The organism is Pseudomonas sp. 3B-A001-10F (assembly GCF_056313565.1).
This window is the reverse complement of the sequence record NZ_JBQYFW010000039.1, coordinates 1-55,363: the sequence shown is the minus strand read 5'-3', so window position 1 is coordinate 55,363 and position 55,363 is coordinate 1. Positions and strand designations below refer to the sequence as shown.

Annotated in this window: 25 protein-coding genes; 13 read left to right on the top strand and 12 right to left on the bottom strand. The window is 62.0% G+C overall.

All coding sequences use genetic code 11. The annotated features are described in order from the left end of the window. Positions 1-37 precede the first annotated feature (37 nt). From mgtA to AC0ZWN_RS25390, 3 genes are all read right to left on the bottom strand, one after another. Positions 38-2,737 (bottom strand): magnesium-translocating P-type ATPase, encoded by a 2,700-nt coding sequence (mgtA, locus tag AC0ZWN_RS25400; RefSeq protein WP_476337071.1) that lies wholly within the window; start codon positions 2,735-2,737, stop codon positions 38-40. Positions 2,738-3,314: 577 nt separating this feature from the next. After that, positions 3,315-4,649, bottom strand: coding sequence for a lysine N(6)-hydroxylase/L-ornithine N(5)-oxygenase family protein (locus AC0ZWN_RS25395; protein WP_476337070.1), 1,335 nt, complete (start codon positions 4,647-4,649; stop codon positions 3,315-3,317). 131 nt (positions 4,650-4,780) lie between these two features. Next, on the bottom strand, positions 4,781-5,263 hold the full coding sequence (locus tag AC0ZWN_RS25390) for a sigma-70 family RNA polymerase sigma factor (protein WP_042704912.1): 483 nt from the start codon (positions 5,261-5,263) through the stop codon (positions 4,781-4,783). Positions 5,264-5,585: 322 nt separating this feature from the next. Between AC0ZWN_RS25390 and AC0ZWN_RS25385 the strand changes: the two genes are divergently transcribed. The 3 genes from AC0ZWN_RS25385 to AC0ZWN_RS25375 are packed head-to-tail and all read left to right on the top strand — an operon-like array spanning position 5,586 to position 10,125. After that, positions 5,586-6,749 carry an efflux RND transporter periplasmic adaptor subunit gene (locus AC0ZWN_RS25385; protein ID WP_194934774.1) on the top strand — a complete coding sequence of 388 codons (1,164 nt, stop codon included), beginning with the start codon at positions 5,586-5,588 and terminating at the stop codon, positions 6,747-6,749. Continuing rightward, positions 6,750-8,723 carry a MacB family efflux pump subunit gene (locus AC0ZWN_RS25380; RefSeq protein WP_476337068.1) on the top strand — a complete coding sequence of 658 codons (1,974 nt, stop codon included), beginning with the start codon at positions 6,750-6,752 and terminating at the stop codon, positions 8,721-8,723. A gap of 7 nt (positions 8,724-8,730) precedes the next feature. Then, complete coding sequence (locus AC0ZWN_RS25375) at positions 8,731-10,125, top strand: efflux transporter outer membrane subunit (RefSeq protein WP_476337067.1); 1,395 nt, start codon at positions 8,731-8,733, stop codon at positions 10,123-10,125. Positions 10,126-10,297: 172 nt separating this feature from the next. Here AC0ZWN_RS25375 and pvdP read toward each other — a convergent pair whose 3' ends face one another. Next, complete coding sequence (gene pvdP / locus AC0ZWN_RS25370) at positions 10,298-11,923, bottom strand: pyoverdine maturation tyrosinase PvdP (RefSeq protein WP_476337065.1); 1,626 nt, start codon at positions 11,921-11,923, stop codon at positions 10,298-10,300. A gap of 207 nt (positions 11,924-12,130) precedes the next feature. Between pvdP and pvdM the strand changes: the two genes are divergently transcribed. The 5 genes from pvdM (at position 12,131) to AC0ZWN_RS25345 (ending at position 20,058) form a co-directional block, all read left to right on the top strand. Beyond that, positions 12,131-13,501 carry a pyoverdine-tailoring dipeptidase-like protein PvdM gene (pvdM, locus tag AC0ZWN_RS25365; RefSeq protein ID WP_093431958.1) on the top strand — a complete coding sequence of 457 codons (1,371 nt, stop codon included), beginning with the start codon at positions 12,131-12,133 and terminating at the stop codon, positions 13,499-13,501. Next, on the top strand, positions 13,498-14,778 hold the full coding sequence (gene pvdN / locus AC0ZWN_RS25360; protein WP_476337063.1) for a pyoverdine-tailoring periplasmic protein PvdN: 1,281 nt from the start codon (positions 13,498-13,500) through the stop codon (positions 14,776-14,778). Before pvdM ends, pvdN begins: the two co-directional genes overlap by 4 nt. Before the next feature lie 38 nt (positions 14,779-14,816). After that, the gene (gene pvdO, locus AC0ZWN_RS25355) at positions 14,817-15,704 is read left to right on the top strand and encodes a dihydropyoverdine dehydrogenase (protein WP_476337061.1); all 888 of its coding nucleotides are present in this window, start codon (positions 14,817-14,819) and stop codon (positions 15,702-15,704) included. A 109-nt stretch (positions 15,705-15,813) separates the two neighbouring features. Continuing rightward, complete coding sequence (locus AC0ZWN_RS25350) at positions 15,814-17,463, top strand: cyclic peptide export ABC transporter (protein ID WP_093431948.1); 1,650 nt, start codon at positions 15,814-15,816, stop codon at positions 17,461-17,463. Between the two features lie 114 nt (positions 17,464-17,577). After that, positions 17,578-20,058 (top strand): TonB-dependent siderophore receptor, encoded by a 2,481-nt coding sequence (locus AC0ZWN_RS25345; RefSeq protein ID WP_476337059.1) that lies wholly within the window; start codon positions 17,578-17,580, stop codon positions 20,056-20,058. A gap of 950 nt (positions 20,059-21,008) precedes the next feature. On the opposite strand, the gene AC0ZWN_RS25340 is transcribed toward AC0ZWN_RS25345, so the two are convergent. The 7 genes from AC0ZWN_RS25340 to AC0ZWN_RS25310 form a co-directional block, all read right to left on the bottom strand. Then, on the bottom strand, positions 21,009-21,983 hold the full coding sequence (locus tag AC0ZWN_RS25340) for an alpha/beta hydrolase (RefSeq protein ID WP_476337057.1): 975 nt from the start codon (positions 21,981-21,983) through the stop codon (positions 21,009-21,011). 75 nt (positions 21,984-22,058) lie between these two features. Then, complete coding sequence (locus AC0ZWN_RS25335) at positions 22,059-34,379, bottom strand: non-ribosomal peptide synthase/polyketide synthase (protein WP_476337055.1); 12,321 nt, start codon at positions 34,377-34,379, stop codon at positions 22,059-22,061. A gap of 13 nt (positions 34,380-34,392) precedes the next feature. Beyond that, positions 34,393-42,216 carry an amino acid adenylation domain-containing protein gene (locus tag AC0ZWN_RS25330; protein ID WP_476337053.1) on the bottom strand — a complete coding sequence of 2,608 codons (7,824 nt, stop codon included), beginning with the start codon at positions 42,214-42,216 and terminating at the stop codon, positions 34,393-34,395. Beyond that, a complete protein-coding gene (locus AC0ZWN_RS25325; RefSeq protein WP_476337052.1) occupies positions 42,213-45,614 on the bottom strand; it encodes an amino acid adenylation domain-containing protein in 3,402 nt (1,133 codons plus the stop codon). Before AC0ZWN_RS25325 ends, AC0ZWN_RS25330 begins: the two co-directional genes overlap by 4 nt. Positions 45,615-45,792: 178 nt before the next feature. Further along, positions 45,793-46,776, bottom strand: coding sequence for a TauD/TfdA family dioxygenase (locus AC0ZWN_RS25320; RefSeq protein ID WP_095047699.1), 984 nt, complete (start codon positions 46,774-46,776; stop codon positions 45,793-45,795). Between the two features lie 39 nt (positions 46,777-46,815). Next, entirely contained in the window at positions 46,816-47,556 is a 741-nt protein-coding gene (locus AC0ZWN_RS25315) for a thioesterase II family protein (protein WP_095047700.1), read from the bottom strand. 72 nt (positions 47,557-47,628) lie between these two features. Beyond that, on the bottom strand, positions 47,629-48,801 hold the full coding sequence (locus AC0ZWN_RS25310) for an MFS transporter (protein ID WP_095047701.1): 1,173 nt from the start codon (positions 48,799-48,801) through the stop codon (positions 47,629-47,631). A 263-nt stretch (positions 48,802-49,064) separates the two neighbouring features. Between AC0ZWN_RS25310 and AC0ZWN_RS25305 the strand changes: the two genes are divergently transcribed. The 4 genes from AC0ZWN_RS25305 (at position 49,065) to AC0ZWN_RS25290 (ending at position 53,561) form a co-directional block, all read left to right on the top strand. Next, complete coding sequence (locus AC0ZWN_RS25305; protein WP_264082804.1) at positions 49,065-50,066, top strand: family 2 encapsulin nanocompartment cargo protein terpene cyclase; 1,002 nt, start codon at positions 49,065-49,067, stop codon at positions 50,064-50,066. Between the two features lie 91 nt (positions 50,067-50,157). Continuing rightward, a complete protein-coding gene (locus AC0ZWN_RS25300; RefSeq protein WP_099758490.1) occupies positions 50,158-50,958 on the top strand; it encodes a glucose 1-dehydrogenase in 801 nt (266 codons plus the stop codon). Beyond that, positions 50,951-52,777, top strand: coding sequence for a glycoside hydrolase family 15 protein (locus tag AC0ZWN_RS25295; protein WP_257358029.1), 1,827 nt, complete (start codon positions 50,951-50,953; stop codon positions 52,775-52,777). The genes AC0ZWN_RS25300 and AC0ZWN_RS25295 overlap by 8 nt, the downstream gene beginning before the upstream one ends. 394 nt (positions 52,778-53,171) lie before the next feature. Then, a complete protein-coding gene (locus AC0ZWN_RS25290; protein WP_186623370.1) occupies positions 53,172-53,561 on the top strand; it encodes a hypothetical protein in 390 nt (129 codons plus the stop codon). Between the two features lies 1 nt (position 53,562). On the opposite strand, the gene AC0ZWN_RS25285 is transcribed toward AC0ZWN_RS25290, so the two are convergent. Beyond that, entirely contained in the window at positions 53,563-54,546 is a 984-nt protein-coding gene (locus AC0ZWN_RS25285; RefSeq protein WP_476337048.1) for a GlxA family transcriptional regulator, read from the bottom strand. Between the two features lie 89 nt (positions 54,547-54,635). On the opposite strand from AC0ZWN_RS25285, the gene inhA reads away from it, so the two are divergent. Then, the gene (gene inhA / locus AC0ZWN_RS25280; protein ID WP_258709508.1) at positions 54,636-55,322 is read left to right on the top strand and encodes an isonitrile hydratase; all 687 of its coding nucleotides are present in this window, start codon (positions 54,636-54,638) and stop codon (positions 55,320-55,322) included. Positions 55,323-55,363 lie beyond the last annotated feature (41 nt).

Below are 55,363 nucleotides of genomic sequence, written 5' to 3'. Positions count from 1 at the left end.
CTGCGGCAGCTCCTACAGGGGGCAGCGTTCTAGCTGTTTATTGCCAGCCGAACCGGCGGATGTAGAACCCTTTCACTGCCTGGGTCAGCGCCATATACGCCAGCAGAATCACCGGCAGGAACACGAAGTACAGCGACGGCAGCGCCTGCAATTTGAAGTAGTGCGCCAGCGGCCCCATCGGCAGGAAGATGCCGACCGCCATGATGATCCCGGTCATGACCAGCAGCGGCATGGCTGCACGGCTTTGCAGGAACGGAATCTTCGGCGTGCGGATCATGTGCACGATCAGCGTCTGGGTCAGCAACCCGACCACGAACCAGCCGGACTGGAACAGGGTCTGGTGATCCGGGGTGTTGGCATCGAATACGTACCACATCAAGGCGAACGTGGTGATGTCAAAGATCGAACTGATCGGGCCGAAGAACAGCATGAAGCGCCCGACGTCGCCCGGCTGCCAGCGTTGCGGTTTTTTCAGCATGTCCTCATCGACGTTATCGAATGGAATCGCAATCTGCGAAATGTCGTAGAGCAGGTTCTGCACCAGCAGATGCATCGGCAGCATCGGCAGGAACGGAATGAACGCACTGGCGACCAGCACCGAGAACACGTTGCCGAAGTTGGAACTGGCGGTCATCTTGATGTACTTGAGCATGTTGGCGAAGGTGCGCCGCCCTTCGAGTACGCCCTCCTCCAGCACCATCAGGCTCTTTTCCAGGAGGATGATGTCGGCGGCTTCCTTGGCGATGTCCACCGCACTGTCCACGGATATACCGATGTCGGCGGTGCGCAGGGCTGGAGCGTCGTTGATGCCGTCACCCATGAAGCCGACCACATGGCCGTTGCCTTTGAGGATGCGCACGATGCGCTCCTTGTGCGACGGCGTCAGTTTGGCGAAGACGTTGGTGGTTTCCACGGCCACGGCCAGTTCGTCATCGCTCATGCGCTCGACGTCATTGCCCAGCAGCAGGCCTTGTTGCGCGAGGCCGACTTCGCGGCAGATCTTCGCGGTCACCAGTTCGTTGTCGCCGGTCAGCACTTTCACCGCCACGCCATGTTCGGCCAAGGCTTTGAGCGCCGGCGCGGTGCTTTCCTTCGGGGGATCGAGGAACGCCACATAGCCGATCAGCGTCAGTTCCTGTTCATCGGCCAGGCTGTAAATCTCGCGACCTTCGGGCATCGAGCGTGCGGCCACCGCCACCACGCGCAAGCCTTCAGCGTTGAATGCTGCGGTGACCTGACGAATCCGGGTCAGCAATTCATCGCTCAAGGCTTCATCGACCTCACCGTGACGCACGCGACTGCACACCGCCAAGACTTCTTCCACGGCACCTTTGCAAATCAACTGATGTGGCTGGCCACGTCCTTCGACCACCACCGACATACGCCGGCGATTGAAGTCGAACGGGATCTCATCGACCTTGCGAAACGTCGTGCCGACTTTCAGTTCACGGTGGATTTCCACGTGCTCCAGCACCGCGACATCGAGCAGGTTTTTCAGACCGGTCTGGTAGTAGCTGTTCAGGTAAGCCATTTCCAGCACGTCATCGGAGTCTTCGCCCCAGACATCAACATTGCGCGCGAGGAAGATCTTGTCCTGGGTCAGCGTGCCGGTCTTGTCGGTGCACAGCACGTCCATGGCGCCGAAGTTCTGGATCGCATCGAGACGTTTGACGATGACTTTTTTACGCGACAGGAACACCGCGCCTTTGGCCAGCGTCGAGGTGACGATCATCGGCAGCATTTCCGGGGTCAGGCCGACGGCAATCGACAGCGCGAACAGCAATGCTTCGGTCCAGTCACCCTTGGTGAAACCGTTGATGAACAGCACCAGCGGCGCCATGACGAACATGAAACGGATCAACAGCCAGCTGACTTTGTTGACGCCTTGCTGGAACGAAGTCACCGCGCGATCGGTTGCGCCGACACGCTGGGCCAGCGCACCGAAATAGGTGCTGTTGCCCGTGGTGAGAATCACCGCCACCGCCGTGCCGGAGACGACGTTGGTGCCCATGAACAGGATGTTGTCCAGCTCCAGCGGATTGCGCGTGTCGCGATCCTGCTGACGCGGAAATTTTTCCACCGGCATCGATTCACCGGTCATCGCCGCTTGGCTGACGAACAGATCCTTGGCGCTGAGCACCCGGCAATCAGCGGGAATCATGTCACCGGCCGAGAGGACGATCAGATCGCCCGGCACCAATTGCTTGATCGGCAATTCGCTGCGTGGGGCGTCACGGCGCATCACCGTGGCAGTGTTGCTGACCATGGCTTTCAGCGCGTCGGCAGCCTGGTTGGATTTGCTTTCCTGCCAGAAGCGCAGCAGCGTCGACAGCACCACCATGGAGAAAATCACCACGGCGGCCTTGAGATCTTCGGTCAGCCACGAGATCACCGCCAACAACGTCAGCAGCAAGTTGAACGGGTTTTTGTAGCAGTGCCACAGGTGAATCCACCATGGCAGCGGCTGCTCGTGTTCGACTTCGTTGAGCCCGTATTGCGCACGCAGCGCATCGACTTCGAAATCGGTGAGGCCATCGGAGTGCGTGCCCAATGACGAGAGCAACACACCGCTGTCGCAATGCGCGGCATCGACCAGGGTGTTGGCCAAAGTCGGCGGGACTTCACGGCTGACCGTGGTGTCGTTGATCGATTCCAGCAGCGCCAGACGACGGAAGTGCCGGGCGATGTGGCGAGTCCGCAGAAAACCTGCGAAGAATTCCTTGAGCGTAAGTTTCATGGCTGTTGCCCCTATGGTCAGCCGGGAAACCGTCAAGCAGGTACGGCCGCGCCTCGTCCGCCGGAAAACCGGCACGGCAAGGCTTGGCGCGCCAGTCAGAAACGACAGGCGTGTCGATAGGGCTGCGATGACGACAATAAAGTCGCAATCACGCTCTGTTCAGCGTCGATGAGAAGGAACGTCCAGACATGGCCCAGGACGGGTCATGCACGGGATGCCGCTGCTCGCTGTTACGGCGAGACAACGGCAGAGAAAGGCTGCGCGTTATCTTGCCGAGAATCTGCCGGTTACCGAGACCGGCCGACAACTGTCACTCGAACAAGTACCCACTGTGGGTCTCCGCTATTGATGAAAACGCGCGAAGCTTACGCCCCAATGTCTGGAGAGTAAACCCGAAAAAGGCAGTGTGTCGGGGGAATGTGGGGGATGTTCAGGAAGGGTTCAGGATGATCGTTCCCACGCTCTGCGTGGGAATGCAGCCCGGGACGCTCCGCGTCCCTATCGAAGGCCGAACGCGGAGCGTCCGTTGAGGCATTCCCACGCAGAGCGTGGGAATGATCTGGCCTGGAAATCGGCGTTAGCTGGCAGTCGCCAACAGCAGATCCGCCATCGACCGATGCCCACGGTTCTTGCCATGGTCATACAAAGAACCGGCAATCTCGTCCGCACGAATCGGCAGCACCGACAGCAGCGTATCGCTCAGACCATGGCTGGACTGGCAGAAGCCCTGCATGTAGATGCCGGCCTGGCAGCGTTCGTCGGTGATCAGTTTGTAATTGCGATCGACCTCGAAATCACCCAGGTATTCTTCCAGCGGCGCCAGCAGTTTGCGGTGCATCTGCCGCTCGTAACCGGTGGCCAGGACCACCGCATCGTAGTTGCGTACGCTGACTTCGCCGGTGGCGTTGTTGCGCACAGCCAACTCGATACCGTTTTCGGTGGCGGTGGCTTTCTCGACGGTGGTCAGGGTACGGAACGCGTGACGGGCAACACCCGAGACTTTCTGCCGATAGAAGATGCCGTAGATGCGCTCGATCAGGTCGATGTCGACCACCGAATAGTTGGTGTTGTGGTACTCGTTGACCAGACGCTCACGCTCGACGCTATTCTGCTGGAACACCAGATCAGTGAACTCCGGCGAGAACACTTCGTTGACGAACGGGCTGTCGTCGGCGGGCTTCAAGGCCGAGCCGCGCAGGATCATGTCGACCTGCACCGACGGGAACGAATCGTTCAGATCGATAAAGGCCTCCGCCGCGCTCTGCCCACCGCCGATGATCGCGATGCTCATCGGCTGATTGTTCACGCACGGCTGCTTGGCCATTTGCGAGAGGTATTGCGAGTGGTGGAACACGCGGCTATCGCCCTTCAGCGCTTTGAACGCCTCCGGAATACGCGGTGTGCCACCGGCACTGACCACCACCGAACGGGTGGTGCGTACATGTTGCAGGCCCTGGCTATCGCGGGAAATCACCCGCAGCGCTTCAACCTGGTGGTTGTGCAGCACGGGCTCGATGGTCAGCACTTCTTCGCCGTAACGGCTCTGCTCGGTGAACTGCCCGGCGACCCAGCGCAGGTAGTCGTTGTACTCCATGCGGCACGGATAGAAGGTGCCGAGGTTGATAAAGTCGACCAGACGACCGTGATACTTGAGGTAATTGACGAACGAGTACGGGCTGGTCGGATTGCGCAGGGTCACCAGATCCTTGAGGAAGGAAATCTGCAGCTCGCTCTGCGTCGACAAGGTGTTGCCGTGCCAGCTGTAGTTGGCCTGCTTGTCGAGGAACAGCACATCCAGCTCACCCTGGGTCGGGCCGCGCTCTTGCAGAGCGATGGCCAGTGCCAGGTTCGAAGGGCCGAAACCGACGCCGATCAGGTCGTGAACGATGGGCGATGCAATTGCCTGTGTCATTTCCAGTGTCCTCTGGATGAACCCCTCAACGCGGGGATAAAGCCTGGGTGGCCTGACCGGCCTGAATCAGGTCAGCAGGTCGTCTGTTGAGTAGGAACGAGGACGATGAACGGAAATTTAACCAGCAAGGATCAATGGGCGTCCCATTGTTTGATCCGCAAGCGGCAATGTTTCATAGCGTTGACGATGTGCTTTTCCACCAACGCCTTGGAAATCCCCAGGTGCTCGGCAATTTCCGGATGGGACAGACCTTCGATCTTGCGCAGCAGAAAACTTTCCCGGCAGCGCGGCGGCAACTCGGCCAACGCGCGCTGGAGCATCTCCAGGCGTTGACCGTGGTCGAGGGTGCCGTGGGGCGACGGGGTGAAATAGCGCTCTTCGCTGTCCAGCACATCGAGCGATTCGACCTGGCGCAAGGCGTTGCGCCGATGATCGTCGATGACCAGATTCAATGCCGTGCGATAAAGAAAGGCCCGCGGTTGTTCGATCGGTGTGTCGCTGGAACGCTCCAGTACCCGCACATAAGCGTCATGCACCACATCTTCGGCCACCTGACGGTTGCCCAGCTTGGCGTTAAGGAAACACACCAGCTCGCGATAGTAGTTTTCCAACATGACTCCCGACCGCATCGATGCAGTTCCTGTCCTTGAGCACACTGATCCAGCCGCCGCAAACGCAGTAGCAAGATAGTGGCAACGTGAGGTGCGTAATTTATAGTAATTCTCATATAGATTTAAAGAGTTGTTTCCACATCCGCCCCAAATAGTCGCATCTGGCTACCTGTTACTTGATGTGTACGGCGCTTAAATTCCCTTGTGCATTCATCGTTTACAGGACAGCTCCCCGTATCTGTCGTGCCATGCGACAGCGTTCAGCGCCTCTGCACGCCTGTGTACTGGCCGAATGACGGGCCGATTCCACTGGCCGGAACCCTGCATGAAACGTCCCCGCCCCGCCCGACGCGCTCTGTTCGCCGCCCTTTGCCTGATTCCCGTGATCGCCGTTGCCGCGTGGCAAGTCCTGCCGCCCGGGCGCGACGCCCTCGCCACGGTGCAGGTGACCCGCAGCAGTATCGAAAACAGCGTGACCGCACTGGGCACGCTGCAGCCACGCCGTTATGTGGACGTCGGTGCGCAGGCGTCCGGGCAGATCCAGAAGATTCATGTCGAGGCTGGCGACACGGTCAAGGAAGGCCAGTTACTGGTAGAGATCGATCCCTCCACGCAAAAGGCCAAACTGGATGCCGGGCGGTTTTCCATCGAAAACCTCAAGGCACAGTTGCAGGAGCAACGCGCCCAGCACGACCTCGCGCAACAGAAATACCAGCGCCAGCAGAAACTCGCCGCCGGTGGCGCCACCCGTGAGGAAGACGTGCAGACCGCCCGCGCCGAAGTCCGCGCCACGCAGGCACGCATCGACATGTTCCAGGCACAGATCCGTCAGGCTCAAGCCAGCCTGCGCAGTGACGAAGCGGAGCTCGGCTACACGCGCATTTATGCACCGATGAGCGGCACCGTCGTGGCCGTCGGCGCCCGCGAAGGTCAGACGCTCAACGCGCAACAGCAAACCCCGCTGATTCTGCGCATCGCCCGGCTTTCGCCGATGACCGTGTGGGCCGAGGTTTCCGAAGCGGACATCGGCCACGTCAAACCCGGCATGACCGCCTACTTCACCACGCTCAGCGGCGGCAGTCGGCGCTGGAGCAGCACCGTCCGGCAGATTCTGCCGGTGCCGCCGCGCCCGCTCGAACAGAATCAGGGCGGCAGCCCCACCAGCGGTCGCAGCGGCAGCGAACGCGTGGTGCTCTACACCGTATTGCTCGACGTCGACAACGCCGACAACAGCCTGATGACCGACATGACGGCGCAGGTGTTCTTTGTGGCGCAACAGGCGCAAGACACCCTCACCGTGCCCAGCGCCGCCCTGCAACCCGGCTCACGCCCACAATGGCAACGGGCGCAGATCGTCGCCGCCAATGGCGAAATCCAGTCCCGCGAAGTGCGCACCGGCATCAGCGACCGCTTGCGCACCCAAGTGCTTGAAGGCCTGGCCGAAGGCGATCACATCCTCAGCGCGCCGGCCACCGGCAGCGGAGGCTGAATGCAAACGCCCCTGATTGACCTGCGGCAGATCCGCAAAGCCTATGGCGGCAATGACCGCCCGCTGGTGGAAGTATTACGCGGCATTGATCTGTCGATTCATGCCGGTGAGTTCGTCGCCATCGTCGGGGCGTCCGGCTCCGGCAAGTCGACATTGATGAATATCCTCGGCTGCCTCGACCGCCCTACCAGCGGCGAATACCGTTTTGCCGGTGAAGACGTCGCCCAACTCGACAGCGATGAACTGGCCTGGCTGCGCCGCGAAGCGTTCGGTTTTGTGTTCCAGGGTTATCACCTGATTCCGTCCGGCTCCGCCCAGGAAAACGTCGAGATGCCGGCCATCTATGCCGGCACCCCCGCCGCCGAACGTCACGCCCGCGCCAGCGCCTTGCTGGAGCGGCTCGGCCTGGGTAGCCGCACCGGCAACCGCCCGCATCAGCTTTCCGGTGGTCAGCAACAACGGGTGTCGATTGCCCGGGCGCTGATGAACGGCGGCCACATCATCCTCGCCGACGAACCCACCGGCGCCCTCGACAGCCACAGCGGCGCCGAGGTCATGACCCTGCTCGACGAACTCGCCAGTCAGGGCCATGTGGTGATTCTCATCACCCACGACCGCGAAGTCGCGCAGCGCGCCAAACGCATCATCGAGATTCGTGACGGCCTGATCATCAGCGACACCGCCGAACAGCCGTCAGCGCCACCACGCAGCGCCAATCCCGGCGCCCTGCAAGCGGTGGATCTGCGCCAGCGCCTGAGCAGCGGCAGCACCCAGACCGGCGCCTGGAAAGGTGAACTGGTCGACGCCGTGCAAGCGGCGTGGCGGGTCATGTGGATCAATCGTTTTCGTACTGCGCTGACCCTGCTCGGGATCGTCATCGGCGTGGCCTCGGTGGTGGTGATGCTCGCGGTGGGCGAAGGCAGCAAACGCCAGGTGATGGCGCAAATGGGCGCCTTCGGTTCCAACATCATCTACCTCAGCGGCGCCGCACCCAATCCGCGCACACCACCGGGCATCATCACCCTCGACGACGTCGCCGAGCTGGCTGCCCTGCCCCAGGTCGAGCGGATCATGCCAGTCAACGGCTCGACCGCTGGCGTGCGTTTCGGCAATGCCGACCACAGCAGTTACGTCGGTGGCAACGACACCAATTTCCCGAGCATCTTCAACTGGCCGGTGGTTCAGGGCAGTTACTTCAGCCAGGCCGATGAAGACAGCGCCGCCGCCGTGGCCGTGATCGGCACCAAGGTGCGCGACAAGCTGCTCAAGGATGTCGCCGATCCGATCGGCCAATACATCCTGATCGAAAACGTGCCGTTTCAGGTGCTCGGTGTTCTGGCGGAAAAGGGCTCGAGCTCCGGCGATTCCGACAGCGACAACCGCATCGCCGTGCCCTACTCGGCGGCCAGCACGCGCCTGTTCGGCAGCCGTAATCCGGAATACGTGGTGATCGCCGCCAAGGACGCACGCAAGGTCAAAGACGCCGAGCAGGCGATCGAACAGGCGATGCTGCGGCGACACAATGGCAAGAAGGATTTCGAACTGACCAACAACGCCGCAATGATTCAAGCCGAAGCACGCACGCAGGGCACGCTGTCGCTGATGCTTGGCGCCATCGCCGCGATCTCGTTGCTGGTCGGCGGTATCGGGGTGATGAACATCATGCTCATGACCGTGCGCGAACGCACCCGGGAAATCGGTATCCGCATGGCCACGGGTGCACGACAGCGCGACATCCTGCGCCAGTTTCTCACCGAAGCGGTGATGCTTTCGGTGGTTGGCGGCCTGGCCGGTATCAGCCTGGCGATGCTGGTCGGCGGCGTGCTGTTGTTCAGCGGCGTGGCGATCGCGTTTCAATGGCTAGCCGTCATCGGTGCGTTCGCCTGCGCGCTGGCCACCGGCGTCCTCTTCGGCTTCATGCCTGCCCGCAAGGCTGCCCGGCTCGACCCGGTCACGGCCCTTACCAGTGAATGATCGACCTATGAAAGCGCCACTGACCATCCTTGCCGCCAGCCTGTTGCTGGCGGCCTGTAACAGCCCTGCGCCACGTCCCGACAGCGGTGTGCAGCCTCCGGCCGCGTGGCAATCGCCTGAGCATCCCGGTGCCGTGCAGAGCAACCGCCAATGGTGGACTCAGTTCGGCAGCCCCGAGCTGGATCGTCTGGTCGAACAGGCGCGAGTGGGCAGCCATGATCTCGGCGCCGCCGTCGCCCGGGTCAGGCAGGCCCAGGCCGGTGCGACGATTGCCGGCGCCCCGCTGCTCCCGGAAATCAAGGCCGGTCTCAATGCCAATCGGCAGAAACTGTTGCACGGCAAAGGCTACAGCCAACTCGACGTCAGCCCGGATAATCGCTCGCTGGATTACTACGACGCCGAGCTGAGCGCCAGTTACGAAATCGACTTCTGGGGCGGTAAACGCGCGGCGCGCGACAGCGCCGTGTTCGGTGTACAGGCCAGCGAATTCGACCGTGCCACCGTCGAACTGACCCTGCAAAGCGGCGTCGCCAACAGTTACACGCAGGCCTTGGCATTGCGCGAACAGGCACGCATCGCCGAGCTCAATCTGGCCAACGCGCAGAACGTCCTGCACCTGGTGCAAACCCGCTTCGACGCCGGCAGCGCCACCGCACTGGAACTGGCCCAGCAAAAAAGCCTGGTAGCGGAACAGCAGCGCAAATTGCCACTGGTGCAGCAACAGGCCCGCGAAGCCTTGATCACCCTCGCCGCCCTGCTCGGCCAACCGGTGCAGGCATTGTCGGCACCGCAACAGTCATTCGAACAGTTGCAATGGCCGAACATCGCCAGTGGCGTGCCCAGCGATCTGCTGAGCCGGCGTCCGGACATCGCCAGCGCCGAAGCCAAACTGGCAGCGGCCCAGGCTGACGTCAGCGTGGCCCGCGCCGCCATGCTGCCGAAAATCACCCTGACCGCCAGCCTCGGCACTGGCGCCGATCTGGCGGCGGACCTGCTGCGCACCACGTTCTACAACCTGTCTTCCGGATTGACTGCGCCGATCTTCAACAACGGCCGCCTGAGCGCCGAGCGCGACAAGGCCAAGGCGCGTCAGGACGAACTGCTGGAAACCTATCGAGGGGCGATCATCAATGGCTTCGCTGACGTGGAAAAAGCCCTGAGCAGCATTCGCGGCCTCGACGAACAGCGCCAGTGGCAAAGCGAAGAACTGAGCCAGGCGCAGACCGCGTTCGACATTGCCCAGAGCCGCTACCAGGCCGGTGCCGAAGATTTGCTGACGGTGCTGCAAACCCAGCGCACCTTGTATGCGGCGCAGGATATGAATGTGCAACTGCGCCTTTCGCGCTTGCAGGCCAGCATTGCCCTGTACAAGGCGCTGGGCGGGGGTTGGCAGGTTATCTGAGCGAAAATTATCGACAGGACTGACGCCTTCGCGAGCAGGCTCGCTCCCACATTGGATCTGCGTCGTTTACAAAGTCCCCTGTGGGAGCGAGCCTGCTCGCGAAGGCGCCAGGTCAGGCAACCAATATCCCCAGGTAAAAAAAATCGCAGCACCGGGCTGCGATTTTTTGCGCTTAGAGTTGCCGCCCTTTCACTTTCAGATGCCGCGCGTACCACGGTCGCTGCGGCACTTTGCGGAACAGGTCGGCCATGTTGTCTTCATCGCCAAAGGTGATGCGCAACGCCAGCTTCATCGTCTCTGGATCCATCTCCACCGAGCGCCCGATCTGCAACCCCGGCACGGTGCTGCAGCCATGGGTGTCCGGCCCCAGCCACGGGTCATCGACCTCAACCCAGCGCCCCGGCGCAAACCACGGCACGCCGTTGACCTCCAGCCGGCTGACCTCGCCCGGATGAAAACGCTCGTGGGCGCGGAACCAGTCTTCGATGCGATCATCGATCCAGCCGTGGAAACGCCAGAACACCGGGTTCACGTGCGAGGAAAACGGGTCGCCGAGAAAGTCGTTTTCCGGCGCATACCAGCGCGCGGCAAAATCTGCCTGATCGCGCGCCATCGGCACCGGAATGTCGTTGGACGGATCCCGCGCCACCGACGCCCAGCGCATGTGCAGCCAGTCGTGCAGACCCAATTCGACTTCCGAACCGAACTGGCCGAGGCTGAGTTTCGCCAAGTAGCGCGGGTCGCGGTACTGCGATTCCCAGACCTGGAAATTACTGTGATAGGTCTCGGCCGCTTTGATATCGCTGACCCACTTGGTGTATTCGTCATCACCTTCCGTCAGCCACGTCGGTGGTAGTGCATCGCCGTCGTGATTGTCGAAGTAACGGGCGAAGCCCTGGCGGTCACGCTCCAGTTCCGGCTGCGGCATCGGGAAGGCCTGCCATGACGGCAAATCCTGCATCGAACGGGCCTTGCCGAGCATGTGCCGGTGCATGAAGAAAAAATCGATACCAGAGCCGTTACGATCCTTGCTGGGCCCACGGGCATCGCGCTCTTTGTCTCGCGGCCCCGGCTGCCAGCCAATACCGCGCAGGGCGTCGCGTTTTTTCTCCGAGAGCTTGTGCCACTTGTCGCGGCTGGCGTGCCAGAGCTGGTGGAACAGGCGATGTTCCGGCGCCACCAGCCACGCCAACAGCGTCGGGTTCAAACCGGTGCGTTCGCGGGCCTCGGGAAAACGTCGCTTGATGGCGATGAAATGATTGTCCAGTTCGGGCAGCGCCAACGGCCGATCGAGGCGCAACACTTGCCCGGTGAACGTGGCGCTGCCGGCATTGCCGAACGCCGCCCAGACTTCGTCGAGTTTGACTTTGAATTCGTAGACCGGCGGCGCGTGCGGCGCATCGGTGCGCATCAGCCGCCAGTACATTTCGGCGCCGTTGCCCGGCGCCAGATCGCCGATCACTTGGTAACGCGCAGGCGCTTCTGAGCGCAGGTTGGCACCGGTATCGAGAAACCCGCGCAAACCGCGCCCCCGGTGGGCAATGTCGAGAAACAACTCGAGGCCGTCGCGTGGCAAGCCATCAAGCCCCGCCGCAGATCCGCTGAAACGGATATCCCAGACGCCGCGCAGGTTGTCCGCCAACTGCTGTCCGGCGGTATCGGCCAGATCGACCGTAGCCTCGCCCGGGGTGATCGGAAACTCCTCGCGGGTCAGCTCACGATGTGCATAAAAAGCGGCAGGCAGCGCGGCGCCCGTGAGTGCCATGCCCGCCATGAACCAGCGTCGAGAGATCGTCATTGCCCTACCTGTGTCAGCCATGAAGCAGGCTTTATCCAAGCTAGAACGTTTGCTCGCCGGGGAAATTTACGGCCCCGGCAAAAGATCGCTACGCGCCGTCAGCGCTTTTCCTGCGCGCGACTAAATTACCCGCCCGGCCACTCGTTCCTCCCAGATAGCAAAGGCCCCTGCGCCTGCACCTCGACGGCGAACCTGAATGAGATGGCAATGACAAAACCGCGTTCGAAAAAGGCTCTATTTATCGGCCTGCCGCTGGCCTTGGCGATCAGCGCCGGCGCAGGGTTTCTGGCTTGGGATTACTGGTTTCGGGACAACCCTGGCTACCCGGTAAAAGTGATGAAACAGGCGACCGAGTTGCAGGATCGCATTCTCTCCTTCGACAGCCACATCACCGTACCGCTGAGTTTCGGTGCCCACGGCAATGAAGCCGACAAGGACGGCTCCGGCCAGTTCGACCTGATCAAGGCCAACCGCGGGCGCTTGTCGGGCGCTGCGCTGACGGTGTTCGGCTGGCCGGAAATGTGGAACGGCCCGAACGCTCCGCATCGCCCCACCGAAGGTTTTGTCGAAGAAGCCCGCAACCAACAGGAAGTCCGTTACAAGATCATCACCGGCATGGTCCGCGACTTCCCCAATCAGGTCGGCATCGCCTACACCCCGGATGATTTCCGCCGCCTGCATGGCGAAGGCAAGTTTGCGATTTTCATCAGCATGCTCAACGCCTATCCGCTGGGCAACGACCTGAGCAAACTGGACCTGTGGGCCGGACGCGGCATGCGCATGTTCGGCTTCAGCTACATCGGCAACAACAGCTGGGCGGACTCCTCGCGGCCGCTGCCGTTCTTCAATGACTCACCGGACGCCCTCGACGGTCTCTCCGATATCGGCAAGCAAGCAGTGCAGCGTTTGAACGATCTGGGCGTGATCATCGACGTTTCGCAGATGTCGACCAAAGGCCTGGAACAGGTTGCACAGCTTAGCCGCACACCGTTGGTGGCCTCGCACTCGGCACCGCGTGCGGCGGTGGATATTCCGCGCAACCTCAGCGACAAGGAATTGCAGCTGATCAAGAACAGCGGCGGCGTGGTCCAGGTGGTCGGCTTCTCGCAGTACCTCAAACCGCTGACTCAGGGCACGCAGGACAAACTCAATGCCCTGCGCGCACGCTTCGATCTGCCGCCACTGCCAAACCTGGCCATGGCGCTGATGCCGGGCGACCCGATCATCACGGCCTGGTCGGAACAGAAACTCGGCCAATACGCCAGCGGCCTCTACGGCATCCTTGAAGAAGAGCCGAAAGCCACCCTCAAGGATCTCGGCGACGCCATCGATTACACAGTGCGCAAAATCGGTATCGACCATGTTGGCATCTCGTCCGACTTCAACGACGGCGGCGGCATCAAGGGTTGGGAAAACGTTGGCGAAATCCGCAACGTCACCGCCGAACTGATCCAGCGCGGTTACTCCGAAGCGGACATCGCCAAGCTGTGGGGCGGCAACTTCATGCGCGTCTGGGATCAGGTACAGAAATCCGCGAAACCGGCACTGATTTCCCGTCAGGACACTGCCAAGCCATGACTGACCGCCGGACTTTTCTGAAACAGGCTGGCGTGGTCGCAGCCGCCCTGCCGCTTGGCGCCAGCCTGACAGCACCGGCCATGGCCGCGCCCGTGGCCTCCGCGAACAAATGGACGCAATTGCGCCAGTTGTTCGATCAGGATCCGCAGGCGATCCACTTCGCCAATTTCCTGATTACCTCCCACCCCAAACCCGTGCGAGAGGCCATCGAACGCCATCGCGCCACGCTCGACCGCAATCCGGGACTGGCGATGGATTGGGATCTGGGCAGCAACGAACAATTGCAGCACAACGTGCGGGTCTGGGCCGGCCAATACCTGCAAGCCAAGCCCGGCCAGATCGCGCTCACCGGTAGCACCACCGAAGGTCTGGCGATGATTTATGGCAGCGTGCAAGTGCGCGCGGATCAGGAAATCCTCACCACCGAGCACGAGCACTATTCCACCCGCAACATTCTCGATTTCCGCAGCCGCCGCGATGGCACGCAGGTGCGTAAACTCAGGCTGTTCGACAACCCGCAAAGCATTTCCCTGGATCAGGTGCTCGACACCATCAACCGCAACATTCGCCCTGAGACCCGCGTCCTCGGCATGACCTGGGTGCATTCGGGCAGCGGTGTGAAATTGCCGATCAGCGCTATCTCGCGGCTGGTCGATGAACACAACCGTCAACGCGACGACAAGGATCGGCTGATTTACGTGGTCGACGGCGTGCACGGTTTCGGTGTCGACGACCTGAGTTTCCCGCAGATGAACTGCGACTTCTTTATCGCCGGCACCCACAAGTGGATGTTCGGCCCGCGCGGCACCGGCATTGTTTGCAGCCGCAGCGAAGAGCTGAAATACGTCAGCCCGAGCGTGCCGACGTTCTCCGAAGCCACCTCTTTCGCCACGATCATGACCCCGGGCGGTTACCACGCTTTCGAGCATCGCTGGGCGGTGGACGAAGCGTTCAAGTTGCACCTGCAACTGGGCAAGGCTGACGTTCAGGCGCGCATTCATCAGCTCAACAGCTACCTGAAGCAGCGTCTGCAAGAACAGTCGAACATCGAGCTGGTGACTCCGCTCGATCCGCAGTTTTCTGCCGGTTTCACTTTCTTCCGGGCCAAGGGTCAGGACAGTGATGCAGTCGCCGCCTACCTGATGCAAAACCGGGTGATCTGCGATGCGGTCAGCCGCGACGTCGGTCCGGTGATTCGCACGGCGCCCGGCCTGCTCAACAACGAAGCCGAAGTGGACCGCTTCATGGCCCTGCTCGGTAAAAAACGCCGCGCCTGATCCCTCGACTCCAGTTTTTCTTTTCACAGAGACGACTCATGAAAAAGCCCCATGCCTGTTTCACCTTCAAGGCCTTGCCCGCGCTGGCCCTGACCGCGCTGTGCGCCGGCCTGTTGCCCGGCGCAGCTCAAGCGGCGACAGTGCCGGCGCCAGGCAAAGTGTTCAAGGACTGCAAGGACTGCCCGGAAATGGTCGTGCTGCCGACCGGCACCTTCACCATGGGCACCCCGGACGACGAAGTCGGCCGCGAACCGGACGAAGGCCCGCGCCACGACGTGACCTTCAGCAAACCGTTCGCCATCAGCCGCTTCCAGGTGCTGGTCGGCGAGTGGGACGCGTACGTGCGCGAAACCGGCAACAAGCCTTACGACTTCGATGATCGCCCGGGCCGCCGCTGCACCGCCGGCAAACCGGAATTCAAACAGACTGCCCGCGACCCGGCCGTGTGCATGAACGTCGCCGAAGCCCAGGGCTACATCGATTGGTTATCGAAAAAGACCGGCCACGCGTATCGCCTGCAAAGCGAATCGATCCGCGAGTACGCCGCACGCGGCGGCAGCACCGGGCCCTTCCCTTTCCCGTTCGATGAAGGCAACAACTACCAGATCTCCAAACACGCCAACACCTATGGCGCCGCCGACGGTTACAACTTCACCTCCCCTGCCGGGACGTTCCCGGCCAATGCCTTCGGCGTTTACGACGCTCACGGCAACGTCTACGAATGGACCGCCGACTGTTATCACAAGGACTACTCCGGCGTACCCAACGACGGTCGCCCATGGACCCAGGAAAACTGCGAGCGTCAGGTCATGCGCGGCAACGATTGGGGCGAGGCGCCGGTGTTCTCGCGCTCCGGCAACCGCAACAGCAGCTGGCCGACCAGCAAAGGCGACTGGCTCGGGTTTCGCGTAGTGCGCGACCTCTGATCCTGCCCATCCCGACCGCAGCCCCGCCTGCGGTCGTTTAAAGAAAGTCCGTGACCATTCGTTTTCCTTAAGTACCGGCACTCCCTCCGCACCGAAGCAGGAATCCTCCATGACCAAGCCTACGCGTGGGGCGATCAACGAATTGTTCGCCTTGCTCAAGCCCTTCCGCCTGATCGTCTCTGTGTCCATCGTGCTCGGCATGATCGGCGGCCTGAGCGTCACCGTGCTGCTGGCGACCATCAACAATGCCCTGCATTCCGACGACGGCCTGACCCGCACCGTGGTAATGATCTTCGCTGGCCTCTGTGCGTTGGCCTTGTTGACGACGATTTTGTCCGACATCGGCACCAACTACGTCGGCCAGCACATCATTGCCAAATTGCGCAAAGAGCTGGGGGAGAAAGTCCTGTCGGCGCCGATCGACCAGATCGAACGCTACCGCAGTCATCGCTTGATCCCGGTGCTGACCCACGACGTCGACACCATCAGCGACTTCGCCTTCGCCTTCGCCCCGCTGGCAATTTCCATGACCGTTACCCTCGGCTGCCTCGGCTATCTGGCCATGCTGTCCTGGCCGATGTTCCTGATGATGCTGGTGGCCATTGCCATCGGCACGACCATTCAAGCGATTGCCCGGGCCAAGGGCATGCGCGGTTTCTACGCCGCACGCGACTCTGAGGATGAACTGCAAAAGCACTACAACGCGATTGCCGAGGGCGCCAAGGAACTGCGCATTCACCGTCCGCGTCGCCAGCGCATGTTTGTCGCCGGTATTCAGAAAACCGCCGAGAAGATTTGTGACACCCAGATCAAATCCATCAACACTTTTGTAATCGCCAAGTCCTTCGGTTCGATGCTGTTCTTCGTGGTCATCGGCATGGCACTGGCCCTGCAATCCTTCTGGCCCAGCGGCGACAAAGCGGTGATGAGCGGCTTCGTCCTGGTGCTGCTGTACATGAAGGGGCCGCTGGAGCATCTGGTCAGCACCTTGCCGATCATCAGCCGTGCGCAGATTGCCTTCCGCCGCATCGCCGAACTGAGCGAGCAATTCTCCTCGCCCGAACCGCATCTGCTGCTGGAAGACCAAGGCAAGAAACCCGGTGCGGTCAACAGCCTGGAACTGCACAACGTGCGCTACGCCTTCCCACCCGTGGAAGGCAGCGAACCGTTCCGTCTGGGGCCGGTCAACCTGCGCATCGAACAGGGCGACATCGTGTTTATCGTCGGTGAAAACGGTTGCGGCAAAACCACGCTGATCAAACTGCTGCTGGGCTTGTACGCGCCAACCGAAGGCGAAATCCGCGTCAACGATCAGCCGATCACCGCGCTCAACCGCGATGACTACCGGCAGAATTTCACCACGATCTTTGCCGACTACTACCTGTTCGACGATCTGATTCAGGGCGACCGCGAAGTCCCGCAGGACGCGACCCGCTACCTCGAACGTCTGGAGATCGCGCACAAGGTCAGCGTGCGCGACGGCGCGTTCAGCACCACCGATTTGTCCACCGGCCAGCGCAAGCGCCTGGCCCTGGTCAATGCCTGGCTCGAAGAGCGGCCGGTGCTGGTGTTCGATGAATGGGCGGCCGATCAGGACCCGACGTTCCGGCGGATTTTCTACACCGAGTTGCTGCCTGACCTCAAACGTCTGGGCAAGACCATCATCGTCATTTCCCACGATGACCGTTACTTCGACGTCGCCGATCAACTGGTGCGCATGGAGGCCGGCAAGGTCAAGAGCGAACTGCAAACCGCTTGATCGACGAGGCCGCGGCCAGGCCGGAAAAATAATTTTCCGGTTTGCCGCGGCTTCCTCGTCTTAATGAGATGAATAAGAACCATTAACAACTATACCTGCCAAGGTCTTAACCTCATGTCCGCATCCCGTTTCATGCTTCGCCCTCTGACTCGAGCCCTGCTGATGCACGGCGCGACACGCACTCGACTAGCCGGCACCGGCCTTGGTCTGGCACTGACATTCACGGCAGCGCCGTATGTCCAGGCCCAGGAATGGACCCTGAACATCCCGTCGCAGCCACTGGCCCAGGCACTGCAAACCCTTGGCCAGCAGACCAGCCTGCAAATCATCTACAGTCCGGAAAGCCTGCAAGGTCTGCGCTCCAGCGCGCTCAACGGCCGCTACCAGGATGATGATTCGCTCAAGGCGATGCTCAACGGTACCGGCATCCGCTACCAGCGTGACGGCAACACCGTGACCGTGCTCGGCCCGGCCACCGGTAGCGCGATGGAACTGGCCCCGACCAACGTCAACGCCAGCCGCCTCGGTGCCACCACTGAGGGCAGCAACTCCTACACCACCGGCGGCGTGACCATTGGCAAGGGCGTGCACTCGCTGAAGGAAACCCCGCAGTCGGTCACGGTGATGACCCGCAAGATGCTCGATGACCAGAACCTCAACACCATCGAACAGGTGATGGAGAAGACCCCGGGCATTACCGTGTATGACTCGCCCATGGGCGGCAAGTATTTCTACTCCCGCGGCTTCCGTATGACTGGCCAGTACCAGTACGACGGCGTGCCGCTGGATATCGGCAGCAGCTACGTGCAGGCCGACAGCTTCAACAGCGACATGGCCATTTATGACCGCGTGGAAGTTCTGCGTGGCGCAGCCGGCATGATGAAAGGCGCAGGCGGCACCGCCGGTGGCGTCAACTTCGTACGCAAACGCGGCCAGGACACTGCGCACACGCAGCTCTCATTGTCGGCAGGCACCTGGGACAACTATCGTGGTCAGGTCGATACCGGCGGCCCGCTCAACGATTCCGGCACCATCCGTGGTCGCGCCGTGGTCACCGAACAGACCCGTCAATATTTCTATGACGTGGCCAGCCGCAAAGACCAGATCTACTACGGCGCCCTGGACTTCGACCTCAGCCCCGACACCACCCTGGGTCTGGGTTTCGCCTGGGAAGACGTCGACGCTACGCCATGCTGGGGCGGCCTGCCGCGTTACGCCGACGGATCCGACCTGCACCTCAAGCGCTCCACCTGCCTGAACACCGCGTGGAACAACCAGCGCAGCAAACGCGCCACCTACTTCGCCGACCTGAAACACCAGTTCAACGACGACTGGTCGCTGAAAGTCGCCGGGGTGTATTCGCGCAACACCCAGGACATGGAATACGCCTTCCCGAGCGGTGCAGTGCCGGTCGGTGCCACGGCTTCGAATACGCTGATGCTGGGTAGCATTTACGACTACGACCAGCGCGATTACGGCTTCGATGCCTATGTCGACGGCAAATTCGACGCCTTCGGCCAGCAACATGAACTGACCATCGGCGCCAACGCCAGCCGTTCGCACAAGGATGACTTCTACGCCGTCGCCGCCCTGCCCCAACGGCAGAACGTGCTCGACCCCAACCACCACATCCCGCAACCGGACGAAAGCTACTACCTGGCCAACGCTTCCCGTGGCGGCCCGGTGGACATGCACATCAAGCAATACGGCGCCTACTCGATCGCCCGCCTGAAACTGGCTGATCCGCTGACCCTGGTACTGGGCAGCCGTGTCAGTTGGTACAAGTCCGACACCGATTCGGTGCAGTACTTCCGTGGCGAAGGCACCCAGGTCGACACCAAGTCCACCGAAACCGGCCAAGTCACGCCGTTCGCCGGTGTGCTGTTCGACCTCAACGACAACCTGACCGCCTACGCCAGCTACACCGACATCTTCACCCCGCAAGGCGCTTACAAGACCATCGATGGCAGCACGCTCAAGCCATTGGTTGGCCAGAGCTACGAGCTGGGGATCAAGGGTGAGTGGTTCGACGGTCGTCTGAACAGCTCCTTCAACCTGTTCCGCACCCTTCAGAAAGATGCTGCCCAGGATGACCCGCGTTGCGAAGACAGTTCTTGCTCGATCAACTCCGGCAAGGTTCGCGCGCAGGGCTTCGAGGCTGAAGTCAGCGGTGAGGTGATTGATCGCCTGCAATTGCTCGCCGGTTACACCTACACCCAGACCAAGGTGCTGGAAGATGCCGACGCCACGCAGGATGGCGTGGTCTACAACTCCTACGTGCCGCGCCATTTGCTGCGTGTCTGGGGTGACTACAGCCTGAGCGGGCCGCTGGATCGCGTGACGATCGGTGCGGGTGTCAACGCGCAGACGGGCAACTACCGGACTTCGCCTTTGGGCGGTGACAACATTGATGGCGCCGGTTATGCGGTCTGGAACGGTCGCATTGGCTACCGTATCGATGACACCTGGTCGGTGGCGCTTAACGGGAATAACCTGTTTGACAAGCGTTACTACTCGACCATTGGTACCGAAGGGTTCGGTAATTTCTATGGTGATCCGCGTAACTTCGTGATGTCGGTCAAGGCTGATTTCTGATTGGGTGTGTTGTGAGAGAGCCCCGCTTTGGTGGGGCTTTTTTTTGCCTGTTGGTCTTGGCGGCCTTCGGGCCGACCATGCTCTTTGGGTTTTGGGGGCATATCCGTTGCTGCGGGTGTTGCCGCTGGCGGTTTCGCTCTTACAGCGAGTCCCTTTTTCAAACGCCAAAAAGGAACCAAAAGGCTTTGCCCCCGGCGTACGGCACTTCGCTGAGGCTCAGTGTTCCCTCGCTACGGTGTCCATCCGGGGGCATCGCCTACGGTTTGCTGCGCTGCACCTCCTCTCGATGTATGCGGCTACGCCGCACGGCGCTGCGCGCCTACCCCCCGGATGAACACCTCCGCTCGGCCTGCCGATGGGGCAAAAGATCAAAAACCAAAGCCAAAGCCAAAGCAAGATCACAAGCCAGATCAAGAGCCCCTCACCCTAACCCTCTCCCGGAGGGAGAGGGGACTGAGCGTGGTGTTTGGGAGAGCTACGCCGACGTGCGATACCGCGTTGAACTTAGATTCTGAAAAGCCCACAAATTGGCTCCCTCTCCCTCGGGAGAGGGCTGGGGTGAGGGGCAGCTCCAACACAAATCCAAAGCCGACCACGCTGTTGCTCCTCACCACTCAACAGGATGAGCGTTAGCTCGGCTGCGGCTTTTGATCTGTAAGGCGACGTCGGAAGGCTGAGTGGAGGGATTGATCCGGGCGTGGGAGCGCAGCGACCGTTTGGCGCAGCCAAACACAGCGAGAGGAGGTGCAGCGAAGCAAACCGTAGGCGCTGCGCCCGGATCGATCCCGCAGCGAAGGAACCCCGAGCCCCAGCGAGCGGGCCGCACGTAGGAGCAAGCGTTTTTGGTTACTTTTTAGGCGTTTGTAAAAAGTGACCCGCCGTAAGGGCGGAACCCTAAGCCGCCATTACCGCAGCAACGGATATTCACCCAAAAACCACCCCCCCAAAAATCAAACCAACACCCGCGCCAACGCTCGGCTCAGGCGTTCATGCACCCGCAAAACATCAGGCATCACCGAAGCCATCCGCAGCAAATCATGCGTCAGCCCGGGACAATGCTCAACCTCAACACTCACCCCCTGCCCCCGCAACTTATCAGCGTAAGCCTGCCCCTCATCAAACAACGGATCAAAACCCGCCAACAACACAATCGCCGGCGCCACCCCCTGCAGATCCTCCGCCAACAACGGCGAAAAGCGCCAGTCCAGATAATCCTCCGGACTGCGAGCGTAATGCTGATAAAACCAGTCAAGCGTATCGCTCTCCAACAAATACCCCTCGCTGAACAACAACCGCGAATCGTGCACGCGCGAAGCATCGGTCACCGGATAGCACAACAACTGTGCCTTGGGTGCGATGGCCACAGTATGCGGTTGCACCACCGCCTGAATCGCCAGCACCGTAGCCAACGTCGCGCCGGCACTATCGCCACCAAACGCCACGCGCGAGGTATCAAGCCCAAGACTCACGGCGTTTTCCGCTAACCACGACAAGGCGTCTTCGCCATCCTCCAGTGCCGTTGGAAAACGATGCTCCGGGGCCAGTCGATAGCCGACCGACAACACCGCACACGGCGTGCGCTGGCAAAACTCGCGGCACACACCGTCGTGAGAGTCGAGGCTGCCGACAACAAAACCGCCACCATGGAAATACACCAGCACCGGCATCGGCATCGGCATCGGCATCGGCGAGACCGCAGCGTTGGGTCGATACAGACGCAGTGCCAGCGGCGCACCATCGCGTGCCGACGTGTCGATTTCGCTGACCAGCAGGTCTTCAGGCGCGGGCCAGCGCAGTTGCGCCGTGGTCTGCTCGAAAGTCGCGCGGGCTTCGCTCGGAGTCATTTGGTGCATGGCCGGCAGGCCGGCGTCCTGGCTATCTTGGGCCAGGTCGAGGAAGGCTTCCAGATCAGGGTGTAACGACATCGCTAAAATCCTTGTATCGGCAAAAAAAGGGGCGCGCCGCGGCAGCGCCGCCGAAGATGACTGAACGCGTGGCGATCAGCCCGCGCGTGCCATGCAATGCTCGACCAACGCTTCCAGCTCACGCTGGTAATCGCTCATCAAGGCATCCATGGTGCCGGCGCGATAACGCTGGCTGCTGTAGATGCAACGCAAGGCCAACTGACCGTCATAGACCTGGCCGACAATTTCCAGCCAATTGCCCAGATTGGCTTTGAGGCTGTAGTTGTCACCGGTTTCTTCCAGCGCCGGCACCAGCAGGGCCTGCTCGTCGAAGCTCTGGTCGAATTGCCCCAGGTAGTTGAACGTGACCCGCGCTTGCGGCAGCTCGGCCAGTTGCCTCGACACCTCAGCGCCTGCCAGATGCCGCAGCACGCCATAGCCGATGCCTTTCTGCGGCACCGCTGCCAACTGTGCCTGCACATTGACGATCGACTGGCCGATGTCGTCGCTGTCGGGGCGCAAACGCACCGGGAACATGCTGGTGAACCAGCCCAGGCTGCGGCTCAGGTCGATGGCCTCGAACAGATCTTCACGACCATGGCCTTCGAGCAGGATCAGTGCCGACGGTTGTTGACTCCAGCGGCACAGGGCACGGCTGAGCGCCGACAACAGCAGGTCGTTGATCTGCGTGCCATACACCGCCGGGGCCTGTTTGAGCAGTTGTTCAGTGTGCTCGCGAGACAATTTGAGCCGCGCCTGCGCCTGCTGACGCACGAGGTTTTTGCCGCGCAGGTTGTCGCACGGCAAGTCGACGCCCGGCTGATCCAGTTGCTCCAGCCAATACCCCAGCTCCTGCTCGGCAATCACCGGCGCCTGCGCCTGCAAGGCTTCGGCGAACGATCGGTAACTGCTGGTGCGAATCGGCAGTTTCGGCTGCAGCCCCTGCACGCACGCCTCGTAAGCCATTTTCAAATCATCAAGCAGAATTCGCCACGACACGGTGTCGACCACCAAGTGATGAATCACCACCAGCAGGCGCGCCTGGCCATCCGGCAAGGCGACGTGCATCACCCGCCAGACCGGCCCGTCATCGAGTTTCAAGCTGCGCTGGGCAAGGTTGGCCAAGGCTTCGACCTGCTCGCTGTTGTCCGCCTCGCGGCGCCAGAGCAACGTCTCGCCCTGTTCACTGAGGTCGCAGTAACGCTGCATCCAGCGCCCGCCTTCGTGGGAGAAACGCAGGCGCAACGAGTCGTGATGTTGCTCGATCCAGCCCAGTGCCTGCTCGAGCGCATCGAGGTCCAGCGGCTGGCGCGCGCTCAACAGCAATGACTGGTTGTAGTGATGCGCCTCGGCCATGCCTTCAGCAAAGAACCACTCCTGAATCGGCAAGAGATTGAACAAGCCCTCGGCGGCCACGTGCGTGACGTCCGTCTGCGGTTGTGCCGTGCCCTCCTTCGCCGCTTCCTGCTCGACGATGCCGGCGATGGTCTGATAACGCATCAGGTCGCGCAGCTTGAGATCCATCTGCAACGTCGGGTGGTTTCTGACGCGGGAGATCACCTGCAAACTCAAAATCGAATCGCCGCCCAGCTCGAAGAAGTTGTCGCTGATGCCCACTTGTTCGACCTGCAGCACCTGCGCCCAGATGTCCGCGAGCAGGCTTTCCTGCTCATTGCGCGGGGCGACGTATTCTTCGGTTTTGAATTCCGGTTCCGGCAGCGCCTTGCGATCCAGCTTGCCGTTAGGCGTTACCGGGAAAGCGTTCAGGCAGACGATCTGCGCCGGCACCATGTATTCCGGCAACGAGGCGCGCAGGCCCGCCTTGAGTTCATCGCCGATGTCCTCGCCGCTTGCGGTGACCACATAACCGATCAGTTGCTTGCCCGAGGCATTGTCGCGGGCGATCACCAGTGCATCGGTCACCGACGGCAACTGGCGCAGACTGGCCTCGACTTCACCCAGTTCGATGCGGAAGCCGCGGACCTTGACCTGATGGTCGATACGGCCGACGTAATCGACCACACCGTCGGCGCGTAAACGCACCAGATCGCCGCTGCGATACAGGCGCTCGCCCACCGCGAATGGATTGGGCACGAAGCGCTCGCAGGTCAGGTCCGGACGGCCGTGATAACCCCGGGCGACGCCATAGCCACCGATGTACAACTCACCGGCAAAGCCTGGCGGCAGCGGGTTCAGGTCTTCGTCCAGCACGTACAGCGAGCGCGCGCCCACGGCACGGCCGATCGGCGCGTACGCCGCTTCGCAATGCTGGCTGACCGGGACTTTCCAGAGCATCGGCGTGACCACGGTTTCGGTCGGGCCGTAGCCGTTGGTGAAGTACTGCGGACGCAGCGCAGCTTTGACCTGCTCGAAGGTCTGATCCGGCACCGCGTCACCGCCGAAGCAATAGATGCGCACGGGTGGCGGCGCAATACCGCTGGCCGCCGCGTACTCGGCCAGTTGCTTGAGATAGGCCGGCGGGAAGCAGGCAATGGTGATGCCGTAGTCGTGCAGCGCCTGATAGGTCTGCTCCGGCGTCCACAGGCAACCGTCGCGAATCAGCAGACGACCGCCGCTGTACAAGGTGCTCAACCAGCGCTCATGGGCCCCGTCGAAGGCGAACGACATAAAGTGCAGCTCGCAACTGCTGGCGTCCATTTCGTACAGCTCGGCGATGGCCTGACAGTGCATGCTCAGCGGGCCTTGGGTCACCGCGACGCCTTTCGGCCGGCCGGTGGAACCCGAGGTGTAGACCAAATAGGCCAGGCCCTGCTCCTGCACGCGACGTTCGGGGGCGTGGTCGGCGTAGCGGCTTTCATCGAGGTGATCGATTTCCAGGCGCAGCAGGCCTTGCGGCGCCGGCAACGTGCTGCGCAGACTGCTCTGGGTCAGCAACAGCGCCATGCCGGAATCTTCGATCATGTAGGCCAGACGCTCCGGCGGATAGTCGATGTCCAGCGGCACGTACGCCGCCCCGCTCTTGAGTACGGCGAGGAAGCTCACGACCATTTCCAGCGAGCGTGGCAAGGCCACGCCGATCACCACTTCCGGCCCGGCGCCGTGTTCGATCAGGCAGTGCGCCAGTCGGTTGGCGCGTTGCTCGAGTTCGGCGTAGGTCAGGTTCATTCCGGCGCATTGCAGGGCGATGGCCTGCGGCTGCTGTTGCGCGTGACGACTGATCAGTTCCGGCAACAGCGCGGCTTGATGGGTGTGTGCCGGTTCAGCGCTCCAGGCTTGCGCCGCTTGCCATTGCTCGCCGCTCAGGCGCTGCAAATTACCGAGGCGTTCGTACGGCGCCGCCAGCATCGCGGCGAGGGTGTTTTCCATGGTCTGGCGAATACCGACAACCGCCTCGGCGCTGAAGTGGCTGCGCAGGTACAGGTATTCGATCGACAACTCGTCGCCGAGCATCACCGCGAGGTCCATCGGAACGTTGGTCACGCCATGGCCGATGGATTTGCCGAAGGTCAGATCGGTGTCGTTGTCTTCCTGCAAGCGATCGTCGATCGGGAAGTTTTCGAACACCACGATGCTGTCGAACAACGCCTGCCCACCGAGGCTGGACCAGCGTTGTACATCCGCCAGCGGCGCCTGGGAATAATCACGGATGTCGAGGTTGTAGGCTTGCACTTCGCCCAGCCAGTCAGCCAGACGCTGATCGGCTTGCGGGGTCTGAATGATCGGCAAGGTGTTGATAAACAGACCGAGCATGTTGCCGACATTCGCCAGACTTTCCGGACGCCCCGACACCGTGGCGCCAAAGGTCACCGTCTGCTGCCCGGTGTAGCGTTGCAACAGCAGCAACCATGCACCCTGAATCAGCGTGTTGGGGGTGATGCGCAGGTCGCGACAGAACTGCAACAGGCGCGCGGTCTGCGCTTTATCCCAGTTCGAATAGATTGCATCGTGACCGGCGACATCGGCGCTGTGGCGCGGGTGCATCGCCTGGCTCAGTGCCGTCGGCTCGTTGACCGCCGCCAGTCGCGCCTTCCAGAACAGCTCCTGGGCGTCCTGATCCTGCGCCTGCAACCAGGCGATAAAGTCGCGGTAACGACCGTTCTCGCCGATGATTTCGCCCTTGGCGTAATACTGCAGCACCTCACCAAACAGCCGCGAACTGCTCCAGCCGTCCATGAGGATGTGGTGGCTGGTCCAGATCATCTGGTACTGATCCTCGCTCAGGCGCAACAGGGTCACCCGCAACAAACGCGCTTCGGCCAGATTGAAACCGAGCGCACGGTCAGCGCTGGCGAACTCGGCAATCAGTTCTTCACTGGTCTCCCGATCACGCCAATCGAGCACCTGCATTTGCAACGGCGCATGGCGATGCACCACCTGCAACGGTTTGGCCAGGCCGTCCTGCCAATGGAAACTGGTGCGCAGAATCGCCTGACGGGCGATGACAAATTCCCACGCCTGACGGAAGCGCTCCACGTCCAGGCCCTTGATCGGCAGGCTGACCTGTTGCACGTAAAGGCTGCTGCCGTTATCCGACAGCGTGTGAAAGAGCATGCCTTCCTGCATCGGCGACAGCGGGTAGACATCCTCGATCTGGTCGGCCGGCACCGGCAACGCATCTAGCTGCGCCTGATCGAGTTGCGCCAGCGGATAATCCGCCGGCGCCTCGTCGGTCGACGACTCGAGCGCAACCACAGCGGCGAGCTTCTGCACGGTCTGCTGCTGGAACAGGTCTTTGGGGGTGAAGCGAATCCCCTGCTGGCGCGCACGGCTAACCAGTTGAATCGAGATGATCGAATCGCCGCCCAGCGCAAAGTAGTTGTCGGTCACGCCGACTCGTTCGATCTTCAGAATATCCTGCCAGACCTCGGCGAGTTGCTGCTCCAGCGGCGTCGACGGCGCCACGTATTCGCGCTGCGACTGGCTGAGGTCCGCTGCCGGCAAGGCTTTGCGGTCAAGTTTGCCGTTCGGTGTCAGCGGCAACTGTTCGAGGAACAGCCACTGCGCCGGCACCATGTATTCCGGCAGGTGCGCCTTCAGCGCGGCCTGCAGCGTTTCACTCAGATCGTCCAATTGTTCGAGGCTGAGGCTGCTGTCACTCGGCACCACATACGCCACCAGTTGCTGACCGCTGTGGCCATCCACCGCCAGCACCACGCCTTCGCGCACGCTGTCCTGAGCGAGCAGACGCGCTTCGATTTCACCCAGTTCGATGCGGAAACCGCGCACCTTGACCTGATGATCGATGCGGCCGACGTATTCGATCCGGCCGTCATCGCTGAAGCGAGTCAGGTCGCCGGTGCGGTACATGCGTTCGCCGCTGCTCGAGAATGGATTGGGCACGAAACGTTCGGCGGTCAGGCCGGGGCGGAACAAATAGCCACGGGTGATGCCGTCGCCGGCCAGGTACAGTTCGGCCGCCACGCCCAGCGGCGCTTGCTGCAATTGACCATCGAGCAGGTACGCCGTGGTGTTGACCAGCGGCCGGCCGATGTTCGCCAGACCACCCAGTTCGCGGCGGGTGCAGGTCGAATAGGTGGTGTCTTCCGACGGCCCGTACAGGTCGTAGACGTGCTCCACCGCCGTCTCGCGGTAGAGCGTGTCGACCAGGCTCTGCTTCAGTGGCTCGCCGGCGAGGTTGATAATGCGCACGCCCGGCGGAATTTGCCCGGTGCGTTGCAGCGCGGCAATCGCCGACGGCACGGTGTTGATCAGGCGCACCTGATCGCGCTCCGGCAAGTCCGGCAGTTCCAGGGCATTGCGCGCCATGACGATCGAGCCGCCGCGTGCGAGGGTGACGAAGATCTCCCACACCGACAGGTCGAAGCACACCGACGTCGACGCCAGTACACCTTGCAGATCGTCTTCGCTGTAGACCTCGGCGGACCAGTGAATCAGCGCCTGCACGTTGCGATGGGCAATGGCCACGCCTTTCGGCTTGCCGGTGGAACCGGAGGTGTAGATCACGTAGGCCAGATTGGCCGAATCTCCCCGCGCAGGAAGATTGTCCGCAGGCTGCTCGGCAAATGCTGCACCACCCGCCTCGACCAGCACCACCTGCGCATCGGTCTGCGGCAGTTGCGCCAGCAGCGACTGCTGCGTGAGCAAGACTTTCGCCTGACTGTCGTCGAGCATGTAGGCCACGCGATCCGCCGGGTAATCCGGGTCCAGCGGCACATAGGTGCCACCGGCCTTGAGCACCGCCATCAGGGCAATGACCAGCTCCGCCGAACGCGGCATCGCCACGCCTACACGGATTTCCGCACCGACACCCAGTGCGACAAGATGATGAGCCAACTGGTTGGCGCGTTGATTGAGCTCGGCATAGCTCAGGGCGACGCCGGCATGACTCAGCGCCAGTGCCTGCGGATGTGCCGCGACGCGACGTTCAAAACTTTGCGGGATCAACCGCTCAGCCGGATACGCGGCCTGATGGTCGTTCCATTGCGCCAGGGTCTGGCGTTCGGCGAGTGGCAACAGGCCGATCTCACCGAGCAGACGCTGCGGCGCCTCGATGAATTGACGCAGCACTTCTTCCAGATGCCCCGCCAGACCTAGCACGCTGCGTTCGGCAAAGTGTTCGGTGAGGTAGTTGAAGTCAAGGTTCAAGACATCGCTGGCCCCGGCGATCAGGGTCAGGCCGTAGTTGGTTTGCTCGCGATGCTCCAGGCCAGCGAAACGCAGACCGCCCGGATTGGCTTCCAGCGCTTCGGACACCGGATAGTTTTCAAACACCAGCAAGGTGTCGAACAACGCTTCGCCGCTCAGCTGGGCCAGACGCTGGATGTCCTGCAACGGCGTCTGCTCGTAGTCGCGCAGCAACAGGTTTTTGTCCTGCACGCTGCGCACCCAGTCGCCGACGCTGAGCGTGGCTTGCGGGCTGGCGATCACCGGCAAGGTGTTGATGAACAGGCCCAATTGCTGCTCGATGCCCGGCAGATCCACCGGACGTCCGGACACAGTCGCACCAAAGGCTACCGTGGCCTGGCCGGTGTAGCGCTGCAACACCAGCAACCACGCGGCTTGCACCAGACTGTTGAGGGTCACTTGCTGCTGACGGGAGAAACCGTTCAGGCGCTGAGTGAAGGCTTGGTCGAAATGCAGGCGATGCATCTGTTTGCCAGGCCCCGGCACGGTACGCCCGTGACAGGCCGAAGCCAGTCGGGTCGGTTCGTCCAGTGCGGCCAGTTGTCCGCGCCAGAATGCCTCTGCGCCCGCCTTGTCCTGACCTTGCAGCCAGACGAGGAAGTCGCGATAACGGCCCTGCGCGCTTGGTACCGGCTGACCGGCGTAATCCTGCAACACCTCGCCGAACATCCGCGAGTTGCTCCAACCATCCATGAGGATGTGGTGGCAGGTGAAAATCAAACGATGGCGGTCATCGCCGGTGCGCAGCAGGCACAGACGCAGCAGCGGCGGGTTCTGCAGATCGAAACCGCGTGCGCGATCAGCCTGCGCCCGCGCTTCGAGCACGGCCGGCAAGTCCGCCACACCGCGCACATCGACTTCGGGCATTTCCAGGGTCAACTGGCGATTGATCACTTGCAGCGGCGCATCGAGGCCATCGCGGCCCCAGATAAAACCGGCGCGCAGCACTTCATGGCGATCCACCACGCGCTGCCAGGCCTGCTGGAAACGCGCCACGTCGAGGCCGTCGATATCCAGCAGCATCTGATAGACATAGGCGCTGGCATCGGCGTCGTACAGGCTGTGAAACAGGATGCCTTGCTGCATCGGCGCCAGCGGATAGATGTCCTCGATGCGCTGGGCAGCGATCGGCAAGCTATCCAGATGCGCCTGGGACAACCCGGCCAACGGCACGTCCGATGGCGTCAAACCGCCGCTCGGATGGTTCAGGCAATGGTCGATCAACTCGCTCAGCGCTACTTCATAAGCGCGGGCCAACGCGTTGATGGTCGCCTCTTCAAAGACATCGCCGCTGTAAGTCCAGGTCAGGCTCAACTGGCCCTGATAAACCCGGCCATCGATGGTCAGCCAGTTGGCCATCGGCGCGTTTGCGTCCTGACCGGCGCCCTTGTCTTCAGTGGCCGGCACCCACAGGGCGTGTTCATCGAAGTTGTTGTCGAACTGGCCGAGGTAGTTGAACGTCACCTTCGGTTGCGCCAGTTCGTTCAAGACCCCTTGCGACTCGGCGCTGCCTAGATGACGCAGCAAGCCATAACCGATGCCTTTGTTCGGGATCGCGCGCAGTTGCTCCTTGATGCCTTTGATCGAGGTTTCCAGACTGGCGTCCGGGGTCAGGCGCACAGGGAACATGCTGGTGAACCAACCCACCGTGCGGCTGAGGTCGACGTCATCGAACAGGTCTTCGCGACCATGGCCTTCAAGCTGCACCAGGGCGCTATCGGTGTTCGTCCATTGGCACAGCACGCGGGCCAGCGCGGTCAGCAGCAGGTCGTTGACCTGGGTGCGATAAACCGCAGGTGCCTGCTGCAGCAACTGGCGAGTGCGTTCGGCGTCGAGACGCGTATCGACGCTGCGCTCGAAACGGTTGCTCAACTGGCCATGCGGGTTGTCCAGCGGCAGTTCGACCGACTCATCGCGCAGTTGCCCGCGCCAGTAATCCAGTTCGCTTTCCAGTTCAGCGCTACGGGCATGCTTCTGCAGACGCTCGCCCCAATCCTTGAACGCACTGGTCTTGGCCGGCAGACGCACAGCCTGACCGCTGCTCAGTTGTTGATAAGCGCTTTGCAGATCTTCCAGCAGAATCCGCCACGACACGCCATCGACCACTAGGTGATGGATCACCAGCAGCAGACGCTGAGTGGCGTCCGGCAAGTCAACCAACACTGCACGAATCAGCGGACCATCGAGCAAATCGAGGCTGCGTTGCAAGTCCAGGCACAGCGCTGGCAATGCTGCGCTGTCGTCCAGGGTGACCGTGCGCAACAAGGTTTGCGCCTGATCCGCCGGCGCGTGGCTCTGCTGCCAGCCATCGTTGGTTTGCCGGTAACGCAGGCGCAAGGCGTCGTGGTGGCGCTGCAACTGCACCAGCGCCTGCTCCAGCGGCGCCGCGTGCAGTGCGCTGGCCGGGGTCAGCAGGATCGACTGGTTCCAGTGATGCCGCGCCGGAATGTCGCTGTTGAAAAAGTAATGCTGGATCGGTGTCAGCACTGCGTCGCCGAGCACTTCGCCCTGCTGCATTTGCACCGCGTCGCTCTGTTGCGCGACGGTCGCCAGACGTTGCACGGTCTGATGCTGGAAGATGTCTTTGGGGGTGAAGCGAATGCCCGCCTGACGCGCGCGGCTGACCACTTGAATCGAAATGATCGAGTCGCCGCCCAGCTCGAAGAAGTTGTCGTTGAGGCCGACCCGCTCGACCTTCAACACGTCCTGCCAGATCTCGGCCAGACGCTGCTCCAGTTGGTTGCGCGGCGCCGCATAGACTTCCTGCACCTGCGCAACTTCCGGGTGCGGCAGTTGCTTGCGATCGAGTTTGCCGTTGGCGGTCAGCGGCAGACGCTCAAGGAACGCCCAACTGACCGGAACCATGTAATCCGGCAGGGTCTCGCGCAAATGTGCCTTGATTGAATCGCGCAATGCGCCCTGCCCTGCGACGTCCAGTTCCTCGTTCGCGACAATCCACGTCGTCAGTTGCTGGCCGCTGATCCCGTCGACCGCCAGCACCACCGCTTCGCGCACATCGGCATGCTTGAGCAGTTGCGCTTCGATTTCGCCCAGCTCGATACGGAAACCGCGAATCTTCACCTGATGGTCGATACGGCCGATGTACTCGATCACCCCGTCGCCGCGCAGCCGCGCCAGGTCGCCGGTGCGATACAGACGCTCGCCGGCCTGTGGATTGAACGGGTCTGGCACAAAACGTGTGGCGGTCATGCCGGCCTGATTCAGGTAGCCCCGGGCCAGACCGGCACCGGCGATGTACAACTCGCCGATGCAACCTTGTGGCACCAGGTTCAGCGCGCCATCGAGCAAGTACCACGACAGGTCGACAATCGGCTCGCCAATCGGGCTGCTGTGGCTTTGCTCAAGATCGGCCATCGACAATGGCCGGTAGGTCACGTGCACCGTGGTTTCAGTGATGCCGTACATGTTGATCAGCGTCGGCGCATGGTCGCCGAAACGTTCGAACCACGGGCGCAGGCTCTGCACTTCCAGCGCCTCGCCGCCGAACACCACGTAACGCAGAGAGTTGTTGCGCGACGACTCGCTGGCGACCTGCATCAAGGGCTTGAACGCCGACGGCGTCTGGTTCAGCACAGTGACGTTTTCATCGCACAGCAGCGTGTAGAAATCTTCCGGAGAACGGCTGATGTCATGGGGCACCACCACCAGTTTGCCGCCATACAACAGCGCGCCGAAAATCTCCCAGACCGAGAAGTCGAAGGCGTAGGAATGGAATAGCGTCCAGCTGTCCTGCGGGCCAAAATCGAACCAGTGTTCGGTGGCGCTGAACAGCCGCATGACGTTGCCGTGCGGCAGCAATGCGCCTTTCGGTTTACCGGTGGAACCGGAGGTGTAAATGACGTACGCCAGACTGTCCGGCGAGGTCAGGCATGGCGGGTTGGTTTCATTGCCGGGCTCTGGCGCCTGATGCAGATCGAGGCACGCCAGCCCCGGTGGCACCGGCAGTTGCGCGAGCAGATGACCCTGGGTCAGCAGCAGCTCGATGCCGCTGTCCGCGATCATGTAGCTCAAGCGATCATCCGGGTAGCCCGGATCCAGCGGCACATAAGCGCCACCGGCCTTGAGCACGGCAAGGATGGCGACAATCATGTCCAGCGAACGCTCGACCGCGACACCAATACGCACGTCCGGGCCAACGCCACGGGCGATCAGCGCATGCGCCCACTGGTTGGCGCGGCGATTGAGTTCGGCGTACGTCAGGCGTTGCCCGTCGTACGTCACGGCGATCGCATCGGGATAACGCTCGGCCTGCGCTTCAATGGCTTGGTGAATGCACTGCTCAAGCGGTTGCTCGACCCGCTCAGGATTCCACTGCGCGAGCAATTGTTGCTGCTGGCCGGCATCGAGCATCAGCAACTGGCCAATGCGCTGGGTCGGCGCAGCGACGATGGCCTGCAACAGCGCGTTCCAGTGTTGTGCCAGACGCTCAATGGTCGCGGCGTCGAACAGATCGGTGGCGTATTTCAGTACGGCTTCGATGCCATGGGCTTGTTCGGTGGTGTTGAGGGTCAGGTCGAACTGCGCGGTCTGGCTCTGCCATTCCAGTGGCTCGATGCTCAGGCCATTCAAACGGGTTTCGACACTCACGCGGCGCTCGGCCTGATGGTTGAACATCACCTGGAACAGCGGGCTGTGACTGAGGCTGCGGCCCGGTTCCAGTGCTTCGACCAGTTGTTCGAACGGCAAGTCCTGATGGGCCTGCGCTTCTTGCGCGGTCTGTTTGACCTGACGCAGCAGATCGACAAAGGACATCTGCCCATCGATGTCGGCCTTGAGCACCTGAGTGTTGACGAAGAAGCCGATCAGCCGCTCGATCTCTACCCGGCCACGGTTGGCATTTGGCACGCCGACGCGGATGTCGGCCTGACCGCTGTAGCGATGCAACAAGGCCTGGAACGAGGCCAGCAAGACCACGAACAGGGTGACGTTTTCGTGCCGGGCGAAGGCTTTGAGCGCGTTGCTCAGCGCCGGGTCGAGAATCAGGTTATGGCTGGCGCCAGCGAAGCTTTGCTCGATGGTGCGCGGGCGATCCATCGGCAGTTCCAGCACCGGTTGTTCGCCACCGAGTTTCTCTTGCCAGTAGGCCAGTTGCCGCTCCTGTTCACCGGCCTCCATCCACTGCCGCTGCCACAAGGCGTAGTCGGCGTATTGAATCGGCAGCGCCGGCAGACCGGCGTCGTGACCGAGGTTGAAACCGGCGTAGAGCTGCACCAGTTCCTCGATCATCACTTGCAGCGACCAGCCATCGGAGACGATGTGGTGCAGGGTCAGCACCAGCACATGGTCATTGGGGCCGACTTGCAGCAACGCTGCGCGCAAAAGCGGGCCGTGCTGCAGGTCGAAAGTTTTCTGGCTCTGGGTCTGTACGAACGCCTGGATCGAGGCATCCGCGTCGTTGGCCAGCTCAGTGCTCAGTTGATGGATCTCCAGTGCAAAGGGCCCTGCGGGCAGGACCACTTGCAAGGGTTGCGCGGTTTCCTGGGAGAACACCGTGCGCAAGGTTTCGTGTCGTTCGATCAGCGCCTGGACGCTGCGCTCCAGCGCGCTGACATCCAGCGGACCCTGCAAGCGCAGGGCCGTCGGAATGTTGTAGGCCGCACTGTGCGGCGCCCACTGCCAGAGAAACCACTGGCGCTGCTGAGCGTAGGACAGCAGCAACGGCTCTTCAGCCGTGCGCTTGAAAACCGGGGCAATGTCAAAGAGGTTGACGCCTTTCTGCTTGAGCAGAACCGCCAGAGCCTTTCTTTGCTTAGCCGAAAGTTGTCCTACCGACTCGATTAACTCTTGCACGCGTTTTTCCCTCTCAAGAAATCAGTTTTTCCAGATCATCGAGGGATAGACGTTTGAGGGCCTCCAGGGATTTAGCCAATTCATCCTGAACGGGCGACATTTCGACGCGCAGAGCCTCGATTCGCGCGCAGAACGCCTTGAGGGTATCGGTTTCGAACAACTCTTTTAGCGGCACCTTGTCGCCCAGACGCTCCTTGATCCGGGTCACCACCAGCGTGGCCAGCAACGAATGCCCGCCGAGCTGGAAGAAGTTGTCCGCGAGGCCCACCTGCTCGACCTCCAGCACCTCCTGCCAGATCGTCGCCACCTCCCACTGCAAATCGCTTTGCGGCGCCTGATAGTGCTGCTGCGTCGGGCCGTCGCCCAAGGCCATCAGCGCCTTGCGATCGAGCTTGCCGTTGGGAGTCAGCGGAATGGCGTCGATCAGGTGCAAGTGGCCTGGCACCATGTGCGCCGGCAAGCGACTGGCCAGTGCATTGCGCAAGCGTTCCGCCAACACCGGTTGATCGACCACAGCCTGCGCCACCACCACATAGGCGTGCAGGTGTTTGCCGGCGGCTCCGTCCTGAGCGAGCACCACCGCTTCACGGATGTCGTCCTGCTCCAGCAGTCGCGCTTCGATTTCGCTGAGTTCGATACGGAAGCCGCGAATCTTCACCTGATGGTCGGCCCGGCCGATGTACTCGATGTTGTCGTCGCCGCCCTGACGCACCAGATCGCCGGTGCGATACAGGCGTTCGCCGTTGCTGGCGTACGGGTTCGGCACAAAGCGCTCGGCGGTCAGTGCCGCACGCATCAGATAACCCCGGGTGACACCGGCACCGCCCAGGTACAACTCGGCGGGCACGCCACTCGGCAGTACTTGCAACTGGCTGTCGAGCAGATAGGCCACGGTGTTCGGCAACGGTCTGCCGATGTTCGCCTGCCCCTGGGTTGTGCGCAGGGTGAAGGTCGAATAGGTGGTGTCTTCCGACGGCCCGTAGAGGTCATAGACCTGCTGCACCGACGTGCTCGCGTACAGCGTGTCGACCAGGCTCTGCTTGAGCGGTTCACCGGCCAGATTGATGGTCGCCACCGAATGCGGAATCTGCCCGGCCCGTTGCAGCGCGGCAATCGCCGACGGCACCGTGTTGATCAGGGTGACCTGTTCGCGGGCCGGCAAATCGGCCAGCGCCAGCGCATTGTCCGCCAACACCAGGCAACCCCCGCAAGCCAGAGTGACGAAAATCTCCCAGACCGACAGGTCGAAGCAGATCGACGTCGACGCCAGCACGCCACGCAACTGTTCTTCGCGATAGACCCCGGCCGACCACTGAATCAGCGCCGACAGGTTGCCGTGGGTGATGGCTACGCCTTTCGGTTTGCCGGTGGAACCGGAGGTGTAGATGACGTACGCCAGATTCTGCGCAGTGACATTCGCCAGCGGTGCCGTTGTCGGGAACGCGCTCAACGCGCCCTCTTCCACCAACAACACCTGCGCACTCAAGTTTTCAGGCAGCAGCGCCAGTGCGGCCGGTTCGGTGATCAGCACGGCGGCGCGGCTGTCATCGAGCATGTGCAGCAAGCGTTCCTGCGGGTAGTCCGGATCCAGCGGCACATACGCGCCACCGGCCTTGAGAATGGCCAACAACGCCACGAGCATATCTGGCGTGCGTCGCATGCACACGCCGACGCGCACCTCCGGTCCGACACCCAGTGCCTGCAGCTTGTGCGCCAGACGGTTGGCCCGAGCATCGAGGCTTTGGTAATCGATCTGTTGTTCGGCGAACAGCACCGCATGCGCTTGCGGTTGGCGCTGCACTTGCGCGGCGAGGTGTTCCAGCACCGTGCGCGCGTCCGTTGCCGTGAGGTCAGCTTTGCCCCAAGCGATGGCTTGTTGACGCTGCGGTTCTGCAAGCAATTGCAACTCGCCCAGCGGCAGAGAAGCATCGGCGAGGAACTGCGTCAGCAGGCTCTCCAGTTGCGCGCTCAAACCGCTGATTGCGGCCGCATCGAAACTGGCCCGGTCGTAACTGATCCCCAGGCTCAGTTCACGCCCGGTGACCGCCACCAGCGTCAACGGGTAGTTGGTCTGTTCCTGACGACGAATCGCCGAGAACGTCAGACCGGTGGCCGGGCCCTGTTGCAGCGCTTCGGCCATCGGGTAGTTTTCAAACACCAGAATGCTGTCGAACAACGCGCCGTTACCGGCACCGGCCCAACGCTGAATGTCGTAGAGCGGCGTGTGCTCGTGTTCACGCAGGGCCAGATTGACGTCCTGCACCTGTTGCAGCCACTGGCTGACGGCGATCTCGGCGGACGGCGCCGCGACCACCGGCAAGGTGTTGATGAACAGACCGATCTGCTGCTCGACACCCGGCAAATCCGTCGGACGCCCGGCGACGGTCGCGCCGAAGGCCACATGGTCCTGCCCGGTATAGCGCTGCAACAACACCAGCCACGCCGCTTGCACCAAGGTATTGAGGGTGACTTTCTGCTCGCGGGCGAAGCGGTTCAAATCCGCCGTCAAGGTTTCGCTGAATACATGCGCGTGATCGGCGTAACCGCTGCCCGCGTGCTGCCCGCCCGACAAGGCACCGGCCAGACGCGTCGGTTCATCAAGATCCGCGAGGGCGGTCGTCCAGAAATCACGGCTGGCCTGCTGATCACGCTGACCCAGCCATTCGATGTAATCGCGATAACGCCCCTGCCCGGCCACCGGGGTCATGCCCGCATACCGCTGCAGCACTTCGCCGAACAACTGCGAGGTGCTCCAGCCGTCCATGAGGATGTGGTGGCAGGTGTAAATCAGGTGATGCGTGGCCTCGTCGGTGCGCACCAGCGTCACCCGCAACAGCGGCGCGCCGGTCAGGTCGAAACCGTTGGCCAAGTCCTCGCCGGCCAGTTGCTCCAGCGCCGTGCCGAGGTCAGCACGACCGCGCCAGTCCTGCACGCGCCATGGCATCTGCGCACTCTGACGCACCACTTGTACTGCGGCGGCAGCGTCTTGTGGCCAGACAAATGCCGTGCGCAGGATCTCGTGGGCATCAACGGTTTGCTGCCACGCTAGACGGAAGCGCTCGGCGTCGAGTTGTTGCACATCGACGCGCAATTGATTGGTGTACGCCGGACTGTCCGGATCGTTGACGCTGTGGAACAGAATGCCCTGCTGCATCGGCGACAGCGGATAGAGGTCGACGATGTCGCGGGCCGGGATCGGCAGCGCCGAGAGCTGGGCCTGGGTCAGCGTTGCCAGACTGAAGTCCGACGGCGTCACAGCCGCCTCGCTACTGTCGCAGCAATGTTCGATCAAACGCTCCAGCTCGCGACGATAGGCTTCGGCCAGCGCCTCGACGGTTTCTGCGCGATACATGCCGCTGCCGAAGGTCCAGGTCAATTCCAGCTCACCGCCGTAGACCTGACCGTCAACGCTCAGCCAGTTACCCAGCGGCGCGGCCGCGTCCTGATTGGCGCCGGTGCTTTCGCCGCTTGGCACGAACAGCGCACCCGCGTCGGCGTTGAACGCGCCGTCGAACTGGCCGAGGTAGTTGAAGGTCACGCGCGGCTGCGGCAATGCCTGCAACTCGGCGGATTGGCTCAAGTAACGCAGCACGCCAAACCCGATGCCTTTGCCCGGCACCGCCCGCAGCTGTTCCTTGATCGCACAGAGGGACGCACCTGGCGTCGCCGCCGGTGTCAGGCGCACCGGGAACAGGCTGCTGAACCAGCCCACGGTGCGGCTCAGGTCGATGTCGTCGAACAGATCTTCGCGACCATGACCTTCGAGCTGAATCAGTACCGAAGGCTGTTCGCTCCAGTCACACAACACCCGCGCCAGCGCCGTCAGCAACAGGTCGTTGATCTGCGTGCGATACGCCGCTGGCGCCACTTTCAGCAGCTTATGGGTCAGCGCCTGACTCAAGCGCGTGCTGGCCCGGGCCGCTTGTGCGCGGGTCTGGGTGTCCTGCGGGAAATCCCGTGGCAGTTGCGCGTCGCCCGCCGCCAGGGTTTGCCGCCAGTAGGCGCTCTCAGCGGCCAGCGCCTCACTCTGCGCGTAACGCTGCAGATGTTCGGCCCAGCTGTGCAGCGAGCTGCTTTTGCCCGGCAAGACCAGCGGCGTGCCGGCCGCCAGCGCAGTGTAAGCGTGCTGCAGATCTTCCAGCAGAATGCGCCACGACACGCCGTCGACCACCAGGTGATGGATAACCAGCAACAGGCGTTGCTCAGCGTTCGGCAGGTTCACCAGCACCGCCCGCACCAAGTGCCCTTGTTGCAGATCGAGACTGCGCTGGGCGTCGTCGGCGAGTGCCGGCAAAGCGTCCAGGCTGTCCAGCTCACGCACCCACAACAGCTGCGGATCACGCTGGGTCTGCGGCATTGCCTGCCACACGTCGGCGGACGCCTGGAAATTCATCGCCAGCGCATCGTGCTGTTCGATCAACGCCGCCAGCGCTGTGCGCAGATGCGCGGCGTCGAGCGGTGTGGTCGGCTGCAACATCACCGACTGGTTCCAGTGCTGACGCTGGGCAATCGGGGTTGCGAAGAAACGTGCCTGAATCGGCAACAACGGCAACGGTCCGCGAGCGACCGGTGCCGCCGCGACGGCTTTGGCTTCGATCAACTTGGCCACCGCAGCCAGTTGGCCGATGGTCTGTTTTTCGAACAGTTGCTTGGGGCTCAGCTTGATGCCCTGGCGTTTGGCCCGGGCAATGATCTGCAAGCTGAGGATCGAATCACCGCCCAGTTCGAAGAAGTTGTCGCTGCTGCCCACGCGTTCAAGCTTGAGCACATCGGCCCAGATCGCCGCGAGTTTCTCTTCAACTTCACCTTGCGGCGCGACAAAGTGCTGAGTGACCACGCCCGGCACCGGCAAAGCACGCTTGTCGAGCTTGCCGTTGGCCGTCAGCGGCAATGTTTCCAGCAGCACAATCTGCGCCGGCACCATGTAATCCGGCAGGCACGCCTGCAATTGCTCGCGCAGCGCCTGCGCCTGCAAGGTCAGCCCCGCCGCCAGCACACACCACGCGACCAGTTGCAGACGCGTCGGGTCGTCATCCAGTGACAGCGCCAGCACCGCCGCTTCACTGACACCGTCGAGGCCCAGCAACACCCGCGCGACTTCCGCCGGCTCCACGCGATAACCGCGCACCTTGACCTGATCGTCGGCGCGACCGATGAATTCCACCGTTTGCTGACGATTGCGGCGTACCCGGTCATCACTGCGATACACCCGCGCACCCGGCGCGCCAAACGGATCGGGCAGGAAGCGCTCGGCGGTCAGCCCCGGCTGATTCAGGTAGCCCAGCGCCACGCTGTCACCACCGATGTACAACTCGCCAGCCACCTGATCGGCGACGTTGTTCAGCACATCGTCGAGCACGTAAACGTGAGCGCCGGCCAGCGCGCTACCGACCGGTACGCTGCGCGTCAGGCTCAGATCACCGACTTCATGGGCCAGCACGCCCACCGTGGTTTCGCTCGGCCCGTAGTGGTTGATGAGGCGGCAGCCCGGTTTGAGCTGGCGCACGCGCTCGACCAGCGCCGGCGAGCACGCTTCACCGCCGACAATCAACGCGTGTTCCGGCAGCACGTCGGCAGCCCGCGCGGCCTGCAACAACGCGGCCAGATGGCCCGGGACGATTTTCAGCATGCCCACTTGATGCGTGGCCATGTACTCGGCAAAGCGGTCCGGATCGAAGCCCAATTCTTCCGGCAAGACATGCAACAGGCGCCCGGAACACAGCGCACCGAAGAGCACGGTAAAGCCCAGATCCGCAGCAATGGTCGAGACCAGCGCCATGCTGCTGTCCGCCGTCGGCGCCATCCGTTCCAGCACACCGCGCACATAACTGCCCAGCGCACCGTGGCTGACCAGTACGCCTTTCGGTTGCCCGGTGGAACCGGAGGTGTGAATCACGTACGCCGGTGATTGCGCGCACAGCGTCACGGCTGGGCAAGTGTCCGGCATTGACTGCCACTGCTGCGCTGCAAAGGCGATGCCCTGACAGCCATCGACCGCCAGCGCGCAGACACGCGCATCGCCTTCGGCGCACAACAGCAGCCGTGCTTTCGCAGCGCCAAGCATCTGCTGCAGGCGTGCGTCCGGCGCCTTGACGTCCAGCGGCATGTACACCGCGCCCGCCTTGAAGATCGCCAGCACAGAAGTCAGCCAGTCCAGCGAACGCTCCATCAGCACTGCCACCGGCTGGCCGTCGCGCACGCCTTGGGCGCGCAAATGATGGGCCAGTCGATTGGCCGCCTGATCCAGCCCCTGAAAACTCAAGGCCTGATTCAAGTCGCGCGCGGCCAATGCTTCGGGCTGGCGCGCGACTTCACGATCCCAGTGCTGCAACACCAACAACGCCGGCTCGGCGGGTGCCGGGAGCGGTGCTGGCAAGATCAACGCAACACTGTGCAACGGTGCCTGCGGCGCTTTCAGCAATTCGCTGAACAGACCGAGCAAGGCCGGCACGAAAGCTTCGACGGTCTGCGGGCGATAGAGGTCGCTGGCATAGGTCATCTGACCGTGAATCAGCGTGCCGTCATCGGTGATGTCCAGCGCCAGATCGAAGTGGGTGCCGTCCTTGTCCAGCGGATACTCGGCGACAGTCAGCCCTGGCAGAGCCATCGCGCGCTGTTTCTGCATGCCGACGTTCTGGTTGAACTTGGCCTGGAACAGCGGGTTGTGGCCGAGGGTGCGTTCAGCCACCAACTCGTCCACCAGTTGCTCGAACGGCAACTCCTGATGCGCCTGCGCGCCGAACGAAGCTTCACGCACCCGCGCCAGCAAATCCTCGAAACTGCCGCGCTCATCCACCTCGCAACGCAGCACTTGGGTGTTGACGAAAAAGCCGATCAGCCCTTCGACTTCAGCACGGCCACGGTTGGCATTCGGCACGCCGACACGAATGTCGCGCTGCCCGGCCTGCCGCGACAGAAACAGCGAGAACCCGGCCAGCACCAGCATGAACAGACTGATGCCTTGGCTACGGGCGAAGGCGTTGAGTTGCAGGGATAGCGGCGCACCGAAATCAAAACTCAGGGTCTGGCCTTCGAAGCTTTGCGTCAGTGGCCGGGCAAAGTCCGGCGCCACTTCCAGCAGCGGATGTTCTTCACCCAGTTGCTGGCGCCAGTAATCGAGTTGACGCTCGCCCTCGCCGGCTTCCAGCCAGCGGCGCTGCCAGATCGCATAGTCGGCGTATTGCAGCGCCAGCGCCGGCAATTGCGGTTCGCGTTCGAGGCTGAACGCCTGATAGCACTGGACGAATTCCTTGACCATCACGTCCATCGACCAGCCGTCAGAGACGATGTGGTGCATGCTCACCACCAGCACGAATTCCTCGTCGGCCAAGGCAAACAAACTCGCGCGCAGCAACGGCCCGTGGCGCAAATCGAATGGTCGTGCGGTGACGGTCTGCGCCTGTTGCGCCAACGCTTGCTCGCGTTCTGCTGTCGGCAAGTCCGTCAGGTCGATGCGTTCCACGGCCAGCGGTTGCTGCGCAAGGATCACCTGATGCGGCTGATCACCGTCAGTCTGGAACACCGTGCGCAGGACTTCATGGCGCGCCACCAGATGATCGAACGAACGCTGCAGTGCCACTTCGTCCAGACGCCCGCTCAGGCGCAGGCCGGCGGCCATGTTGTAGGCAGCGCTTTGCGGTTCGAGTTGCCAGAGAAACAGCAGGCGCTGCTGAGCGAACGACAACGGAATCGGCGCGACATCGTGACGACTGATCGGCAGCGGCAACAGGCTGAAGTCCTTGCCATCTTCGCGCAGCTTGGCCAGAAACAGCCGACGCTGTTCCAGCGGCAAGCCGACGAACCTCTTCGCGATACGTTCCGCCATGGTGCCGCTCATACTTCTTCTCCTTCCAAAGCATTGATGAACTGATCCATGTCGGACCAGTCGTCGTTCGTTGCGCCATCTGCCAGTTGCGCCAACACGGCGGCCAGCTCGGTCAGCAGCGGTTTCTCGAACAGGCTGCGCAGCGGCAGCACCACGCCCAATTGAGTTTTGATGCGCGCGATCACCTGCGCCGCCAGCAACGAATGGCCGCCCAGTTCAAAGAAGTGATCGTCCAGACCGACCCGCGAAACTTGCAGGACATCCGTCCAGATCTGCGCCAGTTGTTGTTCGGTGACTGTTTGCGGCGGGCGATAGTCGCCTTGTAGTTGACTCGGATCCGGCGCCGGCAACGCCTTGCGATCGAGCTTGCCGCTGGGTGTCAGCGGCAGGTTCGCCAGCAACAGCAAGTGGCCCGGCACCATGTAGTCCGGCAAATGGGCTTGCAGGGCAGCGCGAATTTGCTGACGGAACGCCGCTTGCGTCGCGGCGTTTTCGAGCGTGGCCTGATCGGCGACTACGTAGGCCACCAGTTGCTGGCCGCCGCTGAGCGGCACCGCCAACACCACGGCTTCGCGAACGCCAGGGCATTGCTGCAGGCGCGATTCGATTTCGCCCAACTCGATGCGGAAACCGCGAATCTTCACTTGATGATCGACCCGACCGATGTACTCCACGGCTCCGTCAGGTCGCAAGCGCGCGCGGTCACCGGTGCGGTACAGGCGCTGGCCATCGGCAAACGGGTCGGCGATAAAACGCTCGGCGCTGAGCATCGGCTGGCGGTGATAACCCCGCGCCAGGCCCGGACCACCGATGTACAACTCGCCCACCGCGCCTTGCGGCAGCAGGTTCAAATCATCGTCCAGCACGTATAAACGGCGCGCGTCGAGACCGTGGCCGATCGGGATGCCGCGCCACGACACGGCGTCTGCCGTCAATGCCGTGCAGTCGTGAATGCTCGACACCACCGTCGCTTCGGTCGGCCCGTAGGTATTGAGCAAGCGCACATGGCCCAAACCGGCCTGTTGCCACAGGCGCAAACCGTCCACCGCCATCGCTTCGCCACCGACGTGAATCTGCCGCAGCGCACCGAAGCCGCTCGGTGGATTAGCGGCATATTCCTGCACCAGCCAATACCAATAAGCCGCCGGCAAGTCGGCCAGGGTGATGCCGTGATCGACAATCACTTGATGCAACGCCGCGCTGTCCCACAACCGCGCATCACGCAGGACCACTGCGGCACCGTGGCACAGCGGCGGGAAAAACTGCTCGACAAAGCCGTCGAAGCTGCTGGTGGCGAATTGCAAAACGCGATCGCCTTCGCGCAGGTTGCTGTAATCAATGGCACGGGCGATGAACTCACTCAGCGCGCCGTGGCTGACCGCAACACCTTTCGGCCGCCCGGTGGAACCGGAGGTGTAAATCACATAGGCGAGGTTTTGTGCGGCGACCGTCACCGGCAAATTGTCGGCCCGATCACTGTCGGCCAGTTGCTCCAGGCACAGGCAATCGACGCCATCCAGATCCGGCAGGCTGGCGAGGCCGGCGTGATCGGTCAGCAACAGTTTCAAGCCACTGTCATCAAGCACATGGCGCAAACGTTCGGCCGGGGTTTGCGGATCCAGCGGCACGTAGGCGCCGCCGGCCTTGAGCACCGCCAGCAATGCCACCGCCAGTTCCAGCGAGCGCCCCAGCGCCACGCCGACCAGCACGTCAGGGCCGACACCGCGAGCGCGCAACTGATGGGCCAGACGATTACTGCGGGTGTTCAACTCGGCATAGCTGAGTGCCGGCGACGGTTCGCTCGCCAGAATCACTGCCGATGCCTGTGGCGTGCGCGCTACTTGCGCTTCGAACAGGGTCTGCACGCTGGCGAAAACAGGTTCTGCTTCGGTGGCCTGAATCAGTTGTGCACGTTCCGCCGCCGCCAGCAGTTCGACTTCGCCGACGACTTGCTGCGGATCGCGACACACGGACGCGAGGATGTTGCGCCAATGCCCGGCCATCGCGGCAATGGTCGCGGCATCAAAAATATCGGTGGCGTAGGTGAAGGCCGCGAACAACTGCTCGCCCTCCTCGCGGGTGTCGAGCATCAGGTCGCTGGTGGCGGCATGTTGGCGACCGCTGCCGGCCAATTGCTCCTCAGTCAAATAGCCCACCTGCAAACCGGACTCCAGTTGCACATCGTGCAAGTCGGTCACCAGCGGCTGGTGGTTGAACATCACCTGGAACAACGGGTTGTGGCTTTGGCTGCGCGCCGGTTGTAAGGCTTCGATCAAGGCATCGAACGGCAGATCCTGATGAATCTGGGCGCCGAGCGCAGCCTGACGCAGGCTCTGCAACAGATCGGCAAAACGGGTTTGTGCGGTGACTTCACTGCGCAGGATCTGCGTGTTGACGAAGAAGCCGATCAGCCCTTCGGTTTCGCTGCGGGTACGGTTGGCAATCAGCCCGCCGACGCGGATGTCGGTCTGGCCGCTGTAGCGATGCAGCAACGTTTTGAACGCCGCCAACAGCACCACGAACAGCGTCACGCCCTGACGTTGCGCGAGGCTTTTCAGCTCTTGACGTAGCGCTGCGTCGATCACCGTTTCCAGACGCGCGCCCTGATGACTGGATTGCGCCGGATAGGCACGATCGGTCGGCAGCTCAAGCAGCGGATGCTCGTCGCCCAATTGCGTGCGCCAGTAATCCAGCTGACGTTCGCGCTCACCGGCCTCCAGCCAACTGCGTTGCCACAGGGAGTAATCGCGGTAGTGCACGGTGAGTGCCGGCAATGACGGCTCGCGCCCCGCCACCAGAGCATCGTAAGTGCGCATGAATTCATCGATGAGAATGTTCATCGACCAGCCATCGGCGATGATGTGGTGCAAGGTCAGCAGCAACACATGCTCCTGCTCGGCCAGGCGCAACAGGCGCAGGCTGAGCAGCGGACCGTTCTCGAGATCGAAGGCCTGAGCGGCCTCAGCCATCATGTGCTGTTGCGCCAGCGGCCAGCGCTGGGCCTCGGGCAATGCGCTGAGATCGGTGATCGGCAGTTTCAACGGCTGCGGTTCGGCGACGCGCTGAAACGCGCGCTCACCTTCCTGACCGAAGGTGGTGCGCAAGCACTCGTGCCGCGCCGCCAGTAGACTGAACGCCTGCTCCAGCGCCTGCGCTTGCAGGTCGCCCGTCAGGCGCACCGCCATCGGCAAGTTGTAAGCGGCACTTTGCGGGTCCAGTTGCCAAAGAAACCACATCCGCTGCTGGGCGTACGAAAGCCCGTCGCGCTCGGCGATTCCGTCACAGGCAGTCATGGGAAGCTGCGCAAAATCGATGCCCTCACGGGCCATGCCGGCGAGGAACAAACGGCGTTTGTCCTGTGGCAGTTCGATAAAACGACGGGCTAGTTTCTGGGCGTCTGCGGCATTCATGCATGGGGTCCTTGCTGATCGGCGGCGTGACCAGGAGACCCGGTCGTATCAACAAGAACGAATGACAAACGCGATGATTTAGCGCGCTGGCGCAACAGCGGCCCGACGCTAGGCACACAAACACCGAAACCGGTACGAGACCGGCTTCGACTGCTTTACCACCAGATGTGGGGATGGCTCAGAGCGGCCCCTGTGAATGCCCTTCCGCCATGGCGACAATCACTTTGCGCGGCCCCTCGAATGGCGAACGCGCGTGTGCCGAGAGCATGTTGTCGAGCATCAGCACATCGCCCTCCTGCCAAGGAAAACTGATCGCGCACTCATCGAGCACCGCGCGAATCTGCGCCAGCACCTCGTCTTCAATCGCCGAACCATCGCCGTAATAGACGTTACGCGGCAAGTCCTCTTCGTCGACGATATCGAGCAGGCTTTCGCGCACTTCCGCTTGCAGGTTGGAAATGTGGAACAGGTGCGCCTGATTGAACCAGACGTTGTCGCCGGTCACCGGATGCACCGCCACCGCCTGACAAGTCTGGCGGGTGCGCAGCTCACCGTCATCCTTCCATTCGCAGACAATGCCGTGAGCCTTGCAGTAGGCCTCGACGACCTCGCGATCGTCGGTGTTGAACACGTCTTCCCAAGCCACATCCAAGCCGTTGCCGAAGTTGCGCACATACATCAGCCCTTTGCTGACGAAGCGCTCGCGAATTGCCAACGGAATGCGCCGATAAACTTCACGGCTGTCGGCAATCGGCGTCTCGCCGCCGGACTTGGCGGCGATCATGCTGTAGAACCAGATCTTCATCGGCCAGTCGCGGGAATAAGCCTGCTCGTTGTGCAGCGGAATGCTCTGGTGCGCCGGGTATTCGGTCGAGGTGTACACGCCCTGCGTCACGTTGGTGCGCGGCGTCGAACCGAATTCATAGTTCAACAACGGATGGCCAAAACTGGCCGCAAACTGCCGGAACTGTTCGGCACCGTTCAGACGGAAGCCGCGAAACAGCAGCCCACCGTCGCGCAGCAGATGCTCGTCAACCAGTTCTTTCAATTCATCGAACACCGCCAACAAGTCAGTGTCCGCATCGGTCGCTTCCACCAACAACGGCAAGCGCCCCCGTTGCGGCAGCAGTGGCCGAACGGAAAATCCCACAGCAACAGCCATGACTGGCCTCCTGTAATCACTCGATAGGTGAACCGCGCGCTAAAACGCCGGTGCCGTAGCCTGCGCATGACGGCGGTGATGGACTTCCAGATGGGTCTTGATCGTGCGGATGACCCGGGCTTCGTGTTCATGAATGAAGAAATGCCCACCGGTCATCATGTCCACGGAAAAACTGCCCAGGGTTTCCTTGCTCCAGCCGATCAGTTGCTCGGTGGTCGCGCGGTCTTCCTTGCCGCCCAGCACGTGCACCGGACAATTGAGCAAGGGACGCTGCGCCGGCGTGAAACGCCCGCACATCATGAAGTCGGCGCGCAGCACCGGCAGGGTCAGGCTCATCAGTTCTTTGTTGGCCAGCACTTCTTCGCTGGTGCCCTGAAAAGTGCGCAGTTGATCGATCAATTCCTCATCGCTGCGCGCTTCGGCAAAGCCGCGATCGTAGTCACTGCGCATCGTCGGCGCAGCAGTACCGGAAGCGAACAACGCCACCGGCTCCGGTACTCCGAGTTCGCGAAAGGCATGCGCCATCTCGCACGCCAGCAGCGCGCCGAGGCTATGCCCGAACAGTGCGTAAGGCGCCTGCAAGCCAGCCTTGTGCTCGCGGGCCAGTTGCCGGGCCAGCGCACGCATGTCGATTTGCAGGGGTTCGTCGAAACGGGCACCGCGCCCGGGCAGTTCCACCGGTTGCAAGTGCAGCCACGACGGCAGTTGGCGCCGCCAGCGGCTGTAGACCATGGCGCTGGCGCCCGAATAGGGCAGGCACAGCAGTGTCAGCTTTGTCACCGCGTTTACCTCAATAGGGTTATCTGTAAAAGAGAACGGATGAGATAGCGCGGGAATTAGTCGGTTAGCCGATCACTTCAGATGACGGAAACTCTGCACCGCCGATGCGAGGACTACCGCCCCGGCAGCAATCGCCAGCCAGAAGCCGCTGCGCGCGCCGAAGGCATCGACCAGCGCACCGGCGCCGGCGGCGCCCACCGCCACGCCGATACTCAAACCGGTCACCAGCCAGGTCAGGCCTTCAGTGAGCTTGGCCGGCGGTACGATGCGCTCGATCAACGCCATCGCCACAATCAGCGTCGGTGAGAAGAACAGCCCGGCGACGAACACCGCCACCGACAATCCAACAATATTGCTCGCCAGCAACAGCGGCAATGTGGTCACCGCCGTCGCCACTCCACCGTACAAAAACAGCTGCGGCAACGGCAGCTTCGAGCGCATCGCACCGAACGCAATACCGGACAGGAAAGAACCGATTCCGTACACCGACAACACGATGCTCGCTGCCGCCGGCTGCCCCTGTTGCTGGGCGAACGCGACGCTGACCACATCGATCACGCCGACGATGACGCCCATGGCGGTCATCAACAACAGCAGCCATTGCATGTCCGTGGAGCGAATGATCGAGCCTTGATGGTGTGGCTCATGCGGATGCACCGAGGGCTCGGTACTGCGCTGGGCGACAAACGCGGTGACGCCGACCGCCAGCATCAACAGTCCCGCCAGTGGTCCGGCCTCGGGAAACAGCGTCACGCACAGCCCCACCGACAGCGGCGCACCGACGATAAAGCAGACTTCATCGAGTACTGACTCCAGCGCATAAGCCGTCTGTAACTGCGGTTGGCCGCGATAGATCTCCGTCCAGCGCGCCCGCACCATCGCCGACATGCTCGGCATGCACCCGGCCAGTGCGGCAAAGATAAACAGCGTCCAGTTCGGCGCCTGCAACCGCGTGCACAGCAGTAACATCAGCAGTGCCCCGCCGCCGATCAATGCCGATACCGGCAGAATGCGTCGCTGCCCATAACGGTCAACCAGACGCGATACCTGCGGCGCGCAAAACGCTGTGGCCAGGGCAAAGGTTGCCGCCACCGCGCCGGCCAGCGCATACCCGCCCTTCAACTGCGACAGCATGGTGATCACGCCGATACCGGTCATGGAGATCGGCATGCGCGCGATCATTCCGGCCAGGACAAAATTCCGTGCGCCGGGGGCGTTGAACAATTCGCGGTAGGGGTTTGCCATGGACTGCAGCCTCATCAAGGGCCGCCAAGTTGCCATAGGGTCGGGTGGCGTGGAAGCGCGGAATTGTTGGTGGAATGTGAAGGTGCGAAGCCCCGGGTCGTTTCGCTGAACAGATGACTCAGTCGCCCCTGCCGGCCTGCCGCTGGCAACTGACCAGACCGACAGAAACCTCCGTCAGACTCTGGATCCAGGATGACCATCTGTCGCAAAGCGCGCAGACCTGTCAGGTCTGACAGGTGCCTTTTTTCGCCAATCGGGCTCTGATGACCCTGCGCTCAACCGCGAAGGAATCGCCGATGCAATCGCCCTGGACTGTCCCGCCGCTGTATGGACTTGCCCCTTTTAGAGTCGACCCGTCTCTGGCGGCAGAAGTGGATGATCGCCTCATGCCGTGGATCGAGCAGGTCGGGATTTTTCCAGGCCAGCACAAAAAAGTGCGGGCGATGGGCTTCGGGCGCTTCGCTGTGCTTTGTCATAACGATACGGATGATCCGGACCGCCTGCTGCTGGCGGCGCAATGTTTTGCCGCCCTGTTCGCCGTCGATGATTACTACTGCGATGACGAGAGAACCGGATCTGAACCGAAAATGGTCGGCCCACGCCTGTCCGTGGCGCTGGCAGCGCTGGAACCGGTTTACTTGAGCGAACGGTTCCGCCCCGGCCTTGAGCGGGCATTGAGCGGCGATCCGGTACTGGTCGCTCTGCGCGGGTATCTGGCGCGGGTGGAGTCATTCGCCACACCGGCACAGGTGGCACGCGTGCGCCATGAAATCATCGCCATGTTCGTGACCATGAGCGCCGAAGCGGCCTGGCGCACCGAAGGTCTCACGCCAGCACTTTGGGAATATCTGGCCCACCGTCAGGTCAACAGTTTCCTGCCGTGCCTGTCGTTGATCGACATCATTGCAGGCTACGAACTACCGGCCAATGTGTATAGCGCACCCGACGTGCGACGCGTAACGGCACTGGCCGCCAGCGCGACGATCATTGCCAATGATCTGTTTTCGGCGCTGAAGGAGCAGCAAGCCGGAATCGGTGACTTCAACCTGCCCTTGCTGTTGATCCGCGAACAGCACTGCTCGCCGGAACAAGCAATGGCGCAAAGTGCCGCCATTCACGACGAGATCATGCATTTATACGAGGCCGCAGAACAGGCCGTACTGCCGCACGCATCAGCGCCGCTCATACGTTACCTGGGCGGAGTCAAGAGCTGGCTGGCCGGCAATGTGGAATGGCATCGCACCAGTGGGCGCTATCAGGTCTGAAGCTGTCGATCTTTTCATGATCGCAAGATGAACTCTCGCCGCCGCCCGTCAGTCAGCTAAATAAGCCCACTGACCCCAGGCGCGATTTTGCATGCATATTTCCCTCGCCCGACAAACAGCCCTGATCACCGGCGCCAGCTCCGGCATCGGCCAGGCGTGCGCCAAAGCCCTGGCCGCTGCCGGCGCGGCAGTGGTCATCAACTACAACCGCCAGGCAGAACCTGCCGAAGCACTGGCCCGGCAAATCATCGCTGACGGTGGGCAGGCCATCGCCATTCGCGCTGATGTCTCCAAGGAAGACGAGGTTGAGCGGCTGTTCTCGGCGGCCATCGATGCCTTCGGTTCGCTGGATATTCTGCTGGCCAACTCGGGTATGCAAAAAGATGCCGCCGCTGTGGACATGACCCTCGACGACTGGAACGCGGTGATCGGCGTCAACCTCACCGGACAGTTCCTCTGCGCCCGCGCTGCCCTGCGGATTTTCAATCGCCAGGGCGTTCGTGAAGGCGTGTCCCGCGCGGCCGGCAAGATCATCCACATGAGTTCGGTGCACCAGCGCATTCCCTGGGCCGGGCACGTCAATTACGCCGCGTCCAAGGGTGGTGTCGATCAGCTGATGCAGACCCTTGCACAGGAAGTCAGCCACCAACGCATTCGCATCAACGGCATCGCGCCGGGGGCGATTCGCACGGCGATCAATAAAGACGCCACCGAAGGCGCTGCCGGCGAAAAGCTGCTTGATCTGATTCCCTACGGGCGCATCGGCGATGCGCAAGACGTCGCCAACGCCGTGGTCTTTCTCGCCTCGGATGCCGCCGATTACATCGTTGGCACCACCCTGTTCATCGACGGCGGCATGAGCCTCTATCCGGAGTTTCGCGGCAATGGCTGAGCATCACCTGGAACGACAAAGCCCAATCGACGCCCACGGCATCATCGGCGACATGCGCAGCGCGGCACTGATCAACGACCGTGGCAGTGTGGATTTTTTCTGCTGGCCGGAGTTCGACAGTCCGTCGATTTTCTGTTCGTTGCTGGACACCCCGGACGCGGGGATTTTCCAGTTGGCGCCGGACTTGCCGGACGCGCGCCGCGAACAGATTTACCTGCCCGACACTAACGTTCTGCAAACCCGCTGGCTGAGTGAACGCGCCGTGGTCGAAGTCACCGATCTGCTGCCAGTGGCGGACAACGCCGATGACCTGCCGCTGTTGATGCGTCGGGTGCGCGTGGTCAGCGGCGAAGCGACTTTCACCATGCGCTGCGCCGTGCGCCACGATTACGCCCGAGCCGACACCCGAGCTGAGATGGATCAACAAGACGTGACATTTAGCGCTTCCGGCCAACCGTCACTGCGCCTGGCTTCGGACCAGCCGATGCAGATCGACGCGCAAGCGGCGGTGGCACAATTCACGCTCAAGCAAAATGAAACGGCGGCGTTCATGCTCGGGGCGACCGATGATCCACGATTCGCCGAAGGCGCCGGACACTTGTGCATGGAACGCACATTGAAGTTCTGGCGCGACTGGATCGGTCAGTCGATTTACCGAGGGCGCTGGCGGGAAATGGTCAACCGCTCGGCCCTCGCGTTGAAGCTGCTGACCTCACGCAAACACGGCGCGATTCTCGCCGCCGCCACCTTCGGCCTGCCGGAAACGCCGGGCGGCGAACGCAACTGGGACTACCGCTACACATGGATCCGCGATGCCTCGTTCACGGTGTACGCGTTCATGCGCCTGGGCTTTGTCGGCGAGGCCAACGCCTATATGGGCTGGCTGCGCGGACGGGTCAGCGACTGCTGCGGCAAGCCGATGAAGTTGAACATTCTGTACGCCATCGATGGTCGTCAGGAATTGCCGGAAACCGAGCTGTCGCACTTGTCCGGTCACGGCGGTGCGCAACCGGTGCGCATCGGCAACGGCGCTTACGATCAGATTCAGCTGGATATCTTCGGCGAGCTAATGGATGCGGTGTATCTGGTCAACAAATACGGCGACGCTATTTCCCACGAGGGCTGGAAACATGTGCGCGAAGTGGTCGATCAAGTCTGTGAAACGTGGCAGACCGCCGATGTCGGCATTTGGGAAATGCGCGGTGAGCAGCATCACTTCCTGCACTCGCGGCTGATGTGCTGGGTAGCGCTGGACCGGGCGATTCGCCTGGCCTCGAAACGCTCGTTACCGGCACCGTTTGCGCAATGGGACTCGACCCGGCAGGCGATCTACGCCGACATCTGGGACAACTTCTGGAATGAGGAGCGCGGGCATTTCGTCCAGTACAAAGGCGGCACCGCGCTGGATGGCTCGATGTTGTTGATGCCGTTGGTGCGCTTCGTCAGCGCCAAGGATCCGCGCTGGCTGTCGACCCTTGCGGCCATCGAAAAGACCCTGGTGCGCGACGGCATGGTTTATCGCTATCGCAATGACGACAGCAATATCGATGGCCTGGCCGGTACTGAAGGCGCCTTCGCCGCGTGTTCGTTCTGGTATGTCGAATGCCTGGCTCGCGCGGGGCAGGTTGAAAAAGCCCATCTGGAGTTTGAGCAATTGCTGCGCTATGCCAATCCGCTGGGTCTCTACGCCGAAGAGTTCGACGCCCATGGCCGGCACTTGGGTAATACCCCACAAGCCTTGACGCATCTGGCGTTGATCAGTGCGGCGAGTTTTCTCGACCGCAAGTTGAGTGGAGAAAAGAGTTACTGGCAGCCGTAATTGTCACCAAAGGCTGTAGGAAATAGTCCGCATCAACAGCCAATTGTAGGACTGACACCTACACAAAAGCAGGCTCACTCCCACCCCCTATGGCGAGGGAGCTTGCTCCCGCCGGGTCGCGAAGCGGCCCTGAAACCTGCCTCCCCAATCCCACTGAAGCACCGGGTTGCCTGACTTTGCGCCTGCTGCACAGCCGAGCGGGAGCAAGCTCCCTCAGCACAGTTTTCAACTGCCGCAAGACTACAAATGGTCAACATCCCCTGAACCGTGTCTGCCCTGCAACTCGCAGTCACACCCGGAAATACCCTGTTGCCAGCTGTTACATCCACCCCTACCATCCACCGCAACGGGCACAGCGGAGCTGTCCAATAAAACCCGAATTCAAGGAACCAGAATGTCCCAGCACGTCCAGCGCACCATCGACACGCCGCTTCGCAGCGGCCTGACCCGCACCCAACTCTGGGAAGCCGCGGACAAAGGCCTGATCAAGTGCTGGGAAATCGGCCGCCAGCGCGCCACTCGTTTCCCCGACCTCGCGCAAAAATGTCTCGCCGGCGAACTGCCCGTGCTCGGCTGGAAAGGTGGCGTGAGCCGCAGCCTGAAGAAAAACGAGAAATATGGCTCGCTGAAGTATCTGGCGCAGTGGCAAGGCTTGCGCGGTGAGGATCTGGATATTGATTTGAGTGCAGAACGTGCGCTGACGTGTTCGCGGACGAAGATGCGGGTGACGTTTACCCCGGATCGGACGAAGTATTTTAATCAGGTGGCGGAAGCTGAGGCTTGATTCAAGGCATCACTGGATCTGCTCCAGCCTTGACCGTAAACCGCTCCCGATAAGCCTGCGGAGTTACCCCCATGGCCCGCAGGAAGCTGCGCCGCAACGTCTCTTCACTGCCAAAACCGCAATTGGCGGCGATGCGTTTGACCGGCAAACCGGTGTCACTGAGCAAGCGCCGGGCGGTTTCGACGCGAATCAATTCGATCGCCCGCGCCGGGGTCTGGCCGGTGTCGGCGCGGTAGTGGCGGACGAAACTGCGTTCGCTCATGCCGGCTTGTTCTGCGAGGGTCGGGATGCCGAGGTCGCAGGTGAGGTTTTCGGCGATCCACGCGTGCAGTTCATCAAAGCGATTGCCCTGACTCTGCAAGGATAAGGTCACGCTGAACTGCGATTGCCCGCCCGGGCGCTTGAGAAACACCACGAGGTGCCGGGCGACGTCCAGGGCGATGTCGCTTCCCAGATCCTCTTCAACCATGGCCAAGGCCAGATCGATGCCGGCAGTGACTCCCGCCGACGTCCAGATCGGGCCGTCATTGATGAAAATCGGATTGGCCTCAACGTGCAGATTCGGATGTTGCTGTGCCAGTTGTTCGCAGCGAGTCCAGTGGGTAACCACGCGGCGGCCATCGAGCCAGCCACTGGCCGCCAGCAAAAAAGCCCCTGTGCACACCGAGGCCACGCGTCGGCATTTCGCTCCATGTTCGCGCACCCAATCCACCAAAAGCACGTCTTCAGCGGCAGGATAAATGCCCCAGCCACCGGCGATGATCAACGTATCGCTGGACAGTTGCGGCAACGGCTCGGCCAACACCGCCAACCCCGCCGACGACATCACCGCCCCGCCGCCGCTGGCAATCACGCTCGGCGCATACGGGATCGGCAAGCCGCGCTGACGGGCGATGTCGTTGGCCGAGGCGAACACCTGCAAGGGGCCGGTGACGTCGAGGATCTGCATGTTGGCAAACGCGAGTACGTGGATGGCTTTTGGCATTTGGCGTAATTCGTGGGGTGATTGACGTACGCGCCAGAACCTACGCGCCTACAGTGAAGCCGTCCAGCCCTTTTCATGGAGTAAGAACGATGACGTTGCAGATCGGTTTTCTGTTGTTTCCGCAGGTTCAGCAACTCGACCTGACCGGGCCGTATGACGTGCTCGCCTCGCTGCCGGGCGTGCAGGTGCACTTGATCTGGAAGGATCTGATGCCGGTCACCGCCAGCACCGGACTGCTGCTGAAACCGACCACCACGTTTGAGGATTGCCCGGATCTGGATGTGATCTGTGTACCGGGTGGTGGTGGCGTCGGCGCGCTGATGGAAGATGAGCTGACACTGGCTTTCATCAAGCGTCAGGCTGCGCTGGCAAAGTACGTGACATCGGTGTGCACCGGTTCGCTGGTGCTCGGCGCGGCGGGTCTGCTGCAAGGCAAACGGGCGACCACGCATTGGGCGTATCACGATCTGCTGCCGACGCTGGGGGCGATCGCGGTGAAGGATCGGGTGGTGCGTGACGGCAATCTGTTTACCGGCGGCGGGATCACGGCGGGGATTGATTTCGCCTTGGTGCTGGCTGAAGAGTTGGTGGGTGCCGACGCGGCGCAACTGATTCAGTTGCAATTGGAATATGCCCCGGCGCCGCCGTTCAACGCGGGCAGCCCGGAGACTGCGCCGAGTGAGATTGTCGATGAAGCACGTTTGCGTGCAGCGCCATCGCTGAAACTGCGCACGGAAATCACCGAGCGTGCGGCGGCGAAACTCAACCTGCGCTAGATCCCACGCCAAACGCAAAACCCTTTCTGGAATACCAATCC

What these genes read in the sequence shown, in the direction of transcription:
- mgtA (WP_476337071.1), bottom strand. Translation starts at nt 2,737, where the DNA reads ATGAAACTTACGCTCAAGGAATTCTTCGCAGGTTTTCTGCGGACTCGC.
- AC0ZWN_RS25395 (WP_476337070.1), bottom strand. Translation starts at nt 4,649, where the DNA reads ATGACACAGGCAATTGCATCGCCCATCGTTCACGACCTGATCGGCGTC.
- AC0ZWN_RS25390 (WP_042704912.1), bottom strand. Translation starts at nt 5,263, where the DNA reads ATGTTGGAAAACTACTATCGCGAGCTGGTGTGTTTCCTTAACGCCAAG.
- AC0ZWN_RS25385 (WP_194934774.1), top strand. Translation starts at nt 5,586, where the DNA reads ATGAAACGTCCCCGCCCCGCCCGACGCGCTCTGTTCGCCGCCCTTTGC.
- AC0ZWN_RS25380 (WP_476337068.1), top strand. Translation starts at nt 6,750, where the DNA reads ATGCAAACGCCCCTGATTGACCTGCGGCAGATCCGCAAAGCCTATGGC.
- AC0ZWN_RS25375 (WP_476337067.1), top strand. Translation starts at nt 8,731, where the DNA reads ATGAAAGCGCCACTGACCATCCTTGCCGCCAGCCTGTTGCTGGCGGCC.
- pvdP (WP_476337065.1), bottom strand. Translation starts at nt 11,923, where the DNA reads ATGACGATCTCTCGACGCTGGTTCATGGCGGGCATGGCACTCACGGGC.
- pvdM (WP_093431958.1), top strand. Translation starts at nt 12,131, where the DNA reads ATGACAAAACCGCGTTCGAAAAAGGCTCTATTTATCGGCCTGCCGCTG.
- pvdN (WP_476337063.1), top strand. Translation starts at nt 13,498, where the DNA reads ATGACTGACCGCCGGACTTTTCTGAAACAGGCTGGCGTGGTCGCAGCC.
- pvdO (WP_476337061.1), top strand. Translation starts at nt 14,817, where the DNA reads ATGAAAAAGCCCCATGCCTGTTTCACCTTCAAGGCCTTGCCCGCGCTG.
- AC0ZWN_RS25350 (WP_093431948.1), top strand. Translation starts at nt 15,814, where the DNA reads ATGACCAAGCCTACGCGTGGGGCGATCAACGAATTGTTCGCCTTGCTC.
- AC0ZWN_RS25345 (WP_476337059.1), top strand. Translation starts at nt 17,578, where the DNA reads ATGTCCGCATCCCGTTTCATGCTTCGCCCTCTGACTCGAGCCCTGCTG.
- AC0ZWN_RS25340 (WP_476337057.1), bottom strand. Translation starts at nt 21,983, where the DNA reads ATGTCGTTACACCCTGATCTGGAAGCCTTCCTCGACCTGGCCCAAGAT.
- AC0ZWN_RS25330 (WP_476337053.1), bottom strand. Translation starts at nt 42,216, where the DNA reads ATGAGCGGCACCATGGCGGAACGTATCGCGAAGAGGTTCGTCGGCTTG.
- AC0ZWN_RS25325 (WP_476337052.1), bottom strand. Translation starts at nt 45,614, where the DNA reads ATGAATGCCGCAGACGCCCAGAAACTAGCCCGTCGTTTTATCGAACTG.
- AC0ZWN_RS25320 (WP_095047699.1), bottom strand. Translation starts at nt 46,776, where the DNA reads ATGGCTGTTGCTGTGGGATTTTCCGTTCGGCCACTGCTGCCGCAACGG.
- AC0ZWN_RS25310 (WP_095047701.1), bottom strand. Translation starts at nt 48,801, where the DNA reads ATGGCAAACCCCTACCGCGAATTGTTCAACGCCCCCGGCGCACGGAAT.
- AC0ZWN_RS25305 (WP_264082804.1), top strand. Translation starts at nt 49,065, where the DNA reads ATGACCCTGCGCTCAACCGCGAAGGAATCGCCGATGCAATCGCCCTGG.
- AC0ZWN_RS25300 (WP_099758490.1), top strand. Translation starts at nt 50,158, where the DNA reads ATGCATATTTCCCTCGCCCGACAAACAGCCCTGATCACCGGCGCCAGC.
- AC0ZWN_RS25295 (WP_257358029.1), top strand. Translation starts at nt 50,951, where the DNA reads ATGGCTGAGCATCACCTGGAACGACAAAGCCCAATCGACGCCCACGGC.
- AC0ZWN_RS25290 (WP_186623370.1), top strand. Translation starts at nt 53,172, where the DNA reads ATGTCCCAGCACGTCCAGCGCACCATCGACACGCCGCTTCGCAGCGGC.
- AC0ZWN_RS25285 (WP_476337048.1), bottom strand. Translation starts at nt 54,546, where the DNA reads ATGCCAAAAGCCATCCACGTACTCGCGTTTGCCAACATGCAGATCCTC.
- inhA (WP_258709508.1), top strand. Translation starts at nt 54,636, where the DNA reads ATGACGTTGCAGATCGGTTTTCTGTTGTTTCCGCAGGTTCAGCAACTC.